Below are 57671 nucleotides of genomic sequence, written 5' to 3' on the forward strand. Positions count from 1 at the left end.
TGACTGAAAAAGCGCCACTCTGCGTGGCCTACATGGATGTAGGTCAGGGGCGTGAGCAGGATGCGGAAGCTTTGCTCGTCGCTTATTTAGAATTACTAAAAATCGCTCCTCGTGCCTTGATTGACGCTTTTTCAGCTCACAACAGAGGCGGAGATGAAAGATAAACAAGCCCTGAGTAAAACTGTTTTCTGGTCGTACTTCAAAGCATTTTTAATAAGGCACCGTAAAAGCGAGACTTGTTAATTACGAATGCAAACGATAATCTATCTCATTAATATCGCATGTTAAAAAACTACTCTTCCTGATAAATGGGCCTTTAAGAGTTGTTATTCGACATTAAATAAGTCAGTGAAATTTTCTGATCTTTTATCATTAGATCCTAGCTAAAAACCGTGTATGGAACACCCCAATATGACCCTGTCTTACTCTGGCCGAATCTTTTCGCTGGTGCTGGCCGCAACATTAGGTGGCTATTTATTAACCTCGGCAGTGATGATTTTGATTGCCGCCATTCTGCCTTTATCCCGTGCCGATGCTGTGATTACCAGTGCATTACTGAGCTTTGCTGTGTACACCGCCGCGGTCATATGGATATTTGCGGTTAAAAATGCCAAACGTGCCTGGATAGGAATGATAGGTGCAACAGTGATTATTGGCGGCTTGGGTTTGCTGTTAACGGAGTGGTTACGATGAGCAAATCGACGGATGTAAGCCTTGAGCAGGGACGTTTTCGTCAAACGATGGCCTGGTTGCATACCTGGGGCAGTTTAGTTGCCAGTTGGGCATTATTCGCCATTTTTCTGACCGGCACTATTGGTGTGTTTGATGATGCCATTACCCATTGGATGACGCCTGAGCGAGCATTAATCGGTGAATTTGATCCCGAAACCAGTACTCAAGAGCAACGCCTGACCGCAGTAACACAAGCTGAAAACTTTCTACGAAATGCCGCGCCCCAAAGCCATTTTTGGCGCATACGGTTGCCCAGTGAGGCCGATCCAGCAATTGGATTATCCTGGGAAGATGACAATGCCGAAATTCAGCAGCGCCGGTTACATCCTGTCACTGGTGAAATAATTCCTGATCAGCAACAGCGTGAGACTCAGGGCGGTCATCACTTTGTGCATATGCATTTTGAGTTTCATGCTGGTATGACCGGTATCTGGCTGGTGGGATTTTTTACCATGATCATGCTGGTGGCTTTGGTCAGCGGTATCATTATTCATAAACGTATCTTCAAAGATTTTTTTACCTTTCGCTCGGGTAAAGGCCAGCGCAGCTGGCTCGATGCACATAATGCCTCTTCGGTTTTATCGTTGCCATTTCAATTGATGATTGCCTACAGCGGGCTGGTGATCTTTGTGTCGATCTATATGCCAGCCGGGGTATTGGCCAATTATGACAAACCACAGAGTTTCTTTGCCGAAGTGTTCAATCAGCCGGAGCATCGACCAGAGACCGGTATTGAAGCGGATGTTCTATCGTTGACTGAGCTGTTTAAACAGGGCGAAGCGTTAATGGAGAAACCGGGTAGTTTTATTAATGTAGAGCACCCCGGTGACAGTAGTGCGGTTGCTAAAGTCTTTGGCTTGTTTGAGCAGGAGAAAAATAATGGACGGTTACTCTTTTTGAGTGCCGGGCAGGTTATTTTTGATGCGGTAACAGGTGAAATGATTCATATTGAAGCACCGGATACATTTGATAAAAGTAATGCCTTTGCCGCACAACGTATTATGCGGACCTTACATTTTGCCAATTTTGGTGGTTATACCGTGCGCTGGATTTATTTTATTTTGGGCATGGCGGGCACCATCATGATGGCGACCGGCGCCATTTTGTTTATGGTGAAACGTCGGCAAAAATCCTTGAACGAATTTGGGGCGCAAACGCCAAAGGTCTACCGGGCTATTGAAGTCCTGAATATCAGCGCTATTAGCGGATTAATGGTCGCCTGTGTCGCGTATTTTTGGATAAACCGGCTGTTGCCATTGGATGTGCCTGAGCGCGCCAGCTGGGAAATAAAACTATTCTTTTTTATCTGGCTGGGCAGCTTATTACATGCGGCTTTACGACCCGCTTCTCGTGCCTGGATAGAGCAATTATCCTTATTTGCTGCGTTATGTTTATTACTGCCCATCCTCAACTGGCTGACGACAGGACACCATTTAATCAGCCATTTCATTGAGGGTGACTGGCTGAATGTCGGCTTGGAATTAACCGTCGTGTTGTTCGGTGTGTTGGGCGTTTGCTCCGTCAAAATACTGAAAAGCAAACAACATAAAGCCGCGATACAAGGTTCCAGCCGTTATAAAACCAAGTCGGAGGCAGCGTAATGCAAATGTTGTTGATGATGTTGCTTGCCACAGCATTATGTTATGCCGGTATGGCGGGGTTAAGTCTGGCGATGTCGAGACACTATTCGCAAGTAAGCACAGCTAAATTATCTGCCAGTCGTGCTCGTCAGTTGCGAATCGCTTCCACTTTGTTGCTGATAGTTTCCTTATGGCCAGCGATCAGTATGTGGGGTGTTGTGGTGGGTATTGTTGTCTGGCTGGGCCTGTTATCGGTGGCAGCGCTGCTATGGGTCGGTTTATTGGCTTACTGGCCACGGTTTGCAGCAACAAAAGCGCTTATTCTGGCTTGGGTTGGCTTATCTGCTTGTGTCGTTTTGTGGCTAAATTAATCTCGAATTTGATTCATGGAGTTTTTATGAAGAAAATCAGACTGGATTCGATATTAAGTTATATCGGGATTATAGGTTTAATGATTAACCTGGCATTGAATCTTTATGCCTATTTTTTTATCGATCCTGTTTCATCCTCGCCGTTGGAAGAGGGCTGGTGGTCTATCTGGCTGCCCAGTTTCATGGTTTGGATAGTATTTTTAATGGTCGCTTCGTTTATTGGTGCCAATCGTAAGGATTAATTCTGTTCTTCAGATTTCTCATGCCCTTCAGTGCTGTTTAGATCTTCGGGGATGTGTTGTATTTGAGCATCAATTTCTGGCTCTTGGGCGTTTTCCGGTTCTTCAGTGTTTTCCTGTGTTTTAGTACTCTCCTGTTCTTGAACAGTTTCCGATTCTTCAGGGTTCTCCTGACTTTCGGTCATCTCCTGAATAAACTGCGGCGCTAGACGCTCATACAGGCTTTGTTGTCCTTCAGTATTCTCCGGTTGTTGAATGTCGTCAGCATCTTCAATGTTCTGCTGATCGTCGATTGGCTCCTGAAAGAATGGCGGTTTGAGACGCTCAAGCAGACTTTCCCGTTCATCAAAGCTGGCTTCAACGGTAAAGCGTTTTATACCAATCAGCTGTCCTGAGTCTGTGACCACTTTAACCTGCCATTTACCGACCGGATCCTCTGGGAAATTCAATTTCTGTGTCCAGGCCCGATAGCCTTGTTCACTGCCGCCTTCGATATTCAGCGTGATTCGATCGACTTGTTTACCGTTATGGATCCACAGGTGATGAATTTTTTCCTGCAAGCCGCGAGGTGCGCGGATAGCTGTCCAGGCATATATGCCATCGCGTTTCAGGGATTGCACATCAAGGCGATCAATATGAATGCTGTGCGTGCGTTGTTCACGATCAACCTGTTGTACCAGATTAAATTCAGTTAATCGCAATGCTGCGGGTGGGACTAAGCTGGGGACTTGCCACAAGCCAGCGGCTAAAGCGGCCAACATTAACGTCATTAACGGCCGTCGCCACCAGCGACCATTGGCAACAAACTTCACTAAACTGGGCAGACTGAACAACAGGGAAGCAATCAGAGCAAACGCCAGGCTTTGACCAGTAGTCAGCTGTAGCAAGATGGGGAGAGCAACCAGTAATACAGCGAATAAAGCCAGCGCATGAAAAATAACAAATAAAGATCGACGCGGTGCCAGTTGTTTGTAATACAACGGATCAATCACCGAGATCAGAGCACATAAAATCAATAAAGCGGTAAACCCTGCCTGAGTGTGATTCCAGGTGGTGACGGCAAGAAAAAACGGCAACACAAAAAACAAACTTTCCTGATGGACTAATTGAGTCAGGTAATGCATTAAAGCGGGTGGAATATTGAGTCCAAAACGGCTTTTAAAACTTTCCCGCAGCCAGTTTTCCAATACCAGAAACACCCAGCTGACCAACATCAGGATAGCGATAACCTGCGCCAGTGACTCTTTGCGTTCCACCAGAAAATAACTGGCCACACCGGAAATAAAACCAATCGCCGCAATCAGCCAAGGCCAGCGTTTCGCCAATTCAATTAGCGAAAATAGTAATGATTTTAATGTGACCATTTGGGGTCAGACACCGATCAGTGATGATGATAAATGATGATATTCAACTTAATCATCGTATAACGCTTTCAGTCTGATTATTATTAGTGATCATATGACTGAAAGGCGAATACTGAACTAGTCCATCTGTTCAGGCAGTAGATTTACAGTTCGCTTCGGGCGATTTGAATAGCTTTTTTAACTTGTTCTGGCGCTGTTCCACCCAAATGATTACGGGCGGCAACCGAGCCTTCGAGCGTTAATACCGAAAATACATCGTCGCCGATCTGATCACTGAATTGCTGCAGTTCCTGCAGTGTTAACGCCGACAGATCTTTTTGCTGTTTTATGGCAAAGGCTACTGACAAACCAACTACTTCATGAGCATCACGGAAAGCAACACCTTTACGCACCAGATAGTCTGCCAGATCGGTGGCGGTCGCATAACCTTTCAGAGCCGCCAGACGCATGTTGTCTTTTTTGACGGTGATTACTGCGAGCATATCGGCATAGACACGTAACGAGCCAAGCAATGTGTCGATGGTGTCAAACAGCGGTTCTTTATCTTCCTGATTATCTTTATTGTAGGCCAAAGGCTGGTTTTTCATCAGCGTCAGCAGGTTAAACAGATTACCGTAAACCCGGCTGGTTTTACCGCGAACCAGTTCCGGCACATCAGGGTTTTTCTTCTGTGGCATGATTGATGAGCCGGTACAGAAGGCATCACCCAGATCAACAAAATCAAACTGGGCCGAGGACCAGATAATCAATTCTTCCGAGAACCGCGACAGGTGCATCATTAGCAGTGAGGCGAAGCTGTTAAATTCAATGGCAAAATCGCGATCACTGACCGCATCCAGTGAGTTACGGCAGATACGCTCAAAACCGAGTAATTCAGCCGTGTATTCACGATCAATCGGAAAGGTTGTCCCGGCGAGTGCTGCAGCACCTAATGGCAGGCTGTTGACCCGTTTTGTGCAGTCATCCAGACGTTCCAGATCACGGCTGAGCATCTCAAACCAGGCCAGCATATGATGACCAAACGTGACAGGCTGCGCCGTTTGCAGATGGGTAAAGCCAGGCATAATGGTATCGAATTCACGTTCAGCCACATCCAGCAAGGTAGAGCGCAGCCGCTGTAATTCACTGCGAACAGGCACAATCATATCGCGCAGATATAAACGCACATCGGTTGCCACCTGATCATTACGTGATCGACCTGTGTGCAGTTTTTTGCCGACTTCGCCAATCAATTTGATTAGTCTGGATTCGATATTCATATGCACATCTTCCTGTGCAATGGACCATTCAAACTGATCGTTATCGATTTCGCTTTCAATCTGCTGCAAGCCAGTGATGATTTGATCGCGTTCAGTTTCTGTTAAAACGCCCACTTTACAAAGCATAGTGGCATGCGCGACGGAACCCTGAATATCCTGCTGATACATGCGTTTATCAAACATCACCGATGCAGTGAATTCCTCAACGAACTTATTAGTAGGCTGGGTGAGACGGGCGGAAGAAAGCTTTTTATCAGATGCGGTCATGGCACGGGCCTGTGATTGCTGGCAGAAAAAGACCGCATTATAACGCGGCTGTTCGTGGAACCGCAGGGGAAAATGTTAGAATCGACAACACTGTTAACTATAATGTGGATTTTTGTTTCATGAGTCAGCGTACTGTTCGAATTGCTACCCGTCGCAGTCCCCTTGCCATCTGGCAGGCCGAGTTTGTCCGTGACAGTTTGTTGGCGTTGCATCCACACCTGAATATCGAACTGGTTCGTATTAAAACCCAGGGCGATATCATTCTTGATACCCCATTGGCCAAAGTGGGCGGCAAAGGCTTGTTTGTCAAAGAACTGGAACAGAGCATGCTGGCCGGTGAAGCCGATATAGCGGTGCATTCGATGAAAGATGTACCGGTGGAGTTTCCGGAAGGTCTGCATTTACCGGTTATTTGTGAACGCCATGATCCGCATGATGCTTTCGTCTCTAATCATTATGACAATGTTGATGATTTACCTGAAGGTGCCGTTGTCGGTACTTCCAGCCTGCGCAGGGAATGTCAGCTTCGTCACTACCGACCGGATTTGAAGATTGTACCGTTGCGCGGCAATGTAAATACCCGCCTCGCCAAGTTGGATGCGGGTAATTTTGATGCGATTATTCTGGCCAAAGCCGGATTGGAAAGACTGGGTTTTGATGAGCGTATTCGCAGTGCTTTAACCCCTGAGCAAAGTTTGCCTGCGATTGGACAGGGCGCACTAGGTATTGAAACCCGTATCAATGATGACGAAATGAATGCATTAATTGCCCCGCTTAATTGTGAGCTGACCTCAATTACTGTCAAAGCTGAACGGGCATTAAATCGTCGCTTAAAGGGAGGCTGTCAGGTTCCAATCGGTGGCTACGCTATCTTAAATGGTGATGATATCTGGGTTCGTGGGCTGGTTGGGCGCCCAGACGGCACCGAAATGCTGCAGCAGGAAATTCGTGGCAAGGCCAGTGAATCCGAACAACTTGGTTTAACATTGGGTGAGATGTTACTTAACCAGGGCGCTGATAAAATTCTGGCTGATGTTTATGATGCCTGAGCACTCGGCTCTGGCATTGGAAGGCCGCAAGATTCTCGTAACAAGGCCAATTCGACAGTCGAATGGACTGGTCGACCTCATCGAACAGCAGGGTGGAGAGGCCATCGTCTTTCCGGTTATTGAAATTACGGCGATTGATGTCAAACAATGGGGCGAATGGAATCCGCAACAAACCAATTGGCTGGTATTTGTCAGTCGTAACGCTGTTGAACAATTTCTGAAGGGTAATCCGCAACCATTTCCAGGTCATGTTAAATTGGTTGCTGCAGGTGAAGGTACTGCGCAGGCATTACGGGAAAACGGTTTAACGGTGGATTTACAACCTGAACTGTCAAACGGCAGTGAAGGTTTGCTGCAGTTACCCGAGTGGCAACAAATGACTCAACAGCAGGTCGTAATTGTGCGGGGGGAAGGAGGACGTGAGCTGATGGCAGATACCTTGCGTGCCAGAGGTGCTAAGATTAGTTATCTGGAAGTTTACCGTCGACAATTACCCACGGTATCGTCCGAACTTCAACAACAAGCCTGTTCAGCCGATTGGCTAACAGCAACCAGTGCCAATGGTGTGACAAACCTGTTAAATTTATTATCAGCTAGCTGCCCGCAGGTTTTACAAAAACCTTTGTTGGTAGTCAGTGAACGGATCAAGGCTTTTGCCGTACAACAAGGATTCAAACGGGTGCATGTCAGTTTAGATGCCAGTGATGGTGCAATCATTCAGCGACTTATAGAGATGGGATCAGATCATGGAGCCTAACAGCAAATCTGAGCAGGTCGAAAAGCCCGCCAAAAAAACTGAAAAAAATGTCTCAGAAACACCCAAAAAGACAGTTTCAGTAAAGTGGGCGCTGCTAATCATTTTAGCGATAGTGATAACGCTGCCCGGGGCTGGTGCACTTTGGCTGGTATGGCAGCAGAAACAGCAACTGATGGAAGTGGAAAGTCGTTTTGATGAAATGGCCGAACTCGAAACGGATATTTCGCAACTGACCAGCAGTCAGCGCCAATTAAACAATCAACTATCGACATTTAAGCAAACTCAGCTTGAACAAGGTGACGTACTGACCAAGCTACAAAACCAGTCACCCTTAACAACTGAGGAAATCGAGCTGGAATGGGCATTGGCGGAAATTCGTTATTTGCTCAATCTGGCCAATCAGCGCGCTTTGTTGGCGAATGATACCAGTGGGGCAGCACTTGCCTTATCACTGGCTGATCAACAGATCCGTGAAATTGGTGATTATCGCATGCAACCATTGCGTGAGCTGATTGCAGAGGAAGAACTGGCACTTGAAGCAGCCGGAGAAACCGATGTAGCGGGAATTGCTGCCGATATGCTGGGGTTGATGGGCTCAATTGATAAGCTACGTGTTGTTACTGGCCCTAAGCAGTCTTACTTCGACGAAACTGAAAAAGAAGCAACAGAACAATCAGCCTGGCGTGAAGTGATTGCTGATATTTGGAGACAGCTACGTTCACTTGTGGTTATTCGTCAGCAGGAAGATGCCCCGGCCGCAGTATTAATGCCTGAACAACGCTACTTCCTGTATCAGAACCTGCGCTTGCAACTGGAGACCGCTCGCTTTGCTGCGCTTTCAGGCAATCAGCGAATGTTTGAGCAAAGCCTGCAATCGGCCAGCAGCTGGCTTGAACAGTATTTTGTGGGTGATCATCGCGATGCAATGCTGGAAAGTTTGCAAGCTATGCAGAACCAGGCCATTAGTATTGAAACACCGGATATTTCGGGCTCACTTCGCTGGTTGAAAGGATTTGAACCATGAAATGGCTGATTATTATTGCAATTGCACTGGCATTAGGCGGTATGTTTGTCTGGTTGGCTGATTTCGAGCCAGGCTTTGTGTTGGTGCAGTACGGACAGTGGACGCTGGAAACTTCGCTAATTGTATTTACCGTGGCTTGGTTAATTCTGCTGTTATTGGTTTATTTTACGCTGCGCAGTCTGGCGGTCATTAAAAGTACGCCAAACCGCCTGTCGCAATGGCAGGAAAACCAGCGCCATAAACGTGCTATTAAAGCGTTAACCAATGGGCTGATAACACTGGAAGAAGGCCGTTGGGCAGAAGCTGAACGATTGTTATTGCGACATGCTGGCAACAGCGAGACACCGTTATTACATTATCTGGCAGCTGCACGTGCTGCACAGAAACAACAGGCGCCAGAGCGGCGTGACTCCTATTTGAAACTGGCTCACGAAACGACCCCCAGCGCTGATATTGCTGTCGGGGTGGTACAAGCAGAATTACAACTTTCGGCCGGACAGAAAGAACAGGCTTTAGCTACCTTGCAACATCTTCGTCAAGTTGCGCCAAAACATCCCTATGTTTTACAGCTTCTTCAGCAGTTGTATCAGGAAACGGATCAATGGCAGGAAGTGCAATCAGTGTTACCTGATTTGCGTAAACGACATGTTTTGGATGCCAGTTCAGCCAATGCTTTGTCGGCAGAAGCCACTGTGGGACAATTGCAAAATGCCTTGATACGTCAGGAATGGCAGCGAATGGAACAGATATGGCTGCAATCTCCGGCGAAAATCAGACAATCTGAGCACGTATTGAAAACATATGTGAATGGTTTGTTATTGCAGGGCGAGCAACAGCAGGCAATGCAATTGATTGAAGAATATTTACGCAAAAACTGGAGTGATGCGCTGATTTATCAGTATGGCAAAATTCTGCAGGGTGGTTTATTGAAACGTCTGGCCACGGCCGAGAAGTGGTTAAAACAACATGAGGAGAACCCCTGGTTATTGCTGACGTTGGGAAGACTGGCGCAGGCAAATAAGTTGTGGGCCAAGGCAGAAGCTTATCTACGGGCCAGTATTGAGCACGGTCCTCGCGGTGAAACCTATCAGGCGCTGGCAGAAGTATTAATGGCGCAGGATAAACGTGATGCTGCAGCCAATGTTTACAAACAAGGGCTGGATGTCATGCTACAGAATAATCCCAATAAAGTGATCTAATCTTTTTCAAGAGTTTAAATAAAAACGGCGCTTGAAAGCGCCGTTTTTATTTTTGGAATTAACGTCTTACAGCCGCATCGGCATAACGACATATTGCCGTGTGAATTTGGGATCATTTGGGGTAATCAACGCACTGCTGTTTTCATCGGTAAATAACAGTTTGACCTTGTTATCAGGAATGGCGTTGAGCAGATCCAGCAGATAAGCATTATTAAAAGCGATTTCCAAATCCGGACCGCTATATTCCACTGCCAGTTCTTCCTCAGCGGATTCCTGTTCCTGATTGGTCACGGTAGCTTTGAGCAGATTGCTACTGAGATTCAGCTTTACGCTGCGATGCTTGTCATTAGCCAGAATCGAAGCTCGGGATAATGCCTGTTTAAGCTCATCTCGTTCGGCAATGACTTCCTTATCACCACCGACCGGTAAGACACGTTCGTAGTTAGGGAATTGGCCATCAATCAGCTTGGAAGTGAAATGCATATCCGGCAGTTCGACTTTAAGTTGCTGGGGGCTGATCGCCAGGGTCACGTTATCCGCAACATCACCTAATAACCGTCCCAGTTCCAAAATCGCTTTACGGGGTACGATGACACTGTGTTTTTCATTGGTTTTTTCTGCGGTTTCAATGCTGCCTAAAGCCAGTCGATGACCATCAGTAGCTACAGCACGCAAGATATTTTCTTCGCGTTCCAACAGCAGACCATTCAGGTAATACCGTACATCCTGGCTAGCCATGGCAAAACTGGTTTCATCCAGCAGATCTTTTAATGCTGATTGAGGAACTGTCAGCTGATCAAGATAATTTGCACCTTCGCTATCTGGAAAGTCTGTTGCCGGTAGCGTGGCTAAAGAAAAACGACTTTTTCCTGCCCGAACCAGTGATTTGTTGTCTTCAGCCTGAAAGCTAATAGTGGCGTTTGCGGGTAAGGCGCGAACGATATCCAGTAGTTTGCGAGCAGAGACAGTGGTTTCACCTTCTTTTTCGACCGCTACCGGTAACGTTGCAATCATTTCCAGTTCCATATCGGTACTGGTCATGGTTAATTGCTGATCACGGCAACGTAACAGAATATTAGACAAAATAGGCAGGGTGGAGCGCCGTTCAACGATGCTGCACACCAGTTGTAAGGGACGGGCAATAATGTCTTGGCTCACAGTAAATTGCATGATGTCTCTCTCGGCTAGCTGGATAAAGTTCGAAGTAAATTACGGTAGTCTTCCGCGATGCGGCTATCAGTTTCTTTCAGTTCCACTACTTTACGACAAGCGTGCAGAACAGTGGTGTGATCTCGTCCACCAAACGCTTCACCGATTTCCGGCAAGCTATGACTGGTGAGCTCTTTTGCCAGCGCCATTGCTATTTGTCGTGGACGGGCAACCGAACGCGTGCGTTTTTTTGCCAGTAAATCCGATACCCGTATTTTGAAGTATTCTGCAACAGTTTTCTGGATACTTTCCAGTGTGACCAGTTTTTGGTGCAAAGCCAGCAGATCTTTTAAAGCATCCTGAGCCATATCAATCGACAGTGGCTGGTTGGTAAAGCGCGAGAATGCCATGACGCGTTGCAAGGCACCTTCCAAATCACGGACATTTGACTTAATGCGTTTGGCAATAAAAAAGGCCACATCATCCGGTAGGGTAATCAGATTTTGTTGCGCTTTTTTGATCAGAATAGCGACACGGGTCTCCAGCTCTGGTGGTTCAATGGCAATCGTTAACCCCCAACCCAAACGAGATTGCAGACGCTCATCCAGATTTTCAACTTCTTTGGGAAACCGGTCACAGGTCAGAATGATTTGCCGTTGGCCTTCCAGCAGACTATTAAAGGTATAAAAGAACTCTTCCTGAGAGCGTTCCTTTTTGGCAAAGAACTGGATGTCATCAATTAATAATGCATCGGCACTGCGGTAATGTGCTTTGAATTGATCAATAGCGTTGTTACGCAATGCGGTAATCATGTCCTGTACAAAGCGCTCGGAGGATAAATAAATCACTCGTGCTTTGGGATTGTTCTGGCGAATTTTGTTGCCGACCGCCAGCATCAAATGGGTTTTGCCAAGCCCGGTGCCGCCATAGAGGAACAATGGATTGTAACCGGAGGTACCCGGTGCTTCAGCAACATGTAAAGATGCTGCGCGGGCAATCTGATTGGATTTACCTTCAACATAATTATCAAAGGTAAACAACGGATTCATCGGGCTGCCAATCGCGGGGGAAGGTTCTGTTTCCGAAACTGCTATTGATGCGGGGGCTTTATCCGTTGTTTTGACACGACGTTTGGTTTTTTCGGCGGAAATGGAATCTTTGGTACCGACTTCGATTTCAATTTTATTGATGCTGCCGTTGGTCAATCCTTTGATCAGCGCATTTATCTGTTGTTCAAGCTGTTCGTGAACCCAGGCCTTAACATAAGGATTTGGCGCCAACAAGCGCAGACTATCTTCCGTTTCGATGGCTTGCAGGGGCCGTAACCATGTGTTCAGCTGTTGTGCCGAAAGATCACCTTCGAGATGGGATAGGCATTTTTCCCAAAGGGGTGAAGACACAGCAACTCCTTGACTAATATAAAGGTTTACAGAAAACAGACTAATAACTGCAGGCTTTTTTCGTGATAGTATAGCGCGACAGACAGGGCATCTAAAGTTATCTGCATGCGGGGCTTTTGGCAAGTAAAATAATGTTGCATGGTCGGATGAATGCGGTTTGACTTGTTATGCCTGCAAACTCTATAATCCCATGTCTTTTGCCCCGGCTGTTTCCGTTCGAGAGACGCTTACCGGCTGCAAAACCATTGTTATTCCTGGAGTTGGTGAAATGAAAAGAACTTTTCAGCCTAGTAATCTGAAGCGCAAGCGCACTCATGGTTTCCGCGCACGTATGAAAACTGTCGGCGGCCGTCGTGTTATTAATGCCCGTAGAGCCAAAGGCCGCGCAAAACTTTCTGTTTAATTCTCTCTGTTCTCAGAGGGTGCATGACTTGGCCACTTTCAGCCGAGCCATGAAAATGAATAGCCCGGGAGATTTTACCCGGGTTTTTCGTCAGGGTAAGCGCACTGGTGGCGGTGGTCTGACGATTCTAAGCGTTGAAAACTCTGTCGGGCATCCCCGACTGGGACTGGCTATCGCAAAGAAGCATCTTAAACTGGCCAGTCAACGTAATCGGGTAAAGCGAATCATCCGGGAATCTTTCCGGCAGCATCAATCAGCTTTATCCAATATCGATATTGTGGTGTTATCACGTCCTGATATTAGTCAGCGGGATTCGTCGCAATTATGGGCAGCATTGGAGCGACATTGGTTAACCGTGGTGGCACAATGGCAAACATCCTAATCGCTTTTGTTCGCGCGTATCGCTTTTTATTAAGCCCGTTCATGGGCATGCACTGTCGCTTTCAACCTACTTGCTCCCAATATATGATTGAGGCCATTCAAACGCATGGCTCGCTTCGTGGTGTGTGGCTCGGTTTACGCCGAATCTCATGCTGTCATCCTTGGCACGCCGGCGGCGTGGATCCTGTTCCTGAACTAAAGACAAAAAAACACAATGGATAACCTCAGAACTCTGTTTATTTTTGGCCTGTTAATTGTTTCTCTGTTGTTGTGGGAAGCCTGGCAAAATGACTATGTGCGCCCGCAACAGGTTGCAACGCAAAATAACGCAGACCAGCCTGTTTCAGAAAACGCCCAGTCGCAGGATGATTTACCCGAGTTACCAACAGATACTGCAGATGGCTTGCCTGCAATGCCGGAAAGCGAACAAGCCACAGCGACTTCAGCTAATCAGCTCCGTGTAAAAACCGATGTAATTGAAGCGACAATTGATTTACGTGGGGCGGATATCCGTGAACTGGCATTATTACAATATCCTGTTGATGTAGATTTGCCTGATGAGCCAGTACAGCTTTTAAATGACAGTCGTAAGAATTTCTTTGTTACTCAATCAGGTTTACGAGCCGAAGGCTCGGCACCGACACATTATGAAACCTATACTGCGGAAAAATCCGAATATGTTATGGGGGAGAATGAAAATAGTCTGAGCGTTCCGATGCGTTGGGAATCTGATAACGGGCTGACCGTGATTAAAACCTATACTTTTACCCGTGACAGTTACCTGGTAGATGTCACTTATCAGATAGAAAACCAGTCTGGCGAACGTTTTGCTGCTTATCCCTATGCACAATTTAATCGTAATCAACCTGAAGATGATAGTTTCATGATCTATACCTATACGGGTGCTGTTTTTTCCAGTCCGGGTAATGAATACGAAAAAGTGGATTTTGGTGAACTGGAAAAAAATGATTTTCGTCGTGATGTGAATGGTGGCTGGGCGGCGATGATTCAACATTATTTCGTGGCAGCCTTAATTCCTGCTGAACCATTACAGGAAATCAGTCTTTACGGTAAAGCGATAAACAACACTAATTATACGGCCGGTATCCGTTTTCCTGCGGTAGTCGCCGAAAATGGTGAGCAAGCTCAGGCCTCTTATCAGATTTACCTTGGTCCGAAAGAACATCAACGTCTTGAGCCAATTGCAGATAATCTGGATTTGACCGTTGATTACGGTATTCTGACCATTATTTCCAAGCCGTTATTTATCGTCATGGAATGGCTACATAAATTAACGGGCAACTGGGGCTGGTCCATTGTATTACTGACCATTCTGATCAAACTGGCGTTTTATAAACTGTCAGCAGCCAGTTACCGTTCGATGGCGTCAATGCGTAAATTGACACCCAAGCTGGCCACACTGAAAGAACGCTACGGTGATGATAAGCAAAAATTCAATCAGGCAATGATGGATTTGTATCGCACCGAGAAAATTAATCCGCTGGGTGGTTGTTTGCCGATTCTGGTGCAGATGCCGGTCTTTTTGGCTTTCTATTGGGTCTTAGTGGAAAGTATTGAACTGCGTCAAGCCGATTTCATCCTGTGGATTAATGATTTGACGGCAATGGATCCCTATTTTGTCTTACCAGTGCTGTTTGGTTTATCGATGTGGTTCCAGCAAAAGCTGAATCCGATGCCTCAGGATCCGGCGCAGGCGATGATGATGAAGATCTTTCCGATTGTCTTTACCGTCTTTTTTGCTTTCTTCCCGGCAGGTCTGGTGCTTTACTGGGTGGTCAACAACCTTCTATCAATAGCTCAGCAGTGGTATATCACTCGTAAAATGGGTGCGTTGTAACCCTTTCAGCAGGATAAGCAGAACTCCACTGTTTACAGCTGAGTAAACAGAGTTATTTATGACAGAGCATTACACCGACACTATCGTAGCCATTGCCACTGCGCCCGGCCGCGGTGGTGTCGGTGTTGTGCGTTTATCCGGCCCTGAAAGTGCTCAGATAGCCGAGCAAATCTGCGGCAAACTGGCACAAACCCGTCAGGCAAAATTCACCCACTTTCGAGCAGCCGATAAAGAAATTATCGACAGTGGCATTGCGTTGTATTTTGCCGGACCCGCCTCGTTTACCGGTGAAGATGTCATCGAGTTGCAGGGGCATGGCAGTCCATTGGTGATGGCTAGACTATGTCAGCGAGCAGTTGAACTGGGTGCCAGAATGGCTAGGCCCGGAGAGTTTTCTGAACGCGCATTTCTCAATGGCAAGATGGATCTGGCACAGGCTGAAGCCGTTGCAGATTTAATTGAAAGCTCAACCGAACTGGCTGCTCGTAGTGCAATGCGTTCGTTGCAGGGGGAATTTTCCAAAAAGGTTAATGACTTCTTGCAAGAACTGACCTATTTAAGAATGTTTGTTGAAGCCTCCATTGATTTTGCCGATGAAGAAATCGATTTCCTCGGTGAAGCTCAGGTGGATAAACAATTACAGCAACTACTGGCAACCCTGGCAGGTATTCAAGGCAGTGCCCGACAAGGCCGCTTATTACGCGAGGGCATCAGTGTGGTGTTGGCCGGACAGCCCAATGCTGGCAAATCCAGTCTGCATAATCGGCTGGCGGGCCATGATGCAGCTATTGTGACTGAAGTAGCCGGTACAACTCGTGATGTATTACGAGAGCAAATTCATTTGGGCGGTTTGCCACTGCGTATTTCCGATACTGCCGGCCTGCATGATGCCACCAGTGATATCGTTGAGCTTGAAGGTATCCGCAGAACGCAGAACGAATTGGCACAAGCTGATCATATTCTGCTATTAATTGATGATAAGCTTGGCATGACGGAACAGGATACAAAAATCCTTTCTGCTTTACCGAGCGATAAATCATTTACCTTGATTCGAAATAAGATCGACCAAAGCGGCCATGCTGCTGAAATAACGAATGAAAATGGCATATCAGTGATCTATCTATCCGCAAAAAGTGGCGAAGGGATGGATTTGCTGACACATCATTTATGCGAGGTAGTAGGTTTTCATCCGGAAGAAGAAGGGGTGTTTATGGCGCGTCGTCGACATCTGGATGCTTTGCAGCGCGCTCAACAAGCCATTGAAGCAGGCTATGACTGTCTGACAGGTATGGGCGCGGGTGAATTACTCGCGGAAGAACTGCGTATTGCTCAGTCTGCTCTGGGAGAGATTACCGGGACATTCACGACTGAAGACTTACTAGACCGCATCTTCTCCAGTTTTTGTATTGGTAAATGATCTTTTTGCAGGCATGTCATGTTCCCAAATCAAGACACCCAAATCAGTGATTTGCATGAAGTACGGCATCAACATATCCTCAAATTAGTTCAGCAAAGCGGGGTCAAACAGCTTTTGGACTTAGGCTGTGGCTCAGGTACTTTTCTGTGGCAGCTGTTAAATGAAACGCAGATTGAGCAGGTTATTGGTGTTGAACAATCCAGCTTATCTATTCTGCAGGCGCGTGAAAAACTGGCAGCATACCTTCAGCAAACTCCATCCAGAATAAGGTTAATTAACGCATCATATGCTGAACCGCATCCAGAGCTTTATGGTTTTCCGCTGGCAGTGATGATTGAGACCATTGAGCATATTGAGCCGAGACTGTTATCCAAGGTTGAACAAAATGTTTTTGCAGTGATGCGTCCAAAACAAATCATACTGACAACACCTAACTACGAATACAATCCGCTATACGGGCTATATCCCGGACAGTTTCGGGATCCGGATCATCAGTTTGAATGGACTCGGCAGAAATTTCAGCAATGGGCCAGAGGCGTTGCTGCCCGTCATAATTATGAAGTACATTTTTCAGGAATTGGGCAGGCAGATCTGCAATTAGGTTCACCCACCCAGATGGCAGTATTTCACTAGGGCTTGTTGATCTTTCATCTCACAATAGAGGCGGAGATGAAACCTAGGTCTGAAACTCAACTGTCATGGAATTGCCACTCAAATGCCATAGTCTGAGAAGCATGATATCGTCTTGCGTTACAATGTTTAACCATTCCCTTAGGCAAACCCAAACTAAATAGGAGCCAGCATGCTACGCCTATACAAAATTGCTCATGGCTTAATTAAGGAAATCAAAGTTGAAGGCGAGGTATTGGGGCATCATTTAAAAGAAGCCGACTGGATTGATGCGTTGGAGCCCGATGATGATGAACGCGCATTACTCGCGACTTTGTTCAGCGATGAAGTACCCGATGTCGATGATGTAGAAGAAATTGAGGCCTCGGCTCGGTGCTTTACCGATCAGGATGGTCTGCATGTGCATTCATTATTTCTGGGTTACTCAGAAGGGCGACATCACACGGTTTCGGTCGCGTTTATTTTGCAGCCGGATAGACTTATTGCCATTCGTGATGGTGAATTAAGTGATTTTCGATTATTACGAATGCGAGCTCGCCGTGGGCAGGTGAGTTGTGAGACACCAACGGATTTACTGATCACCCTGTTGGAACAAAAAGTCGAAAATCATGCCGATAATCTCGAAGATATCCATCGCCAGCTAGAACGGGTCAGCCATCTGGTTTTAGAAGATGAAAGTGCTGATCTGGAAGATGCCATCAGTCAGTTAGCGCGTTTGGAAGACAGTAACGGAAAGATCCGTTTATGTTTAATGGATACCCAACGTGATATTTCTTTTTTGTTGCGTCACTTACGAGAGCCGGGTGCATCACGGGAAACCTTATATGAGATATTGCGAGATTTGGAGACATTGATGTCGCATACGACATTTTTATTCGATAAGATAAATTTCTTGATGGATTCCACTCAGGGGTTTATCAATATCCAACAGGCACAGATCATTAAAACGTTCTCGATTGCCGCGGTGGTGTTTCTACCACCAACATTGATTGCCAGCATTTATGGAATGAACTTTAAATATATGCCGGAGCTGGATTGGAGCTTCGGTTATCCATTTGCTATTGGTCTGATGGTGGCAGCAGGCATGGCGCCCTACCTTTATTTCAAACGTAAAGGCTGGTTGTAAAATCTTCATAGGAGTAACACAGATGAGTCGACATTTTGATAAAGCAGAAGGTTTGAGTGAAACGCATGATCCGGCCACACATGATTATGTGTTTAACCAAACAATGTTCCGCATTAAGGATCCAAAACGTACCCTGAAGTTTTATTCTGAAGTGATGGGTATGACACTTATCAAACGTTTTGATTTTCCGGAAATGCAGTTCACCTTATATTTCATGGCGGCTATTTCACCGGAGCAGCGGCAGGATTGGTCGGACGATAATGATGAGCGCATCAAACAAACCTTTGCCCGTCCAGCTATGCTTGAATTAACCCATAACTGGGGAGATGAAGACAAAGATGAGGTGGCTTATCATAACGGTAATAGTGAACCACGGGGCTTTGGTCATATTGGCTTTGCCGTTCCCGACATTGATGCTGCCTGCGCGCGCTTTGAGGAGTTTGGCGTTCCATTTGTCAAACGCCCTAATGATGGCAAGATGAAAGGTATCGCGTTTATTCAGGATCCAGATGGCTACTGGATAGAAATATTTACTCCTGATCGTCAGCCGAATTTGCTGAAAGATCACCTTGCTTAAGTTCTTCAGTTTTAGTTGAGCCGCTTCCAAGTGGTGGGCTGGCAAAAACCTGGATTCTATCAGGCAGCTTTTTAGCCTCGTACATTGCCTCATCGGCATATCGCACCAGTTGCATGGCATTACTGCCATGCAACGGATATACCGCGATACCAATACTGACGCCGATATGCAGGATTTTGCCGTCCACTTCATATGGCAGTCTCAGACACTCGCAGATTTTTTCGGAGGTCTGCTGAGCATTGGCAACATGATGAATATTTTGCAGTAAAACGACAAATTCATCACCGCCAATACGTCCGACAATATCTGCCCCACGTAAACATTGTCGAATACGGTTGGCAACCTGTTGCAGTAGTAAATCACCGATAGCGTGTCCATGCCTATCATTGACCGGCTTAAATTTATCCAAATCCAGAAATAATACTGCGAGGGCCTGTTTCTCACGCTCACTTAATACAATGGCTTGATTTAGATGCTCGGTAAAGCTGGCACGATTGGGGAGGCCGGTCAGGGTGTCGTGATGCGCCATATGCGACATACGCTGCATCATCAGTTTATGTTCAGAGATATCTCTGGCAATTCCGGTAAAGGAATCCACCTCGCCATTATTATCAAATAACGGTGCGGTATTACTGCGATGCCAGCACCAATGCCCATTAAAATGTTTTATCCGGTACTCAATACCACTGTGTTTCTGTCGACTGAGACGTACTTGCTGCAAAAAATTGTGGCAGGCCGAGACATCATCGGGATGAACAAATTGATCAAAATGTCGACCGATAACGTCACTAATTGGATGACCAAGGATTTCGGTCCAATTGGGTGATACATAGGTAAGCAGGCCATCCAGCGACAATGAATAGATAATGTCATTGGCATTTTCAACAAAGGCCCTGAACTTTGACTCGCTTTCGTTCAGAGCTGTCTCGTAGCTTTTACGTTGCGTAATGTCATTACCATAGCCGGTCCAGACAATAGTGCCATCAGCTTCACGTATGGGAGTGTCATAGGCTTCAATCCAGATGGTATGGCCATTTTTAAGGACCATGCGAAATTCACTATGCCAGGCACTGGCGGTTTCAGCAGATTGAATGCTTTCATTGATGACCCGTTGATAATCATCCGGGTGAATCATTTTCAATAATACAGAGGCATCTTCAGCAACCTGTTGCTGGGTTACACCAAATAAAGCTTCTAATCGGGAGCTGGTGTAGGTGTATTGGAATTTACCGTCAGGGGTTAAACAAAGCTGATAAATAAAGCCGGGTAGATAAGATGAAACAGCACGTAAATGATTGAGCAACTCATTATCTGTTGAAGTGGACCGGCTCTGTTTGCCGTCGGGCGGGGAGTGCATCATGCCTAGTTAACACCATTTATTTTTTATTTAATAATAGGCTGATGCATTTACCCATTCAAGTATTTATGTGGCATAGCGCACAGAGGTTCAGTATTTCCAGGTTGCAGGAGGCTCACTTTTCAAATGATCTATAAATACTCTGGTGCGCCTTGATAAATGTCCATAGGGATACATTAACCAGATCGGCAAACTGGGACCATGCCAGTCCTCCAGGCAACGTTGCAATTTGACGGTGTGCTGACTTATGCTCAATTCAGCTAACCAGTTCGGATAAAGTCCCAACCCTTTACCTCTAGCAATGGCATCAGCCTGCATGATGAATTGATCGGCTGAGATCTGGGATTGCTGTGGGGGTAATTGAAATGGTTTTTTATGAGGATGTTTTAATAGAATATTCTGTGTCGAGTGCTCCAGAGTATCAACCCATTTATGTTCAGTCAGTTGATGCGGGTGAAGGATTTCTCCTGCCTGTTGCAGATATTCCGGGCTGGCATAAATACCCTGTGAAAGCTGACCCAGACATTCATGGCGAAGCCCATTCTCTGTTACGGGGCCCAGCCACAAAATGACTGATTCACCAACGGTGGCCTGAGGCAGGTTGAATCCGGTACGCATTTTAAGATGCAATTTTGGATGCTGCGTCATCAGCATTTCTACTTTCTCGCTAAGCCAGCGGCAGCTGAAAGCATTATGAAAGGTGAAATCAAGCGTGCCACTTACCTCAAGTTGCAGAGCATCCAGTGCTAACTGACTTTGCTGGGCAAGATCGATAAATTGCTGACAATACTCGGCAAATATCTGGCCTGCCTGAGTTGGGATAAGTCGATTGGATTCCCGTCGAAGTAATTGCTGACCAACACGTTGTTCCAGTTGGCTGATACGTCTGCTTAACGTGGATTTAGGAATAGCCAGTTGTTCTGCGGTAAACGTTAAACTGCCAGACCGAATGATTTCAACAAAGGCTGTCACCGCTCTCATATCTGGCAAAACTGCACGATCATTCATATGTAAGCCTGTTCAGGTTTATGCAACGTTATGTTTATGATTCAATACTTTTCATTACAAATAATAAGCATTATCATTTGCATTAAAGGTTTGGATTGTAATTGATTAAGTGAATGATCGCCAGGGATTGTATATTTTCATCTTCGAATAAGTCCCAGGCTGATGCGAAATTCACTTGGTTTAAGCATAAAGGGAGCTTGGTTAAGAAAGCATTAACAATAGGGTCTGCTGATCTGTTATAGCTGTCTCTGAAAGATAAACAGACCCTAGGCGCCTTATCTGAAGGTTTGAATGGTTCCCCAATTTATTGTTTGTTTGCCCTTTCCCGATGTTACTGCAAAGTGCATCGGGTTTTTTTTGTCTCTAAATCGTTGTGGATTTTTTATTCATCTCGTTTTCATACTTTTCGTTAAGTTAATGAAAACCTAAAGCAGTGATGAAAAAGAAAGCACAACTAATTTCATCAGCTGGGTGTTTTCAGGTCATTATTATGGATTTCACCTTTGTCATTGAGCATATCGTCATGCTCCTGCATTTTCCATGGCAAAATGCCTGGCGATATATGAATGAAATGCATGTATTTCTCGAATTGATTTAGAATGTCATCAATGACTTCCTGCTGATCAAAGTTAAACACATCATAGGCCGCGCCACCCCTCCGCATAAAGACTTCTGCACGGTAATAGCGCTTGTCACCATCTTCACTTCTTGCCATTTGTGGATAAGCAAAGGTGGGCATGGCATAGCCACGCATACGAATTTCATAGATGAAATCCAGTTCTTCTTCTCGAACCACTTCTATATACGCGCGATGCTGGGTGTCATCAAAAAATACAATAACCGGCCAACCTTTCTCTTGCAAAACCGTTTCAACTTTCTGCATGGCCGGATGAGCCGTCGTTTTGATAAATTCTGCCACTTGTTGATAATCCGGATAGTGAATCAACCCTGCCAAACGTTTCTTCCAGTTACCCGGCCGGTGTTGCGAGCTATGCATGAAGGCTGACAAACTGGCTTCACGATGACCTTCAATCGCTAAAGCACGCCACATTCCAATCGCTGCCAGCACCATAATGATGGCAAACGGCAGGGCACTGGTAATACTCATGGTTTGCAAGGCACTTAAGCCACCGGCAATTAGCAGTGCAGCCGCCACCAGACCTTCCAGAGATGCCCAGAAAACCCGTTGCCATACTGGCGTGTTACTGGCGCCACCAGACGCTAAGGAGTCAATGACCAGCGACCCTGAGTCGGAAGAAGTAACAAAGAACGTCATAATCAGAATAACGGTAATAAATGACACTATTGATGTTAGAGGTAATCGTTCATATAGCTTGAACAAGGCAATCGCAGTGTCATTCTGCACTTCCGTAATGAGTGCGGTATACCCCTGATTCATAATCATATTGAGGGCCGTATCCCCAAAAATGGAAAACCAGATAAAGGTAAAAATGGTCGGCACCAGCAGCACGCCAAAGACGAACTGCCGAATGGTGCGACCTCGGCTTATTTTGGCAATAAACAGTCCGACAAACGGTGCCCAGGCAATGGTCCAGCCAAAGATAAATAAAGTCCAGTTACCTATCCAGTCACTCCGGGTATAAGCCTGCAGATTGAAGGTCCGCTCAACAATATTGTTCAGGTAACTGCCAGTGTTTTGTAAAAATGTTTCCAGAATGAAAATACTCGGTCCAGCCAGAAACACAAACAGCATTAATGCAACGGCCAGAACCATGTTGAGAATGGATAACCTTTTAACACCTTTATCAAGTCCAGCCACCACGGATAGAATAGCCAGTAAAGTGATACCGGTTATGGTCACAACCTGAACAAAGGTACTGACCGGGATGCTGGGCCATAAATAATTCATACCAGCATTGATCTGGGCAACGGACAGGCCAAGCGTTGTAGCAATGCCGAATAGGGTCCCTAAGATAGCAATAACATCCACAGTATGGCCGATTGGACCATAGATTCGCTCGCCGATAAGCGGGTAAAGGGCAGAGCGCATTGATAACGGCAAGCCATGGCGAAAGGCAAAATAAGCTAAAACCAGACCGGTTAGACCGTATATGGCCCAGATATGAAAGCCCCAATGGAAAAAGGCAATTTGCATGGCTTGTTTAGCCGCATCAACCGTTTCGGGGGCTCCTTGAGGTGGCGAGGCATAATGCAATACCGGTTCGGCCACCCCGAAGAATAACAAAGCAATCCCGTAGCCAGCTGAAAACAACATCGCAAACCATGCAGGAAAGCTGTATTGCGGTTCGGCATGATCGGGGCCTAATTTGGTTTTTCCCCAACTTGAAATGGCCACGGTTACGATAAAAACAAGAAAGAAAGCCACTGCCAGCATGTAAAACCAGCCAAAGGTTTTGGTCAGATAACTGAGTGTCGCAGCAAAGGCTTCGCCCGCTAATTCTGGATTGCTGATTGTGCCTATTACTAACAGTAACGTAATAATAACGGCAGGAAAAAACACAGGAACCAGAATAGTAGAGGGGATCTTTGAATCAGCTTGCATGCTCAAACTCCGATTTTGATTCGAATGAATCATTAGCGTCATGCAATATTAACGTGAATGGTTTGACCAGATGCTGACAATGCGAAGTGAGAGATAGACGCTTACATCATCGGCATATTGCATGCCGGGTGGTGTTGGGGAAAATCACCGTACAAACCGAATACAGTTTGTACGGTGAAGTATTCGTCTAGCCTTTAGGACCGAGAAAGAACCAAATAATAAATCCTATTACCGGGAAGAACAGTAATATCAAAATCCATAACACTTTGGCTAAGGTACCGGCACCACTTTTCGCTACTTTGAGAATGGCCCAGATAACAATAATCAGCCAGATTAAACCTAATATGCCACCGACTTCTAGATCCATTTTGTCGCTCCTTTGCTAGTTCAGATAAAAATTTAATTCCGTCTTAGCATAACGATAAATCAATTGTTAAACCAACTCTTTTCATGGCGTTGCCGGTTCAATCACCTCGCCGGAGTATGCTTTTAGGCCTCCACCCAATGCTTTATAAAGTGTTAACTGGTTACGTAAACGTGCCAGCCGGGTATCAATTTGAGCTAACTGGGCATCAATATGACTGCGCTGCGCATCCAGAACTTCCAGATAGCTGTCCACCCCGGCATCGTAACGGATTTGAGCTAATTCCAGGCTGCGATTGGTTGCTTTGGTTAAATCCTGTTGAGCATCCAGCTGGGCATCCAGGGTTTCTCTTGCCTGCATTTCATCAAGCACCTCTTTGAATGCCCGCTGAATGGTTTCCTGATAGCGGGCAATATTGATGTCTTTTTCTAACTCAGCGACATCCAGGTTTGCATCATTCACACCCCAATCAAGTAAAGGAACTGATAGCTGTGGAGAAATCTGCCACAAACGATTACCGCTATCACTCAGATCAGAAGGGGTTGAGCCACCAATACCAATGGCGGTTGTCAAACTGATACGTGGAAAAAAAGCTGCTCTTGCAGCACCAATATTGGCATTGGCAGCTTTAATCTGATGTTCGGCCTGCATCACATCCGGTCTGGCCAACAACACTTCAGAAGACAGATTCACCGGTAAGTCCTGCAATAACGGATCATCATCTTCCCAATCAGCCTGCCAATGCTGACGATCCAGTCTTTGTCCAACTAACAACTCCAGCGCGGTAAAGTTTTGATTGGCTTGCTGCTGAAAACTCGACTCGGCAATACGCGCTTCATGTAATGCTGTTTCAGCTTGTCTTAACGCAAGTTCTGATGCCAGACCAGACTCAAAGCGTTTGTTGATCAGTTCATAACTTTCTTCCCGGGCTTCGCGTGTGGAGCTGGAAAATTCCAGCTGGGCAACGGTGGCCTGCCAGCTGAACCAGGCATCGGCCACTTCAGAAACTAATGTCAGCTGAATACTTCTACGGCTGGCCTCACTGGCAAGAAACTGTTCCAGAGCGGCTTGCTGCAAACTGTCAATCCGACCAAAAAAGTCGATTTCCCAGGCCGAGATTCCAACACCAATCTGGTATTCCTCATAAATTCCACCGCCACCAACAGTCTGGGTGCCGGAGCTAACGCCTTCAGGTACGCGTTGACGAGTGGCGCTTGCAGTGCCATCGACTGCTGGCAAAAGTTCGGCACGTTGGATTTTGTACTGTGCACGCAATTGCTCTACCTGCAACACCGTGGCCCGAAGGTTACGGTTATTTTCCAGTGATAATGCAATCAGTTGTTGCAGCTGCTCGTCTTGGTAAAATTCCTGCCAGCCTGTATCAGCAGCTAACGAGGCATTAACGACAGCGTCACTGTCTTCCAGCATCACTGGATTCGCAGGACGTTGATAATCGGGAATCATCGAGCAGGCGCTGAGCACTGCTGATAATGTCATTACAGAAATCAGTTTCAATTTGGCATTCATGCCGATTCTCCTTGAGAAACCTGCTGTTTAGCAGGTGTTTTACCAGTAATTTTTTGTGCCAATGTAAAGATCACTACAAAGAACACAGGAATAAAAAATATTGCCAGGCTTGTTGCTGCCAGCATGCCGCCAAATACGCCGGTACCAATCGCATTTTGTGCACCACTGCCTGCACCGCTTGCTAACATCAGCGGAGTCACCCCCAGCATGAAAGTAAGTGCTGTCATGGCAATTGGGCGCAGACGCATTCTGATGGCTTCCAGTGTCGCCTCCGATAGCGACTTACCCTCTTCATAAAGGGATTTAGCAAATTCGACGATTAAAATGGCATTTCGAGCCGATAAACCTATGGTGGTTAATAGGCCAACCTGAAAGTAGATGTCATTGGACATTCCTCTGCTTAAGGCAAACAGCACAGCTCCAAGTACACCCAGCGGAACCACCAGCATGACAGAGAAAGGTACCGACCAGCTTTCATATAAAGCGGCTAAAAACAGAAATACCACCAGAATCGATAACGCATATAAAAGTGGTGCCTGGGCCCCGGATGCACGTTCCTGTAAAGACAGGGCTGTCCATTCATAGCCAAAGCCCTCAGGTAATTGATCAACTAGTTCTTCCATGGCTTGCATGGCTTCACCTGAGCTTAATCCTGCGGCGGCTTGTCCCTGAATGTTCATCGCAGGAACACCATTGTAGCGTTCAAGGCGTGGTGACCCGTATATCCATCGCGAATCACTGATGGCTGATAAAGGCACCATCTCTCCACTAATATTACGCACATACCAGTCTCCTACATCTTCGGGCATCATGCGAAACGGGGCATCACCCTGTACATAGACTCTTTTGACACGACCTTTGTCAATAAAATCATTTACATAAGTGGACCCCCACGCTGTTCCAAAAGTGCTATTGATATCATCCAGCGAGACACCAAAAGCCATGGCTTTTTGATGATTAATATCAATTTTGAATTGGGGGCGATCCTGCAAACCGCTGTGCCTCACCTGATTTAAACGTGGATCCTGATTAGCTTGCATTAACAGAGTGTCTCGGGCTTTGACCAGTTCTTCATGACCCATGCCACCTAAATCCTGCAACATCATATTAAAGCCACTGGCATTACCCAGCTCACGGATGGGAGGAGGGGCAATAGCAAAAGCCACCGCATCCTTAAACTGACTGAAATAGCCCGAAGCACGATTGGCAATTGCCTGAGCACTTTGTTCTGGCGCTGTGCGCTGATCCCAACTTTTTAAATTAACAAAAATCAGACCACTATTCTGCCCGCGACCACTAAAGCTATAGCCGATAACAGAAAACACTGATTCGACGTTATCACCTTCCTGTTCAAGGTAATAATCTTCAATGCGATTCATCACTTCAATAGAACGCTGTTTCGAGGCGTTGACCGGTAACTGCATTTCAGTAAATAAAATGCCCTGATCTTCATCTGGGAAAAAGGACGAAGGCAACTGGGTAAATAAGTAGGCCAGACCTGCCACAATCAATAGGTAAATCAGCATGACGCGTGCAGAACGTTTGATCAGATAGCCAACGGCACTCTGAGTTCCCTTGCTGGTTTTTTCAAAGCTGCGATTAAACCAGCCAAAAAAGCCACGTTTTTTGGCTGGGTCGTGTTTAGCATCTTTTAATAATGAAGCACATAGAGCTGGGGTGAGCGTTAACGCGATCAAAAGTGATAAAGCCATTGCCGCAACAACGGTAATGGAAAATTGCCGATAAATGACCCCGGTTGAACCCGGGAAAAAAGCCATTGGAATAAACACGGCAGAAACCGTTAACACAATACCGACCAAAGCTCCGGTAATCTGATCCATGGACTTACGCGTGGCTTCTTTGGGTGATAATCCATCTTCATGAATAACACGTTCGACGTTTTCCACCACCACGATGGCATCATCGACCAACAGCCCGATGGCCAGCACCATGGCAAACATGGTCAGCATATTAATGGAAAAGCCAAACGCGAAAAGGATGCCAAACGTTCCCAAAATAACCACTGGTACGGCAACCGCCGGGATCAGCGTGGCCCGAAAATTCTGTAAGAACAGATACATGACCAGGAATACCAGAATCATGGCTTCAACCAGAGTCTTGACTACCCCTTCAATGGATATTTTGACAAAAGGGGTGGTGTCATAAGGGTATGTGACTTCCAGGCCTTCAGGGAAAAACGGTTCAAGTTCCGATATTCGGTCACGGATCATTTGAGAGGTTTCCAGCGCATTTGCACCCGACGCTAGTGTAATGCCCAGACCAGCAGCCGATTGTTTGTTGTATTCGGTTTCAAATTGAAAGTTTTCACCACCCAGTGACACATTGGCTACGTCTTTAATGCGGATTTCCGATCCATCCTGGTTGACCCGTAGCAGGATATTTTCAAATTCACTAACCGTTTCCATCCGGGTTTCAACCACGATGCTGGCGGCAATCTGCTGTCCTTCAACGGCTGGTGTTCCACCAATCTCACCCGCTGCAATCTGGACGTTCTGCTCGCGAATCGCGTTAACGACATCTTCTGTGGTTAATTTATAGTTGGCCAGATTGTTGGCATTTAGCCAGATCCGCATCGCATATTGCGAACCGAACAAATTAATTTGCCCAACTCCATTTACCCGGCTGACAGGGTCCTGAATATTGGCCGCCACATAGTCGGCAATATCATAGCGATCCATTTTTCCATTATTGGAAACAAAGCCCAATACCATTAAAAAACCGGTACTGGATTTAGTGATCCGAATCCCTTGCTGCTGAACATCCTGAGGCAATAAAGGCATGGCCGCCTGCAGTTTATTTTGCACTTGAACCTGAGCAATATCCGGATCAGTATCTGCCTGGAAAGTGACCGTAATCTGGCCAACACCACTGGAATCACTGGTGGAGTTGATATATTGCAGATCATCCAGTCCCGTCAGGTTTTGCTCGATTACCTGAATTACTGAATCTTCGACTACTTTGGCTGAGGCGCCAGGGTAGGCGGTACGGATTTCAATCGCTGTTGGGGCTATGCCGGGATATTGTGCTATCGGCAGCTGAAAAATCGACAGCAAGCCAGCCAGCATGATTAATATCGCAATAACCCATGCAAATATCGGATGATCAATAAAAAAGCGGGCCATGATTACTCCTGAGCTTGCTGGAGGGAGTTTTCAGTATCAATCTCAATCTCCACGGCTGAATCGACAGCAATTTTTTGCAAACCTTCCACAACTACTTTTTCTCCACCGGAGAGCCCGTCAGAGACCAGCCATTTATGACCAATGGAGTGTCTGACTGCTATTGGCCGTTGTTCAACAATATTGTCATCGTTTACCAACATTACGCTTGCGGTTCCCTCGCGAGAAAACATCACGGCTTTGTGGGGAACCAAAATGGCGTCAGGCATGGTTCCTTCATTGATTTCAGTTTTCACATACATGCCTGGTAACAGCAGGCCATCCGGATTGGGGAATTTAGCCCTCATCACCAGACTGCCAGTATCTTCATTAACATTAACTTCAGAGAATTGCAGTTCACCTTGATGTTGATAGGTTGAGCCATCTTCCAGCGTTAATTTAACTTGCGCGGTATCTTCTTCTGAAACTCTCCCGGAGAGTAATTGCCGGCGTAAACGAAGCACCTCTTTTGATGCCTGCGATATATCGACATAAATCGGGTCGGTCTGCGTGATGGTGGTTAAAGGTGATTCCTGTTGGGCCGTGACCAGGGCACCTTCGGTCATAGTCGACCGACCGATGCGACCATCTATAGGAGCATTTACCTTGGTATACCGTAAATTTATTTCAGCAGTTTGAATATTCGCCTGCGCCACGGAAACTTCTGCCTGTGCCTGTAAATACGCTGCCTGGGCATCATCATAATCTTGCTGACTGATGGCTTTGTTATCAATCAGTCCTCTAAATCGTTCTGCACGGGCTTTAGTTGATTGAATATTGGCACGGGCTCGGGCCAGTTCTGCTTTAGCCATTTGTAAAGCGGCTTGAAAAGGGGCTTCATCGATTTGATACAACTGTTGACCGGCTTTAACGTCAGCGCCTTCTTCAAACAGTCGGTTTTGAATAATGCCATTTACCTGGGGTCTGACTTCAGCCTGACGGAAAGCTACCGTTCTTGCCGGTAATTCCGTTTTGATCGTGACCGTTTGTGGAATCAGGCTCACCACATCCACTTTCGGAGCAGCTTGCTGTGTATTTTGCTGAGTATCTTGAGAGTCGGAGGATTGGCATGCTGCCATATTGAGCGTCAATAAACTTATCAGCATCAATTTTTTAACAGATAAAAAATGGCGTGGCATTTACTACTCCTGATTGTCTTGTCCGTCAGTATCATCATTCTGTGAAGGTGAGCAGGCGATCGCATCCCAGCTGGCATCAATAATATTAGTCAGGGCATCGTTATCAACTTTGATAACGTCGATTAAATGTTGGCGGGCGAGAAACAGATAGGGTTCAAAACTCAGACTGATCAGAATATCGTCGGATAAGTTTTTAATTTGTTGTGTTGCCCGTCCCTTTTCAAACAAATCCTTAAGCGGTTGCAGCCCATCCCAGGCATGACTACGCTGGCTACGTAAAATATCCGGCGGCAGATGATCAAATTGTGCCTTGCTGTGCGTGATGCAGGGATTTTCGATGCAAAAGCGCCAGAGATTGCAGCACATTCTTCGATATTGTTGTTTGAGTGGTTGCTGCTGATCATGGCCCTCCAGTGTTGCTTTGATAAAGTCATCAATTATGTGGGTATTGAGCTCACGGATCAGTTCATCCCGATCTTTGAAATAAAGATAAATGGTGCCAGTGGCAACACCAGCCTCTTCGGCAAGTTGTTTAATCGAAAAACCATGAAAACCGTAGTTGGAGAGCAACTTTAAGGTGGCACAGAAAATAGCTTCACGTTTATCGGCAGTGCTTTTGGCTGGAGACATAGTTGACTTATTATGAATGAACGTTCATTCATAATATACATGCACTAGGTTAAGGTAAAGTTAAAAAAACGGAAAAAATTATTTTGAATGTTCACTTGCTGTTATGCTTCATAGCCGCCAGCATTGGTGGATATGAAAGATAAACAAGCACCTGAACTTATTTTGTCAATCGATTGTATATCGGCTGTAAAAGTTGCTTTTCTCCATCCAGGACTAATGCATGTTCAGCACGCTGTTGGATAAGTTTGAGATGACGAGAAACTTCTGATCCAAAAACGGCGGGTGAATTATCAGCTAATGCTGCAAGCACTATCTGTAAACGAAGTTGAACTTCGATCATTCCGGCGCCATCTCGACCGATGGGCAAAAATATATCATCAAACAAATCCCCAAGGTTCAGTTCAGGAATCCAGACATTTGGATAAAGCAGTTTGTCTTCAATTTCATCAATTTTATAGTCTTTCCAATGAATCAGAATACGAATGGATCGGTTCAGAATATCAATTGCAGTACCGTGATCATTGACTGCTGGTGAGAGCGCCCGAGAAGCTATTTCGGCTAATACCATTAGACCAAATCTGGGATCCTGAGAAAAAGATCGTTCATCGCCCAAGGTTATTGATGCAACTATTGCCGACTTGGCCTCTTCAGAGTACTTACCTTTAAACCAGGCTTTGGGTTTAGCTGGATGCACAAATTCACCTGGAAGAACCATCACACCAATTTCGGCATCATGATATTTGGCACATTGCTGAAGAGCCCCAACATCAATATGTCTTACATAACCGATAATATCGCAAAATATCGTGGTGGTATCCTCTGGAATTTTATCTTTGTTTTCAAGTCTGCGTCCACCTAACGTCGGATGTTCAACTCTTTGCCGAATAGTCTCCAATGCCGATTTTTCTACTCTACCAGAGGTTTCCCCAAGACGGCCTAATTGCGACAAATGCTCTATCCAGCGCAATATGGTCACCACTATTAGGATAATGACACCAATCGTAACGGAAAACAGAATCAGCCTGCCATTATCATTATATATGTCCGTACTTAAGGCGATAATTCCAACCAAACTGAAAAGGAAGGAACCAATGAATGTTGCCAGTACATTTTGTGTCGTGGTGTCTTGTTGAACCAGTTTAGTGGCTCGGGGAGTCGCACCATTACTGGCTGCAGAATAAGCTGCCACCATAACGCTTAGGGAAAAGGTGGTTACCGCCAACATGCTGGAAGCGAGAATATTCAGGATCTGACCAACTGCATCGGCACCAATATTAAGTGGCAGAGGGCTATTGATAATACTCTGGGCAGGAATGGCGATCAGCGCTGTCACGACAGCAAGCACAGCAAACAAAGCAGCACGAATCCATAAGGTTCGGGTCAGTTGAGACAGCAACCATCGCCACTTGGATATCATCGTAGTGCTTCCCTTATCTCGTGCGAATAAATTATGCCAGTCAAATTAAGGGCAATAAAAAACCGCTATATCATCTACCAATATAGCGGTTTAATGGTGCTCTTTGGAAGGCAGATTATGGAGAAAATGATGATCCGCAACCACATGTAGTGGTCGCATTTGGATTACGAATCACAAATTGCGAACCTTCAACACCATCAGTGTAATCAATTTCCGCGCCTACAAGGTATTGATAGCTGGCCGGATCAATAAGCAAAGTCACACCGGATTTTTCGACTTCGGTATCACCTTCACTGACTTCTTCTTCAAATGTAAAACCATATTGAAACCCGGAGCAACCACCGCCAGTGATAAATACGCGCAGTTTTAATTGATCATTACCTTCTTCGGCAATGAGTTCGCTGACTTTTGACGCAGCCGAATCGGTGAATAGAACTGGACTTGGCATTTCGCTCGTCATGATTTACTCCGTTGATATCTAAGATTGTTCATTTATTATCCAATTCTGACTAAAATAGTCAAGTATTAGGGTCTCTTTATCTTTAAGCGCTACCAATTATTGAGGCCGTTTTTCAGTCAAAACAGAAGCGGCTCTAGAATATCAACAGCCCCTAGGTCTGTTGTTCAAGATTTAAATTGGGATCAGTTTGGGAATGTTCAAGGCTCAAGTCGGTTTCTTCCGCTTCGCCGACATGAATCAATTGTCCGTTGACTTCACTGCCAACTGCCACTTCCAGCAACTTATAAAAAACATTGCCATTGATACGTGCTTTATTAGCCAGTTCAATTTGTTCAACTGCATATAAATTGCCTTTGACATCACCATTGATAATTTGAAATGGCACCCGGACTTCGCCTTCTATGCGGCCTTTTTCACTCAGCGTTAATAATGCGGGCTCACCTTCATCAGCAGTAATATTACCAGTGATTACACCATCTATTCGTAAGCCACCGCTAAAGTGAATATCGCCTTTAAAATGGGTGTTCTCACCAATTAATGTGTCAATACGGGCGGCCTTACGCCGTTTATTTTTTTTGCTGCTGAACATGAATTACCTCATTGCCCGACGGGTGTTTCTGTTTGCCAATCAAAGCTGCGTGAAATTAGTATTTTGTCTTTCTGGCGCAAACTGACGCTGATTTGTTCAGGATCTGACAATTCACCAAGGTTGAAGACACCCTCAATAACCTGAACATGACGCAGATTAAGTGGATGCTCGGTGATGTTGAGATCGATCGCTTTGGCTTCGTCGCCTTCACCTTCAGTATTTTGCAATCGGATAATCACCTCACCGGTAATCGGTTCGCTGATATTTTTACCCTGGGTAATGACCAGCCGATAGCGAACCTGATCTGAGTTCTCGGTTTCTGGCCGTAACTGCAAATCGCGGATTTGCAGTTCACTGGTACTGTTACCCTGGGTAATATTTTGATAAAAAAGCAATTCTTTATTTAACTCAATTACTTTCTTTTGCAGTTGTTGCAATCGATTCTGTAATTGCTGGGCTGTTGCCTGATGCATGGCCTGAACTTGTTCCTGGTTTTGCAGCAGCTCCGACTGTTGTATCAGCTCGGTTTTCATTGCAGCAATCTGTTCCTTCATTTGCTGATTTTGCTCGATCAGCTGGGCTGTATTGCCGCTGTCACGATTAAACCAGTACCACTGGAGAAGTCCACTGATAACGATAGCTATTATTAACCAGACAACAAAGCGCAGCGGGCGCTTTGGTTTTATAACGTAACTATCGAGAGGTGAGCTCATCAGGGTAGAGTTGCTATGTGGTTAATGCCAAGACGCTCATCAAGACCGAACATGATATTCATATTTTGTATCGCCTGTCCTGATGCGCCTTTAACCAGATTATCAATAACTGATAACACCACAACAGTATCAGCATTTTCAGGTTGATGTACGGCTATTCTGCAAACATTGGCACCGCGTACACTCCTGGTTTCAGGATGAGAACCTGCGGGCATTACATCAACAAAGGGTTCATCAGCAAAACGTTGCTCAAATAAGCTTTGTAGATCAGTTGATTTGAGTAGCTGGCTATACAAAGTGGCATGGATACCACGAATCATCGGTGTGAGATGAGGTACAAACGTCAGACCCACTTCAGTGCCATGAATCTGATTCAGACCCTGACGTATTTCAGGTAAATGACGATGACCGGCAACGGCATAGGCCTTCATATTCTCGCTGGCTTCAGTCAGCATAGTGCCAAAACTGGCTTTGCGTCCGGCACCGCTGACACCTGATTTCGCATCAGCAATCAAATGTTGTGGATCAATCAGGCCTGCTTCCAGTAAAGGCATATAGCCTAACTGCACAGCAGTCGGATAACACCCGGCAACAGCCACTAACTGTGCTTCGCGAATGGCTTCACGATTGAGCTCTGGCAATCCATAGACGGCCAGTTCTGCTAAATGTGGGCAGGTATGGGGAGTGTTATACCATTTCTCCCACAACGGGATATCCTTCAGTCGAAAGTCAGCTGATAAATCAATCACTCTAACGCCACGATCGATTAACGATGGCACACTGGCCATAGCAACGGTATGAGGGGTGGCAAAGAAAACCACATCACAGGCTGCTAATGCATCGTCATCAGGAACGGTAAAGCACAAATCAACATGGCCGCGAAGGTTAGGATACAAATCACTCACCGGCATACCCGCTTCGCTGCGTGAAGTGATGATCTCCAAAGAGACCTCGGGATGAATGGCTAATAAACGAAGCAGTTCAACACCGGTATATCCCGTGCCACCAACAATTCCTACTTTAATCATACGTATTCTTTGTAATGAGTCAGGTTCCACATCATAAAAGAGCTGCGGCGAAATCTAAAGCTTTACCTGATTAAACTGCTGCTCTAATTCGTATTTGCGGTTCAGGAAAAACAGACTCGAATAAGGTGCCTTAGGCACAAACTGTAATTTATCAATGAAATAAATCGCAGGTTTATGACCCGTATAGTGTTGAAATAATTCAGCCAGAAGCGGAATGAGCTGCGGATCACCGAGATCGGTTTTAACGGTTTGTGACTTCAGGCTTAATGCCAGTTGAGCACCGGTAATCTGCCAAATAACCGAGAACGTGGCTGACTCTGGTCTGGAGGGTTGGATCGGATTTATTTGCCAACGCTGTTGCTGTCTTAAAAGTTGATAACAATCGCATTGCACTACCGCATCACCCACGCTATTACGAATAAACAGTTTCAACTGGGCAAGGATCTGCGCTTCCGTTAATGATGGATAGGCAAATTGCTGCAGACGTCCGAGTTCATCAATAACATAGATCTCTGTGGTATCTGTCAGGCGATAGGCAAACAAACTGACTGTCTGCGGTTGTTGATATAGCAGCATCGAATTAAGCAGATTGTCACTATCCAGATAGCTATCGACGCGGGTCGGCAGGTAATGTTTTTGTTCCTCTGCGAGAGCATGCTTGAGGTCTTTTTCTGCTGCAAACTGTTTTATTTGCAGTTGATCATCTTGCCATTGCAGCTGAGATAGATGGTCTCCCAGCAGCATCAGATAACGACCTTGCCTTGGATGATATTGATAATGGGTCAATACGGCGTCAAACAATTGCTGCAAACGGGTATTAATCGCCTGACCAAAAAAGCCGGTGGCGCACCAGCATGAAATATGGCTGCTCAGTTGTGCGGTTGGCTGCCATTTAAGTACCTGGCTTAGGGCTTCAGTGACCGCATTATTGCCATCAAAACGGTAATGATGCCATTGTCCCCAACTGGTATAGAGCAACAGATCCAGACTGCTGACAAGATTCTGTCTGTTTGAAGTATAACTTAAGGGATCATTGTTCAGACTGGCCATCTGTATCGGACCACTTTGCTGGATATCATTACCAGTCGTTTGCAGATTGGCAAACAGCATTAAACGCTCCGCTTTAGCCGGTTGCAGAAATACTTCCTTACTCACGACGCTCTGATGCAACGGTAATGATGATTTCAACAAGTTTTGGGTCAGTTCAAGTACCAGATTAATGTTTATCTGCTGCTTTTGATCTGCCACTCTTAACCAGCTACGTGTGGTCAGAATATGATTGCGAACGGCCCACACCAGAAGATATGTCAGCGATTTATGCTGTTTCAGGCCAACCTGTTTCGCGTCATTAAGCGGTATTGAGCTGAGTTTCCATTCCATTTGATCAGTGAACCGGTAAAGGTAAAGTTGCTCCGGCCCATCTGTCATTTGTAGCGCAACTGGTAATTGTTCAATAATTGACTCGGTAGTATCCAGCGACAGCGCGAGTGCTTTTTCCAGCACCTTGAGCTGACTCGCATCGCTGCCCGGATGCTGCCTGGCAAACTGCTGCAGATCTGATGCGAATCCATTTAGTTTTGGGCTAAGACTCGACCACCATTGATGACGTTGGGGATAATCCCAGGTTGAACGGCTATCTTCTTTTTTTAAGATTTCGGCCGACCAGTTCCAGTCTTTATAAATGCTTTGCAGGCTATGGCGGCGCCAGGCAAACTGGGGATGTTTTACCTGTTGGGATAAGCGTTCTCCACACAAAACATAATAAGCCTGCCTTGCTAGTTGTTGCACATCATTCGCTGCGTTTCTTTCTATTTCGGTCAGTTTGAGACTGGCAGGTTCTACTTGCAGACTATCGGTTTCGCCATGCTCGACCTTTTCTTTATAGCGGTCAGACAAATGCACAATCTCAGGAAATAATTTCAATTGAGACTGTATAAAGATTAAATCCAGTAATGCTGTTACATCACCATCAATAGCTTTGCTAAACATCTGGCAGGCCTGATTAAACAGGTGCTCAGGATGGGGGGAGCGATCAAAACCAAAATTCAGCAAACTGATTTGGGTTAAGCCTCTTTGCGACAATAACCTTTCAGCAATTTGCAAATATGTCTGATGTTCTTCACTGGTAATTAACCACCAAAGCGGGGCGCTGCCGGCAATACACAGACCCTGTAAATAAAATGCTTCTCTTTCCGCACTTGAAATAGTCTCGTTTTGGCACTGTGTTTCATCCAGTAATCGAAATCGCAACTCAATGCCCAGTGTTGCCGCCCACTGAACAATACCTTCAACTTTGTTTTGCAAAATAGCCAATTGATCAGGTTTTAAGGCGGCATGATGCAACAGCCATAGATCAAAGCTGGCAGGGTCTGGATAGCGGATTTGTCCTGCAGGATTAAGCAAATAGATACCGCGTAATGCATAACGTCTTAACGCTTTGCGGCGATGACTGAAATTTCGATTCAGATTGATAGCACTGTTGAGCGCTTCGCTATCAGGTTGGTAATCCATAATGCCAGCCGGGCAGTCATCACTGACAAACCCCGGCAGCAGTTTATGGTTGATATGAAATAATAATGGCAACAGGCGATAGAACATCGCCTGTTTGTGTGGTGCCAGCTCTATTAAACGGCTGATTCGGGCGCGGTTATGTGCCTGAAATACACGTAGAGCCTGGGCGCGATCCACAAGTCACTCAAACTTAGTGGCGGAAATGCCGCATGCCGGTAAAGATCATTGCAATACCATGCTCATCCGCTGCAGCAATGACTTCGTCATCGCGCATCGAACCACCCGGTTGGATTACCGCACTGATACCTGCTTCGGCAGCCGCATCAAGACCATCACGGAACGGGAAGAAGGCATCGGATGCCATTACTGCGCCCGGAACAGTCAAGCCTGCATCATTGGCTTTAATTCCAGCAATGCGACTGCTAACCACACGGCTCATCTGGCCGGCGCCAATTCCAACCGTCTGCTGATTTTTGGCATAGACAATCGCATTGGATTTCACAAATTTGGCTACACGCCACGCAAATAGCAGATCAGCCAGTTGTTCTTGGGTAGGCTGCAGTTTAGTGACAACTTTTAATTCAGCTTCGCTGACAATCTGGATATCACGATCCTGAACCAGTAACCCACCTGTCACACGTTTGAAATCAAAATCAGTGGCAGGAGTCGTCGGGAAATCACCACTGCACAGCAAACGCACATTGGCTTTGCCAGCGACAACGGCTTTGGCGGCATCACTGATTTTAGGTGCGATAATCACTTCAACAAACTGACGATCAATAATGGCTTGTGCCGTTTTTCCATCCAGTTCACGGTTAAAGGCGATAATGCCGCCAAATGCCGAAGTCGGATCGGTTTGATAGGCCAGCTCATAGGCAGTCAGCAAATCATCTGCTGTGGCGACACCACAGGGATTGGCATGTTTGACGATGACGCAGGCTGGTTTGTCATTAAAGACTTTGACACATTCCAGCGCGGCATCAGTATCGGCGATGTTGTTATAGGACAATTCCTTGCCCTGTAACTGGGTAGCGGCACCGATTGAACCGGTTTCAGCCTGCTTCTCCACATAAAAAGCAGCTTTTTGATGTGGGTTTTCCCCATAACGCATCGCTTGTTTGAGCTGGAACTGACTGTTAAATGTACGCGGGAATGCGGCTTTGCTTTTATCAGCCTGAATAGTGCCAAGATAATTGGCAATCGCACCATCGTAGTGTGCTGTATGTTCAAAGGTTTTCAGTGCCAGATCAAAACGGGTGTGATCATCCGTTCCACCCTGCGATTGAATCTGTTCAATGACTCGCGAGTAATCAGCCGGATCTACAACAACCGTCACATCAGCATGATTTTTTGCTGCTGCACGCAACATGGTCGGGCCGCCAATATCAATATTTTCTATAGCGTCTTCCAGCGGGCAGTCTTCACGCGCCACGGTGGCTTCAAACGGATATAAGTTTACGACTACCAAATCAATTTGAGCGATGTCATGTTGCTGCATGATGTCGTCATCCTTGCCCCGACGACCCAGCAGGCCACCATGAATTTTCGGATGCAGGGTTTTAATGCGGCCATCCATCATTTCCGGAAAACCGGTGTGTTCGGAGACTTCTTTGACGTTCAGGCCGGCTTCGCTAAGTAATTTAGCCGTACCGCCGGTGGAGAGTAGTTCAACGTTCAGATCTTGCAGTTGTTTGGCAAATTCAACAATGCCGGTTTTGTCAGAAACACTCAACAGTGCGCGTTTAATCGAGTTCATCAGGATTCCAGATTGGGATTCAGGCTTGTTTACAAGCCGTATTGCTTGAGTTTTTTTCGTAGCGTGCCGCGGTTAATGCCCAGAATTTCAGCAGCGCGACTTTGATTGCCTTGGGTATGGGCCAAGGCGGCTTGTAACAGAGGTACTTCAACCTCGGTCATCAGCATTTCATATAAATTAGCAGGGGAGTGGCCGTCCAGTTGTTCAAAGTAGGTTTTCAGTGCATTGGTGACACATTGATTTAAGGGCGCGTGTTGTTGTTCCGCGGTTACGCCCAGATCAATACAGTCAGCAAATTCGTCGTTCAATGCTTTATTCATGCGGCCAGTGAATCCTTGTCAGCGAGTTGCGCAAAAAATGCATCTGTAAAAGCCAGCTGTTGTTCAGCTTTCTCCAGTGTATTCATTTGTTGGCGAAAGGCATTGCCATTGCGTAACCCTTTGCTGTACCAAGCAATGTGCTTGCGTGCCATGCGCACACCGGAATATTCACCATAGAAATCGTACAGCGTGTTGAGGTGACAAATCAAGATTTGTTGCACTTCTGTTACAGAGGGTTCTGCCAAATTCTCACCGGTTTGCAGAAAATGATTTATCTGCTGGAATATCCAAGGGTTGCCTTGGGCAGCCCGACCAATCATCAAACCATCAGCACCGGTTTGCTGTAAAACCAACAAGGCTTTTTCTGGCGATTCGATATCACCATTGGCAATGACAGGAATGGCGATACGGGATTTGATTTCAGCAATGGTGTCGTATTCGGCATCACCTTTATAGGCATCGGCACGGGTTCGGCCATGTACTGCCAGAGCCTTAATTCCAGCATCTTCGGCAATTCGGGCAATCCTGACGCCATTACGATTATCACGATCCCAGCCGGTACGGATTTTTAATGTCACCGGAACATCAACGGCATTCACTACAGCTTCCAGAATCTCGCCGACCAGCTTTTCATGTTGCAGCAATGCCGAACCTGCCATCACATTACAGACTTTTTTCGCCGGGCATCCCATATTTATATCGATGATGTGTGCGCCTTCTGCCACATTGTGGCGTGCAGCTTCAGCCATCATCTGTGGATCGGCGCCGGCAATCTGTACGCTGCGTGGTTCTGGTTCACCTTCATGGTTGGCACGTAACAGTGATTTTTTACTGGCCCATAACGCTTTATTGGCAGTGATCATTTCTGAAACCGCCATTCCGGCACCGAGTTTTCGACACAATTGGCGAAAAGGACGATCAGTGACCCCGGCCATCGGTGCCAGAAACAGATTATTTGGCAGGGTATAAGGACCGATAGATAGCGCTTTATCAGCCATGACGAACTCCACTCAAACGCACCCATTCTTCCAGCACAACCGCGTTATCCATCTTAAACTCGGTCTGGTAATGCTGGCTAACGGTATCGGCCTGCACATCCAGAATTCCCGATAACACCAGTTGTGTGTCAGGTCGGGTTAATTCTACAAAGCGTGGCATCAGTTCCATTAAAGGACCCGCCAGAATATTCGCTAGCAGTAAATCACATTCAACCGTTGGGCAACGCTGTGGCAGGTAGGTCTCGATGATCACACCATTACGTTGTGCGTTGGCTTGGGTTGCTTCCAATGCCTGTGGATCAGTGTCTACACCAATCACTTTATTGGCGCCTAACAAGGCGGCGGCTATCGCCAGGATGCCACTGCCACAACCATAATCAATTACGGTTTTACCGGTTAAATCGGCTTTATCCAGCCATTGCAGACATAAAGCCGTTGTCGGATGCGTTCCCGTACCGAAGGCCAGTCCCGGATCCAGCAGAATATTGACGGTGTTGGGCTGTGGCGGTTCATGCCAGCTGGGCACGATCCATAATTTCTCACCGAAACAGATGGGTTTGAAATTTTCCATCCATTCGCGTTCCCAGTCTTTATCCTCCACGGCTTCAATACGATGGTCAGGCAACTCGCCAATCTGGGAGCGAAGGGCAGTCAGCAGTGATTCTGTGTCTGTCTCGGCATCAAACAGGGCGATGACCGACGTCGCAGACCATAAAGGGGTTTCACCAATAGCTGGTTCATAGATAGGTTGATCAGCGTTATCCTGAAAGGTAACAGCGGCTGCACCGCATTCAGACAGAGCATCAGATAATGACTCTGCCTGCTTCGGTGAGCTGGTAAAAATAAGTTGGATCCAGGCCATAACGAACGGACTTAAAGTCCGAGTTTCTTTTCAAGGTAGTGGATATTGGTGCCACCGGTCTGGAAATGCGTGTCATCCATAATGTCACGTTGTAGTTCAACGTTAGTTTTAATGCCTTCAATACCAATTTCTTTCAATGCAGTACGCATCCGCGCAATGGCTGATTCACGGGTATTACCATAGGCAATGAGTTTGCCTATTAACGAGTCATAATTAGGTGGAACCTTATAGCCACTGTACAGATGTGAATCCATACGAATACCCGCACCGCCCGGAGCATGATAATGGGTGACCAGACCAGGACTTGGCATAAAAGTACGTGGATCTTCAGCGTTAATTCGGCATTCAATGGCATGACCACGGATAATGATGTCTTCCTGGCTGAATGATAATGGCATGCCAGAAGCAATACGAATCTGTTCGGCAACCAGATCAATACCGGTGACCCGTTCAGTGACCGGATGCTCTACCTGAATGCGGGTGTTCATCTCGATGAAATAGAACTCACCGTCCTGATAAAGAAATTCAAAGGTACCCGCACCGCGATAGCCAATGCGGACACAGGCATCGGCACAGACTTTACCCATGCGAGCACGCATTTCAGGGGTAATACCCGGAGCCGGTGCTTCTTCGACGACTTTCTGATGACGACGCTGCATTGAGCAGTCCCGTTCACCTAAATGCACTGCATTGCCATGCTCATCGGCCAGAACCTGAAACTCAATATGACGTGGGTTTTCCAGGAATTTTTCCATGTAAACCATATCATTACTGAAGGCAGATTTTGCTTCACTCTTGGTCAGGGAAATAGCATTGAGCAGATGCGCTTCACTATGCACTTCACGCATACCACGTCCACCACCGCCGCCGGCGGCTTTGATGATAATCGGATAACCAATTTCTCTTGCCAGACGCAGATTGGTCTGATCATCGTTACCCAGCGGGCCGTCTGAACCGGGAACACACGGAACCCCGGCCGCTTTCATCGCTTTGATGGCTTCAACCTTGTCACCCATCATCCGAATTGTTTCAGAACGCGGACCGATAAAAATAAAGCCGCTTTGTTCAACACGCTCAGCAAAGTCTGCATTTTCAGACAGGAAGCCATATCCGGGATGGATAGCCGTTGCATCGGTAATCTCGGCGGCACTGATCAACGCGGGGACATTCAGGTAGCTGAGGTTCGATGCCGCTGGACCAATGCAGACACTTTCATCAGCCAGTAATACATGTTTCAAATCACGATCCACATCAGAGTGAACAGCAACCGTTTTAATGCCTAATTCCCAGCATGCTCTGAGAATACGCAAAGCAATCTCGCCACGATTAGCGATGACAATTTTATCAATCATGTTGTTTTATCCGCAGTTTTTGGTTTGCCATAACAGCCGAAGCTGTCAGCAAAATTATTCGATAACGATTAATGGTTCGTCATACTCAACCGGGTGACCATCTTCAACCAGGATGGCTTTAACAATACCGCTACGATCCGCTTCAATCTGATTGAACATTTTCATCGCTTCGATGATGCAAATCACATCACCGGCGGATACCTGCTGACCTACTTCCACGAAAGCCGCCGCATCGGGTGAGGGTGAACCGTAAAAGGTACCAACCATGGGCGAGCGCACAGCATTGGCTTCGTTAGAGGATTTTGTTGCCGCTGCTGCCGTCGCGGTGTTTGCCGCTTCACTGGCAAATGACGGTGTGCTCTGTGCAGCAGGTGCGGGTTGTGGTGCAGCAAAATATTGTTGTTGTGGATAAGCGGAACTGGCGCGGCTGATACGAACAGATTCTTCACCTTCAGAAATTTCGATTTCAGCAACATCCGATTCCTGAATCAAATCAATCAATTTTTTTATTTTACGAATATCCATGATTTAGCCTTAAGGGTTGAGTTGTTTAGTGGCAGCTTGTAATGCCAATTCATATCCCTGAGCACCGAGACCGCAAATCACGCCAACAGCCAAATCTGAAAAGTAGGACTGTTGCCGGAATGCTTCACGACGATGCACATTGGAAAGATGTATTTCTATAAAAGGTATTGCGACCGCAGCTAATGCATCACGAATGGCTACGCTGGTGTGAGTAAAAGCTGCGGGATTAATTAAAATAAAATCATATTGCTGACGTGCTGATTGTATAGCCGAGACCAATTCATGTTCGGCATTGCTTTGCAGTGAATCAAGTTGATGGCCATCAGCCTGAGCTAACTCAGCCAGGCGGGTATTGATATCGTCTAACGTGGTGGCACCATAAATTTCAGGCTCGCGCTGACCCAACAAATTCAGATTGGGGCCATGCAATACTAGAAATTTCGCCATAATAACAACACACCAACACTGGAAATATAAGCCGAGATTTTGCACCAGCTAACGCTTTATTGTCCAGCTTTTTAACTAAAAATCCGGCTTTTTGTCGCTAATTTCGTCGAAATAGAGAAGTTCTTGCAGTTTTAATTATCTGGCCTGGAAATCCGCCAGATGAGCGTTCAACTGGGCGGCTGAGACGTGCCCGACCAGACGATGTTCAGCCGATTCTTCTGCATTTTCGTCAAAAAACAACATGCTGGGTGGACCAAATACCCGCAATGATTTTAACAAGGTTTGATGCGCATCAGTATTGTCTGTGAGATCCACTTTCAGCAAAGTAAAATTCTGCAACGTGCTGATGACCTCGGCATCACGGAAAGTCGTTTGTTCCATGTTTTTGCAATCGGTACACCAGTCGGCATAAAAATCGAGCATCACCGGCTTATTACTTTGCTGCAGCTGAGACTGCAGTTCTTCCAGTGAGTTGACATAGGTAAATTGCAGAGCGGGTTGAGGGGCTGTTGTGCCGGGCGAAAGGCTTAATTTATGCAAAGGCTGCAAAATGGATTGTCCGCCGCTGGCACTGCCGATGAGCATTAATGCACCCGTGATAAGTGATAAAAGTCCCAGACCTTTCCAGAATTTTTGCCAGCCAGTTGCTTCAATCGGCAGATTGTTGAGGGCACCCAGATACACTGCGGTCATCACCAGCAGGGCGCCACTCATAAACAGAATGGCCCAACCCGGCAGAATGCGATCCAGCATCCATATCGCCAAAGCGAGCAGCATCACACCGAAAAAAGCCTTGATATTTTCCATCCAGCGTCCGGCTTTGGGCAGCAAGGTTCCGGCTGAGGTGCCAATAATCAGTAACGGAATTCCCATGCCGATACTCATAGCAAATAATGCCGCACCTCCCAGCATCGGATCTGCGTGCTGACTGATAAATAATAAGGCACCTGCTAATGGTGGAGCCAGGCAGGGCCCGACAATTAATCCTGATAGCAGCCCCATCAATGCCACGCCGGCTAATGTACCGCCCTGCTGACGGTGGCTGAGTTGATGCAATCGTTGTTGCAGAGCATGTGGCAACTGCAATTCATAAAAGCCAAACATCGATAACGCCAGTAACAGCAAAATGCCAACAAAGCCTGATATCACCCACGGATTTTGCAGCATAGCCTGGAGATTGCCGCCGAGTAAGCCGGTTAAAACCCCTGCCACGGTATAGGTAACGGACATGGCCAGTACATAAGTCAGTGACAGAATAAACGCCCGGCGGGTCGTAATATGCTCACCCTGGCCGACAATAATACCGGACAAAATCGGAATCATTGGGAAAACGCAGGGGGTAAAGGCCAGTAATAAGCCGAGCCCCAGAAAACCAAACAGAATTTGCAACAGATTGTCATTTTGCAAACGCTGTGAAATTTCATCCTGCTGACTAAGGGGCGTTGAAGATAGCAGTGAGGTCGGGGCCGAAGTTTGTGTCTCAGTGGTTGCAGTCTTGCTGACTGTGGTTATTGCCGGTAACTCCAGATCGAAGGTTTTGCGGGTAGGGGGGTAACAGATACCAAACGTTTCAGAGCAGCCCTGATAATGAGCTGTTAATGTGATGCGGGTCGGTTCGGACTGAGTACGTATCAGCGGCAGCTTGATTTGCACATCGCTGGTATACACCTCGGATAAACCAAAATATGCATCATTTTTCATATGCCCGCCGGGCAAAGTAAATTCGCCCAACTGTACAGAGTCATCCCCGATTATTTCGAAGCGGATTTTATTCTGATACAGATAATTTCCTTCCATTATCTGCCAGCCTGCCAATATCGTTTCGGGATCAGTCACTATCGCTTCAAAGTCAAAGGCTTCATCAACTTCAGGAGGAGAGTCTGCACTGTCGAAACCAAATTTCTCCAACAGGCTCGGGCGCGCCTGTGCGGAAAAACTGCTGAGCAGCATGAGCAGGATTAAAAATTGTTTCATTACATTATCGCCACTGATTCATTGCAGTTACAGACCATTCTAACAGTCGAACGTTACACGGGTGAGTGCAACAGGATGTCATGTTGTCTTTAAACTGTAATAATTGCCTTCTTTTTTGGCGAAACACAGGTGTCTTGTGGAAATCAAAACCATTCATAAACTTGAAAAACAGGCCTACAAAAAAAGCCATGCCGAATTAGCCCGAATAGGCTTCGCTCTATTTTTCCTCGCTGGCATTCTTGCATACAGTTTTGCTACCTCCGGTGGTGTTCCCAATAACCTGTTTCTAGCCATTGCCGCCGTGTTTGGTGGTTATATGGCGATGAATATCGGTGCCAACGATGTAGCCAATAACGTTGGCCCGGCGGTCGGCTCCAAGGCGCTGACTATGGGCGGCGCGATTATGATCGCAATGATTTTTGAGGCAGCCGGTGCCTTTATCGCTGGTGGCGAAGTGGTGTCGACTATTAAAGGCGGCATTATTGATATCAAGCAATTTGGTACCGATACCGAAACCTTTGTCTGGGCCATGATGGCTGCATTATTAGCAGCGGCTTTATGGCTTAATCTGGCAACCGTCGCCGGAGCGCCTGTATCAACTACTCACTCAATAGTGGGGGGGGTAATGGGCGGTGGTATGGCTGCCGCTGGCTTTGGTATTGTTGACTGGGGCACTATGGGGGCTATTGTCAGTTCCTGGATTATTTCGCCATTGATGGGAGGCATTATTGCGGCCTCTTTTTTATTGGCTATCAAAAAAACCATCATTTTTCGCGACGACAAAATTCAGGCTTCCTATCGTTGGGTACCGATTTATGTTTCGGTGATGGCCTGGGCTTTTTCCACTTATCTGGTGATCAAAGGGCTTAAGCAGGTATGGGGGCAATTCATAACTACGCTGAATGGACTGCCAATTGTCGATATAGCTCCGCAAGCCAACCCCAGTTTTTTGGCTGCTGCATTGATTGGTTTTCTGATTGGGGTGCTGGTGTTCTGGATCGTTAAAAAGTCTCTGGCCAGTAATCTGCAATACATGAAAAATGATCGTGCCAGTGTCAATGCACAATTCACTATTCCGTTAATCTTTGCTGCGGCCTTATTAAGTTTTGCTCATGGTGCGAATGACGTGGCAAATGCCATCGGTCCTCTGGCCGCAATAAATGACGCCATTATGTCAGGTGGTATCACCGATAAAGCCGGTATTCCGCTTTGGATTATGGCCGTGGGTGCTTTAGGTATTGCCATTGGCTTGGGTCTGTATGGTCCAAGGCTGATTCGTACCGTAGGTGGTGAAATTACCGAGCTGGATCAGATGCGAGCCTATTCAATCGCTATGGCTGCTGCTTTGACCGTCATCATTGCCAGTCAGCTCGGATTGCCGGTCAGTACAACGCATATTGCCATTGGTGGGGTATTTGGGGTTGGGTTCCTGCGTGAATGGCTGGATGAATCAAATAAAATCGAACGCCAGATTGATCGCGAAAAAGCCGAAATCAAAGATGATAAAAAGATGCTTAATGCACTGCGCGGCGAATTGAAAAAACTGGAGAAAAAACCCTCCAAAACCGTGGATGAATATCAACGTATTACCGAGCTTTATCGATTGATTGATGAGGAAGAGTCCGCGCTGAAAAAAGCCAAAAAAGTCCTCAAAAAAGAAAAGAAAAACCTGTTCGTTAAACGCGATATGGTGAAAAAGATCGTCACAGCGTGGGTGGTCACCGTTCCAGCAGCGGCAACTTTATCAGCCTGCATCTTCTTTATGATTAGAGGCATCATGCTGTAATCAAATCTTCATTAAACTGACATATTATTTTCAGCTTATTTGTCAGGACGATTTGAACATGCTGAATAAACTTAAAGCATTGCCCATTGCGATTCAGCAATATCTGGTCGTGACCTTCAGCTACTGGGCGTTTACCGTTTCCGACGGTGCGTTACGCATGCTGGTGGTATTGTTTTTCCATCAACTGGGCTACAGCCCGCTTGAAGTGGCAATGCTGTTTGTTCTGTATGAATTTTTCGGCATAGTGACAAACCTGGTCGGTGGCTGGCTGGCCGCCAGAGTAGGGTTAAACGTCACCATGCATCTGGGCTTGTTATTACAGGTCATTGCATTGGCAATGCTGCTGGTGGATCCGCAGTGGCTCACTGTGGCGTATGTCATGGTCGCGCAGGCACTCTCCGGTATTGCCAAAGATTTGAATAAAATGAGTGCCAAATCCAGCATCAAAATGCTGGTGGCTGATAACGCCCAATCAACCTTATTTAAATGGATATCCATCCTTACCGGCTCCAAAAATGCCCTGAAAGGTGTTGGTTTTTTTGTCGGTGCGGCCCTGCTTTCCTGGATCGGTTTTCGTGGCGCGATACTGGCCATGGCGATTGTGCTTCTGGTAGTGCTGATTTTCAGCATCGTCATGTTGCAACGCGATCTGGGTAAAGCCAAAAATAAACCAAAATTCAGTGATATCTGGTCAAAAAGTGCACCGGTGAATCATTTGTCGTTGGCAAGGTTCTTTTTGTTTGGTTCTCGAGATATCTGGTTTGTGGTGGCCTTACCGGTGTTTTTGCATGCCCAATTACAGTGGTCACCTATTTATGTCGGTGGTCTGCTGGCGGCTTGGGTAATTGCTTACGGTATTGTGCAGGCACTTGCCCCTAAGCTGACTGGCTTTTCCAGACAAAACGCTCCTGATGGCTATCATGTCTGGCTATGGTCCTTACCCCTCTTTGTGTTGCCGTTATTGATTGCCGCCTCGGTATATTTTGAATGGGCTGTCATACCTGCTTTAACTGTCGGCTTATTAATTTATGGCGCTATCTTTGCGATCAATTCTGCAATCCATTCCTATCTTATCGTGTCATATGCAGATGCGGCTGGGGTTTCCCTGGATGTCGGTTTTTATTACATGGCTAATGCGGCTGGAAGATTGTTTGGTACATTATTATCTGGCTGGGTCTATCAGGTTTCCGGGTTAGCAGCCTGTCTGGTCATTTCTGCCTTAATGATTCTGTCCGCCAGTTTTATTTCAAAAATGTTACCGCGCAAAGACCAGACTGTATAAAGCTTTCAGCGTTGTTATCAAATTGTCATATTTAGCCGTTAAGCTTTATTCTTAGAAAAATAGTTCAGGAAAAAATCGGATATGAGCATATCAGTATTACTGGTTGAAGATGACGCCGCCATTCGTGACATGATTAATTTCAGTCTGCGTCAAACGGGATTTACCTGCGAAGCAGTCAAGGATGGCGAAACGGGGCTGGATTGGTTGAAAAATCAACAACCAGACATGATTTTGCTGGACTGGATGTTACCTGGAATTGATGGCATCGAGTTTATCCGCCGTCTGCGTGCCAATGAGTTTTTAGCATCCATTCCCGTGATTATGCTCACCGCCAAAGGCGAAAGTGAAGATATGGTGAAAGGTCTGAGCGTCGGTGCTGATGACTATATTAATAAACCATTTTCCCCACCTGAATTAATTGCACGAATTAAAGCGGTTTTACGTCGTTGTCGTCCGATGGAAGATGATGATGCCCAGAAATTGCAGATGGGTGAACTGGTTATGGATACCAAAAGCCACCGGGTCTCGGTGAATGGTGAACGCATTGAATTGGGACCGACCGAATTCCGTTTACTACACTTTTTTATGAAAAACCCAGAGCGAGCCTATAACCGCTCCCAGCTGCTGGATTTTGTCTGGGGCGATACCGTATATATAGAGGAGCGCACAGTGGATGTGCACATTCGTCGTCTGCGTAAGGCGCTGGAACCCAGCGGTCATGACAACCTGGTACAAACCGTTCGCGGTGTCGGTTACCGTTTTTCTGCTGAATAGCAGGATCGTCTGATGCAATGGGATTATTGGCGTTTACTGACCGTGCTCAGTCTGGCCGGTTTTGTGGGACTGGTCGTTGGTCATATGATGGCTTTTCTGTTTGTCGCTGCACTTATTTACATTTTCTGGATGCAGAGTAAATGGAACCAGTTGCAGGCATGGCTGGATAAACCTAAGAAAAACAGTTCTCCGCAAGCCGAAGGGGTTATTAATGACGTGTGTCGGCAGATCGAACAGATGCGCGCACAAAACAGCAGTCGTAAAAAAAAGCTCACCGGTTATTTAAAACGTTTCCAATCGGCCACTGCGGCTTTACCTGATGCGGTGGTGGTAATGGGCGAGTTTGGTCAAGTCAGTTGGGCCAATACCTCAGCCATGACGTTATTGGGAATCAACTGGCCGCATGACAATGGCGTCAGAGTCAATAATCTGGTTCGCGACCCGGCATTCCAAAAATTACTGGAACTTGATGGTGACGCCGAGGAATCGGTTATAGCCGTTTCACCGATGAATGATCGCATTCAGCTTGAATTCAAAGTCGTTCGGTATGCCAGCAAGGACAGGTTGCTGATCGCCAGAGATATCACCCAGACACAGAAACTGCAGCGTATGCGGCGTGATTTTGTGGCCAATGTATCGCATGAATTGCGTACACCATTGACGGTTTTACGGGGGTATCTGGAAACGTTGACCACGGAAAGTGATCAGGAGCTCTGGCAACAGGCTTTGCCGGTAATGCAGCAACAAAGCCAGCGAATGCATCTTATGATCAAGGATCTGCTGGCATTATCCCAACTGGAAACCGGTGAAAAGCCGTTGCAACACCGACCTACGGATATCTGCAAGTTATTGCATAGCGTGGTGGAGGATGCCAAACGACTGGAACATTTTCATCAACATCAGATCAACCTGCATTGTTTGAGTGAAAAATGGCTAATGGCAGATGCTGATGAACTACGCAGCGCAATCTCCAATCTGGTCTTTAATGCAGTCAAATATACCCCAGCAGAAACCCAGATCGATGTCAGATGGGATATCGAGGGTGAGTTTGCTGTTATTGAGGTAAAAGATACCGGTGAAGGTATTGCCCAGCATCATCTCGACCGCTTAACAGAACGCTTTTACCGTGTTGATAGTGGTCGTGCCAGGGAAACCGGTGGTACAGGACTGGGGCTGGCCATCGTCAAGCATGTGTTGCAACGACACAAAGCTGAACTGTTGATTCAGAGTGCTATTGGTGAAGGTTCAAGTTTTAAATGCTGTTTTCCCGCCAAAAATGTGATGGATAAAATAGACATTTAGCCTTACTGACTACTGTTTTCGGTCATGTCACAGTATTGTCATATTTCTTTCATATCCTTGTCACAGTTAATCGCGATACTGCTCGGGTGCTCAACGCGGTAAGCGTTGGAACTTATTTTTAACCCAAGGAGTTAATGACTCATGTTCAAGAAAAAATTTGCTTTATACGGCGCCGCTTTGGCAATGACGTTTTCCGCTGCCAGCTTTGCAGACGTCGATCCAAACCTGCCAGAATATGAAAAAACAAGCGGTGTTTCAGGTAGCTTATCAAGCGTCGGTTCTGACACATTAGCTAACTTGATGACCTTGTGGGCAGAAGAGTTTAAACGTGAATATCCTAATGTCAGCATCCAGATTCAAGCGGCTGGTTCTTCAACTGCGCCTCCTGCGTTAACTGAAGGTACATCAAACGTTGGGCCGATGAGCCGTGAGATGAAAGACAGCGAAATCAAAGAATTTGAAAACAAATACGGTTACAAACCAACAGCTATCCCTGTTGCTATCGATGCGCTGGCTGTTTATGTGCACAAAGACAACCCAATTGAAGGCATGACTATTCCTCAAGTTGATGCTGCTTTCTCAGCAACACGTAAGTGTGGTTATCCAGAAGATATCACTGACTGGTCACAATTAGGTGTTGAAGGTCTGGGTTCAATCCAGTTATATGGTCGTAACTCAGTATCAGGTACTTACGGTTACTTTAAAGATAACGCTTTGTGCAAAGGTGACTACAAAAACACTGTAAATGAGCAACCAGGTTCAGCTTCAGTTGTTCAAGGTGTGACTAAATCAACCAATGGTCTGGGCTATTCCGGTATTGGTTACAAAACATCAGGCGTAAAACTGGTTCCGTTGGCGAAAGAAGCGGGTCAACCTTTCATTGAAGCAAGTGGTGAAAATGCTGCTGATGGTTCTTATCCAATGTCACGTTTCCTGTGGGTTTATGTGAACAAAGCACCTAACAAACCAATGTCACCACTTGACCGTGAATTCATGAAAATGATTCTTTCTAAAGTGGGTCAGGAAGTTGTTGTTAAAGATGGTTATGTTCCATTGCCAGCTAAAACTGCAGCAAAATATATGGAAATGCTGAAGTAATATTGCAAATTAAAATTACCCCGCACATTGCAAGATGTGCGGGGTTTTTTTATCTAATAGCGTTAATCAATTTGCCTGCAGATTGATTAGCAGTATTAAAATTAAGCAATCACCATGTTGCGTGCGTATTTCTTAAACGGAAACCAAATCAGATTATGGCTGAGCAAACTATTGAAAACAGCGTTATAGCTGCTGCAAATTCAAAAACGGCCCGTCGTCGGCGAAATTGGCGCGAGTTTAAAGATAAATTAGCCCGGGTCGTTGTAACAGGTGGTGGCATTATGGTGATTGTCGCCATCGTGCTGATCTTCTTTTATCTGCTATATGTGGTCATACCACTCTTCAATAGCGCCGATCTGCGAACCGAACAACAATTTGAACAAGAGCCAATCAAGAATGTTCATCTGACCCTGGATGAATATAATGAAGTGGCGTTATCGCTGGATGAAAAAGCTAATTTACGTTTTTTTAATGCGCATAATGGCAATGAAATAGCCACTTTTGATCTACCCATTCCAGCTGAAAGTTCCATCAGCAGTTTCTCAGCAGGTAGTGCTTCAACTGGCGTGTTTGCTTATGGGCTGGATAATGGTCAGGCGATAGTCTTTCAGGAAGCCTACAAAATCAGTTATCCGCAGGGAACACAGCGACTGATTACACCGGAGATCCGGTATCCCATTGGTGAAGAACTGGTCGAAGTCGATCCACAGGGACAGCCGCTGCAGATGCTGACGGTTCAAAGTTATGATGATCTCACCACCTTGGTGGCACTCACTGCTGATAATCGACTGGTTATGTCGCGGATTACCAAGGATGTGAACTTTCTTGATGAAACCGACTTTACATTGGACAGCGAAAACCGCGAAATCCCTTTGGATAGTAATGCTCCGGTGTCGATGATTCGGCTAGATATCGATCAGCGTGAGTTATATGTCATTCACAATGATGGTGATATTGCCTATTACGATGTACAGAATATAGACGATGTCAGAATGCTGCAGCGGGTCAGCGCGGTACCTGAGGATGTTGAAATTACGGCAGCAGAATTTCTGACGGGCGGTATTTCAATATTAATAGGACGCAGTGACGGCCAGATTGACCAGTGGTTTCCTGTGCGTGATGCTGACAATAATTACACCATTGAGCGGGTCAGAAGCTTCTCTGAACAGACAGCACCCATCCGTAGCATTCTGGCTGAACAAGCTCGTAAAGGCTTTGTTGCGTTGGATGATACCGGTGATATCGGTATTTATCACACCACAGCAGAGAGAAATCTGTTGGTGGAGAACATTCTGGCCGACGCCAATGCCAAAATGGCCCTGTCACCCCGGGCAAATGGTCTGATAACGGTTGCAAGGGATGGTGAAACGCAGTTTCATGAAATTGAAAATGAACACCCTGAAGTTTCCTGGCATTCTTTATGGGAAAAAGTCTGGTATGAAAGTCGTAGCGAACCTGAGTATCTTTGGCAGTCTTCGTCTTCCAGCAGTGACTTTGAACCGAAACTCAGTCTTACCCCATTAACCTTCGGCACCATTAAAGCGGCATTTTACGCCATGATGGTCGCAGTACCGCTGGCCATTATGGGAGCGATTTTTACCGCCTACTTCATGTCACCGCGAATGCGTAATCTGGTGAAACCGACCATTGAAATCATGGAAGCTTTACCAACCGTTATTCTAGGGTTTCTGGCAGGTTTATGGTTGGCCCCGCTGGTGGAAAACAACCTGCCTGGTGTTTTTAGTATTCTGATCCTCACTCCCATTATGGTGTTGCTCACAGCCTGGCTATGGACCAAATTACCTAAATCATTGCGCCAGCGAATTCCAGATGGTTGGGAGGCGGCGATTTTAATTCCAGTTGTTATTTTGGTCGGTATTGTTTCGATGAAATTAAGTCTGCCATTGGAAAAACTGTTATTTGATGGTGATATGCCAGGTTGGCTGGAATCAACCGGTATCGGGTATGACCAGCGTAACTCGTTAGTCGTTGGTATGGTAATGGGCTTTGCTGTTATCCCGACCATTTTTTCGATCACCGAAGATGCCATTTTCAGTGTGCCCAAACAATTGACCATCGGCTCACTAGCTTTGGGTGCAACACCTTGGCAAACCTTAACAAAAGTGGTGTTACTCACCGCCAGTCCGGCGATTTTCTCGGCCGTTATGATCGGTCTTGGGCGTGCGGTAGGTGAAACGATGATTGTATTGATGGCGACCGGTAATACGCCAATTATGGACTTCAATATTTTTGAGGGATTCAGAGCCTTATCAGCCAATATCGCGGTAGAAATGCCTGAAGCAGCAGTCAACAGTACCCATTATCGTGTGCTGTTCCTTGCAGCGCTGGTGCTGTTCTCAGCGACCTTTGTGTTTAACACCCTTGCAGAGTTGGTTCGCCAGCGTCTGCGTAAGAAATATAGCAGCCTTTAAACAGAGATCAGCATGTCTAATTCAACATTTAAATCCTGGTATCAAAGTGGTAGTCCGTGGGTCTGGCTGAATGCCGGTGCGGTTTCCATCAGTCTGATCGCGGTTATTGGTCTGGTCTTATTGATAGCGGTTCGTGGCCTGAGTCATTTCTGGCCAGCAGATATTATGTCGGTGGAATATAACGAGCCTGGTTTGGAGCCGACGGTTTTAATCGGTGAAAGAGTTGATCATGAAGTGGTCCCTGCCGAAAGAGTGCCTTCTGATTACCAGCTAAAAGAAGGTCAGATTAGTGTTGAGCGTTACCTGCTGAAAATCGGTAATCGCGACCAGTTCGGCCTGGATTTTCGCTGGATCAACAAAGACTGGATGGGGGAGGTCAGCTACCCGGAAGATATCCTGTCTATTGAACGTCGTGAATGGGGGCATTTCTATGGTTATCTGCTGTCCGTGCAGCAACAGGGCGAAACGGTAGCCGATGGTGAACAGGCCTGGCCAGAATTTCAGCAAAGGCTGGACCGAAGTAATAACCTGGTTGCTGAAATCAAATATATTGAAAAAATCGAAATCGGCAAAATAAATCAGGCACTTGAATCTTTGCGTCTGGATGAGCGGCGTCTGGAGCTGGATAACGTACCTGAAGATAATGCTGCCTATGCTGAGATTGAAGCTGCAAGAGCGGTACAAAATGAAAAATACGCAAAATTACAAACCCGTCTCAGCGAGTTAAGCCAGGCTTTGATACGTGATCAGGTGGTCATGCAAATGTCCAATGGCGATGAAGTGGTCATTCCGATGGCGAAAATCGTCGATGTTGTGAAGCCGAACGACATGAATCGTTTCGAAAAACTGCAGCACTATTTTCATGAAGTGTGGAAGTTTATTTCCGGCGAGCCACGCGAAGCCAATACTGAAGGCGGGATTTTCCCGGCCATTTTTGGCACGGTAATGATGGTATTGATTATGTCTGTGATCGTCACGCCCTTTGGTGTCATTGCCGCAATTTATCTGAAAGAGTATGCAAAACAGGGGGTTATAACCAGAACGATTCGTATCGCGGTTAATAACCTGGCCGGTGTTCCGTCAATCGTATACGGTGTATTCGGTCTGGGGTTCTTTGTCTATTTCCTTGGTGGCAATATTGATGAGATATTCTTCCAGGCAAAATTACCTTCCCCAACCTTTGGTCAGCCCGGCTTGATGTGGGCGTCGTTAACCCTGGCTATTCTCACCGTGCCGGTGGTTATCGTGGCAACCGAAGAAGGTCTGTCACGTATTCCACGAGCGATGCGTGAAGGCAGTCTTGCTTTGGGCGCCACTAAAGCAGAAACCTTATGGCGTACAGTTATTCCAATGGCGGCTCCGGCTATGATGACGGGGTTAATCCTGGCGGTCGCCCGAGCTGCGGGCGAGGTTGCTCCGTTGATGATGGTGGGTGTGGTGAAACTGGCGCCAGCGTTAGCGGTAGATTCTGTTGCGCCTTATCTGCATCTGGATCGTCAGTTTATGCATCTGGGCTTCCATATTTACGACGTGGGTTTTCAGAGCCCGAATGTTGAAGCAGCGCGTCCACTGGTATATGCCACAGCATTTCTGTTGTTGCTGATAATTGTAGTGTTGAATTTAACGGCGATTAGTATCCGTAATCGTCTGCGTGAAAACTTTAAAGCGAGTGATAACTAATGGAAGCAGTCAATCAACAAAAAAACGCGGCGCGTGGTATTGATATCGAATCAATGAATCGTGGCCCGAAACTGAATATGGCTGATGAAACTGCCTGTATTGAAATTAAAAATTTCAATCTGTTTTATGGCGACGCTCAGGCATTAAAAGATATTAACCTGACCATTCCGCGTCATAGAGTAACGGCTTTTATAGGTCCAAGTGGGTGCGGTAAATCAACTTTCCTTAGATGTTTCAATCGAATGAATGATTTGATTGATAACGTCAATATTCAGGGACAATTACTGCTGGATGGCGAAGAACTGAACTCGCCGGCAGTCAACGTATCTGATTTGCGTCGTAAAGTTGGCATGGTATTCCAGAAGCCGAATCCATTTCCAAAAACAATTTATGAAAATGTTGCCTATGGCCTGCGTTTGCAAGGTGTGAACGATCGCCAGACGCTGGATAAGGTCGTGGAAAAATCGCTGAAAGGCGCTGCATTGTGGGATGAAGTAAAGGATCGATTGCAATCCTCAGCAATGGGGCTGTCCGGCGGTCAACAGCAAAGATTGGTGATTGCCCGTGCCATTGCTATTGAACCGGAAGTATTATTGCTGGATGAACCGGCCTCTGCTCTGGATCCTTTATCTACGCTTAAAATCGAAGAACTGATTTACGAGCTGAAAGAAAAATACACCATCGTCATCGTCACACATAACATGCAACAGGCAGCGAGAGTCTCGGACTACACCGCGTTTATGTATATGGGTGAATTAATCGAATTTGGTGCCACGGATGAGTTATTTACCAATCCTGGCAAAAAACAAACGGAAGACTATATTACTGGCCGTTACGGCTAGGCTGCAGGTTCAGGAGATCCTTTATGGCTACAAATCAATCACAACATATTTCGCAACAGTTCGAAAAAGAGCTTCAAGATATCCGCAGCCGCGTTTTAGCCATGGGTGGTATGGTCGAAAAACAGGTTTCGGAGGCAATGGAAGCTTTGATTACGGGGGATGCCGATCTGGCTCGTCAGGTAATCAGTGGCGATGAAGACGTTAATAAACTGGATGTCAGCATTGATGAAGAATGTATTCAGATTATTGCACTGCGCCAGCCCACTGCCAGTGACTTACGTCTGGTGACCGGTATTCTGAAAACCATTACCGATCTGGAACGCATTGGCGATGAAGCAGCACGCATTGCCAGAATGGCACTAAATCTGGCTGAAAAAGATCGGCCGAAAAAGAATTACCGTGAACTGCACGCCTTGGGTCAGCATGTGTCAGGTATGTTGCATAACACTCTGGATGCCTTTGCGCGATTTGATGTGGATGCTGCCTTGCAGGTAGCACATGAAGATCGTCAGGTTGATGCTGAATACGAAAGCATTATGCGTCAGTTGATGACATATATGATGGAAGATCCCCGTACTATCAGCAGAGTGATCGACATGATGTGGTCAGCGCGTTCGCTGGAACGGATTGGCGATCATTCACGTAATGTTTCTGAACATATTATCTATCTGGTCGAAGGCAAGGATGTCAGACATTTATCCGTCGAAAAAATGGAAAAAGTAATTAAAGGCGGCGAATAATTTCTCTCGGTGCGACTTAGGCCCGTTTCCATTATGGAAGCGGGCTTTTTTTTGAGTATAAAACGCAAAGTTCATAGCATCGATGGTCTTAGTCAGGCAAAATGCCATCACCTTCGTATAAGCAAGCTGAGTTTATGGAAACACCCGAAGATTATGATGTACTTGCCGCTGTAGATCTTGGTTCTAACAGCTTTCATATGATTATTGCCCGCCTGAGGGATGGACATTTCCAGATCATGGATCGACTGCGTGAAATGGTGCAGTTGCGTGCCG

The 57671-nt window shown here is 46.2% G+C and carries 52 protein-coding genes (1 of these 52 running past the window's edge); 26 read left to right on the plus strand and 26 right to left on the minus strand.

Translation table 11 applies throughout. The annotated features are described in order from the left end of the window. Positions 1-411 precede the first annotated feature (411 nt). Genes B4F66_RS01340 through B4F66_RS01355 form a run of 4 tightly spaced genes read left to right on the plus strand, consistent with a single transcriptional unit; the run spans position 412 to position 2925 of the window. Entirely contained in the window at positions 412-693 is a 282-nt protein-coding gene (locus tag B4F66_RS01340) for a DUF3649 domain-containing protein (protein WP_292411431.1), read from the plus strand. Beyond that, positions 690-2333 carry a PepSY-associated TM helix domain-containing protein gene (locus tag B4F66_RS01345; RefSeq protein ID WP_292358421.1) on the plus strand — a complete coding sequence of 548 codons (1644 nt, stop codon included), beginning with the start codon at positions 690-692 and terminating at the stop codon, positions 2331-2333. The genes B4F66_RS01340 and B4F66_RS01345 overlap by 4 nt, the downstream gene beginning before the upstream one ends. After that, entirely contained in the window at positions 2333-2683 is a 351-nt protein-coding gene (locus B4F66_RS01350; RefSeq protein WP_292358419.1) for a DUF3325 domain-containing protein, read from the plus strand. The genes B4F66_RS01345 and B4F66_RS01350 overlap by 1 nt, the downstream gene beginning before the upstream one ends. Positions 2684-2709: 26 nt before the next feature. Next, positions 2710-2925, plus strand: a complete 216-nt coding sequence (locus B4F66_RS01355) for a hypothetical protein (RefSeq protein ID WP_292358418.1) — start codon at positions 2710-2712, stop codon at positions 2923-2925. Here B4F66_RS01355 and B4F66_RS01360 read toward each other — a convergent pair. Both B4F66_RS01360 and argH read right to left on the minus strand, forming a co-directional pair. After that, on the minus strand, positions 2922-4286 hold the full coding sequence (locus tag B4F66_RS01360; RefSeq protein ID WP_292358417.1) for a DUF5924 family protein: 1365 nt from the start codon (positions 4284-4286) through the stop codon (positions 2922-2924). The two genes, B4F66_RS01355 and B4F66_RS01360, sit on opposite strands and share 4 nt — an antisense overlap. Positions 4287-4429: 143 nt before the next feature. After that, on the minus strand, positions 4430-5812 hold the full coding sequence (gene argH / locus B4F66_RS01365; protein ID WP_292358415.1) for an argininosuccinate lyase: 1383 nt from the start codon (positions 5810-5812) through the stop codon (positions 4430-4432). A gap of 119 nt (positions 5813-5931) precedes the next feature. Here argH and hemC point away from each other — a divergent pair, with 119 nt between their 5' ends. From hemC to B4F66_RS01385, 4 genes are read left to right on the plus strand one after another with little or no spacing between them, the layout of a single operon-like run. Then, the gene (hemC, locus tag B4F66_RS01370) at positions 5932-6861 is read left to right on the plus strand and encodes a hydroxymethylbilane synthase (protein ID WP_292358413.1); all 930 of its coding nucleotides are present in this window, start codon (positions 5932-5934) and stop codon (positions 6859-6861) included. Then, the gene (locus B4F66_RS01375) at positions 6851-7618 is read left to right on the plus strand and encodes a uroporphyrinogen-III synthase (RefSeq protein WP_292411429.1); all 768 of its coding nucleotides are present in this window, start codon (positions 6851-6853) and stop codon (positions 7616-7618) included. The genes hemC and B4F66_RS01375 overlap by 11 nt, the downstream gene beginning before the upstream one ends. Continuing rightward, on the plus strand, positions 7608-8642 hold the full coding sequence (locus B4F66_RS01380; protein WP_292358410.1) for a uroporphyrinogen-III C-methyltransferase: 1035 nt from the start codon (positions 7608-7610) through the stop codon (positions 8640-8642). The genes B4F66_RS01375 and B4F66_RS01380 overlap by 11 nt, the downstream gene beginning before the upstream one ends. Further along, the gene (locus B4F66_RS01385; protein WP_292358409.1) at positions 8639-9841 is read left to right on the plus strand and encodes a heme biosynthesis HemY N-terminal domain-containing protein; all 1203 of its coding nucleotides are present in this window, start codon (positions 8639-8641) and stop codon (positions 9839-9841) included. The genes B4F66_RS01380 and B4F66_RS01385 overlap by 4 nt, the downstream gene beginning before the upstream one ends. Positions 9842-9907: 66 nt before the next feature. Here B4F66_RS01385 and dnaN read toward each other — a convergent pair whose 3' ends face one another. Next, positions 9908-11011, minus strand: a complete 1104-nt coding sequence (gene dnaN, locus B4F66_RS01390) for a DNA polymerase III subunit beta (RefSeq protein WP_292358407.1) — start codon at positions 11009-11011, stop codon at positions 9908-9910. 14 nt (positions 11012-11025) lie between these two features. Further along, positions 11026-12390: a chromosomal replication initiator protein DnaA gene (gene dnaA, locus B4F66_RS01395; RefSeq protein ID WP_292358405.1), complete on the minus strand. Its 1365-nt coding sequence runs from the start codon at positions 12388-12390 to the stop codon at positions 11026-11028. Positions 12391-12658: 268 nt separating this feature from the next. Between dnaA and rpmH the strand changes: the two genes are divergently transcribed. From rpmH to gloA, 8 genes are all read left to right on the plus strand, one after another. After that, positions 12659-12793, plus strand: a complete 135-nt coding sequence (gene rpmH, locus B4F66_RS01400; RefSeq protein WP_036311011.1) for a 50S ribosomal protein L34 — start codon at positions 12659-12661, stop codon at positions 12791-12793. A gap of 49 nt (positions 12794-12842) precedes the next feature. Further along, positions 12843-13175, plus strand: a complete 333-nt coding sequence (gene rnpA, locus B4F66_RS01405) for a ribonuclease P protein component (RefSeq protein WP_069294773.1) — start codon at positions 12843-12845, stop codon at positions 13173-13175. Positions 13176-13216: 41 nt separating this feature from the next. Then, the gene (gene yidD / locus B4F66_RS01410) at positions 13217-13396 is read left to right on the plus strand and encodes a membrane protein insertion efficiency factor YidD (RefSeq protein WP_526022910.1); all 180 of its coding nucleotides are present in this window, start codon (positions 13217-13219) and stop codon (positions 13394-13396) included. Beyond that, the gene (yidC, locus tag B4F66_RS01415) at positions 13389-15032 is read left to right on the plus strand and encodes a membrane protein insertase YidC (RefSeq protein WP_292358398.1); all 1644 of its coding nucleotides are present in this window, start codon (positions 13389-13391) and stop codon (positions 15030-15032) included. The genes yidD and yidC overlap by 8 nt, the downstream gene beginning before the upstream one ends. Positions 15033-15090: 58 nt before the next feature. Further along, complete coding sequence (gene mnmE / locus B4F66_RS01420) at positions 15091-16449, plus strand: tRNA uridine-5-carboxymethylaminomethyl(34) synthesis GTPase MnmE (protein WP_292358396.1); 1359 nt, start codon at positions 15091-15093, stop codon at positions 16447-16449. An 18-nt stretch (positions 16450-16467) separates the two neighbouring features. Beyond that, positions 16468-17082, plus strand: a complete 615-nt coding sequence (locus tag B4F66_RS01425) for a methyltransferase (protein ID WP_292358394.1) — start codon at positions 16468-16470, stop codon at positions 17080-17082. 169 nt (positions 17083-17251) lie between these two features. After that, complete coding sequence (gene corA, locus B4F66_RS01430) at positions 17252-18205, plus strand: magnesium/cobalt transporter CorA (RefSeq protein ID WP_292358392.1); 954 nt, start codon at positions 17252-17254, stop codon at positions 18203-18205. A gap of 22 nt (positions 18206-18227) precedes the next feature. After that, a complete protein-coding gene (gloA, locus tag B4F66_RS01435) occupies positions 18228-18782 on the plus strand; it encodes a lactoylglutathione lyase (protein WP_292358390.1) in 555 nt (184 codons plus the stop codon). Here gloA and B4F66_RS01440 read toward each other — a convergent pair. From B4F66_RS01440 to B4F66_RS01545, 22 genes are all read right to left on the minus strand, one after another. Next, entirely contained in the window at positions 18736-20142 is a 1407-nt protein-coding gene (locus tag B4F66_RS01440; protein ID WP_292358388.1) for a sensor domain-containing diguanylate cyclase, read from the minus strand. The two genes, gloA and B4F66_RS01440, sit on opposite strands and share 47 nt — an antisense overlap. 87 nt (positions 20143-20229) lie before the next feature. Beyond that, positions 20230-21147 (minus strand): LysR family transcriptional regulator, encoded by a 918-nt coding sequence (locus tag B4F66_RS01445; RefSeq protein WP_292358387.1) that lies wholly within the window; start codon positions 21145-21147, stop codon positions 20230-20232. Positions 21148-21610: 463 nt separating this feature from the next. Further along, entirely contained in the window at positions 21611-23671 is a 2061-nt protein-coding gene (locus B4F66_RS01450; RefSeq protein ID WP_292358385.1) for a BCCT family transporter, read from the minus strand. Positions 23672-23858: 187 nt separating this feature from the next. After that, a complete protein-coding gene (locus B4F66_RS01455; RefSeq protein WP_292358383.1) occupies positions 23859-24038 on the minus strand; it encodes a PLDc N-terminal domain-containing protein in 180 nt (59 codons plus the stop codon). A gap of 81 nt (positions 24039-24119) precedes the next feature. Continuing rightward, positions 24120-25562, minus strand: a complete 1443-nt coding sequence (locus B4F66_RS01460; RefSeq protein ID WP_292358381.1) for an efflux transporter outer membrane subunit — start codon at positions 25560-25562, stop codon at positions 24120-24122. Continuing rightward, positions 25559-28705 carry an efflux RND transporter permease subunit gene (locus B4F66_RS01465; protein ID WP_292358380.1) on the minus strand — a complete coding sequence of 1049 codons (3147 nt, stop codon included), beginning with the start codon at positions 28703-28705 and terminating at the stop codon, positions 25559-25561. The genes B4F66_RS01460 and B4F66_RS01465 overlap by 4 nt, the downstream gene beginning before the upstream one ends. Before the next feature lie 2 nt (positions 28706-28707). Further along, a complete protein-coding gene (locus tag B4F66_RS01470) occupies positions 28708-29880 on the minus strand; it encodes an efflux RND transporter periplasmic adaptor subunit (RefSeq protein ID WP_292358378.1) in 1173 nt (390 codons plus the stop codon). Between the two features lie 3 nt (positions 29881-29883). Next, on the minus strand, positions 29884-30510 hold the full coding sequence (locus tag B4F66_RS01475; protein WP_292358376.1) for a TetR/AcrR family transcriptional regulator: 627 nt from the start codon (positions 30508-30510) through the stop codon (positions 29884-29886). A 157-nt stretch (positions 30511-30667) separates the two neighbouring features. After that, positions 30668-31927 carry a DUF2254 domain-containing protein gene (locus B4F66_RS01480; protein ID WP_292358374.1) on the minus strand — a complete coding sequence of 420 codons (1260 nt, stop codon included), beginning with the start codon at positions 31925-31927 and terminating at the stop codon, positions 30668-30670. A 115-nt stretch (positions 31928-32042) separates the two neighbouring features. Continuing rightward, complete coding sequence (erpA, locus tag B4F66_RS01485) at positions 32043-32387, minus strand: iron-sulfur cluster insertion protein ErpA (protein ID WP_292358372.1); 345 nt, start codon at positions 32385-32387, stop codon at positions 32043-32045. A 151-nt stretch (positions 32388-32538) separates the two neighbouring features. Beyond that, on the minus strand, positions 32539-32976 hold the full coding sequence (locus tag B4F66_RS01490) for a bactofilin family protein (protein ID WP_292358370.1): 438 nt from the start codon (positions 32974-32976) through the stop codon (positions 32539-32541). 8 nt (positions 32977-32984) lie between these two features. Beyond that, on the minus strand, positions 32985-33689 hold the full coding sequence (locus tag B4F66_RS01495; RefSeq protein WP_292358368.1) for a DUF6776 family protein: 705 nt from the start codon (positions 33687-33689) through the stop codon (positions 32985-32987). Then, positions 33689-34717, minus strand: a complete 1029-nt coding sequence (gene argC, locus B4F66_RS01500) for an N-acetyl-gamma-glutamyl-phosphate reductase (RefSeq protein ID WP_292358366.1) — start codon at positions 34715-34717, stop codon at positions 33689-33691. Before argC ends, B4F66_RS01495 begins: the two co-directional genes overlap by 1 nt. Before the next feature lie 54 nt (positions 34718-34771). Further along, positions 34772-37405: a class I adenylate cyclase domain-containing protein gene (locus B4F66_RS01505; protein WP_292358364.1), complete on the minus strand. Its 2634-nt coding sequence runs from the start codon at positions 37403-37405 to the stop codon at positions 34772-34774. Between the two features lie 13 nt (positions 37406-37418). Next, the gene (gene purH, locus B4F66_RS01510; RefSeq protein ID WP_292358363.1) at positions 37419-38984 is read right to left on the minus strand and encodes a bifunctional phosphoribosylaminoimidazolecarboxamide formyltransferase/IMP cyclohydrolase; all 1566 of its coding nucleotides are present in this window, start codon (positions 38982-38984) and stop codon (positions 37419-37421) included. Positions 38985-39013: 29 nt separating this feature from the next. Beyond that, positions 39014-39304 (minus strand): DNA-binding transcriptional regulator Fis, encoded by a 291-nt coding sequence (fis, locus tag B4F66_RS01515; protein WP_292358361.1) that lies wholly within the window; start codon positions 39302-39304, stop codon positions 39014-39016. Beyond that, complete coding sequence (gene dusB / locus B4F66_RS01520; RefSeq protein WP_292358359.1) at positions 39301-40302, minus strand: tRNA dihydrouridine synthase DusB; 1002 nt, start codon at positions 40300-40302, stop codon at positions 39301-39303. The genes fis and dusB overlap by 4 nt, the downstream gene beginning before the upstream one ends. Further along, positions 40295-41164: a 50S ribosomal protein L11 methyltransferase gene (prmA, locus tag B4F66_RS01525; protein WP_292358357.1), complete on the minus strand. Its 870-nt coding sequence runs from the start codon at positions 41162-41164 to the stop codon at positions 40295-40297. The genes dusB and prmA overlap by 8 nt, the downstream gene beginning before the upstream one ends. Positions 41165-41175: 11 nt before the next feature. Further along, a complete protein-coding gene (gene accC / locus B4F66_RS01530; protein ID WP_292358356.1) occupies positions 41176-42516 on the minus strand; it encodes an acetyl-CoA carboxylase biotin carboxylase subunit in 1341 nt (446 codons plus the stop codon). Positions 42517-42570: 54 nt separating this feature from the next. After that, positions 42571-43041 (minus strand): acetyl-CoA carboxylase biotin carboxyl carrier protein, encoded by a 471-nt coding sequence (gene accB, locus B4F66_RS01535; protein ID WP_292358355.1) that lies wholly within the window; start codon positions 43039-43041, stop codon positions 42571-42573. 9 nt (positions 43042-43050) lie between these two features. Continuing rightward, positions 43051-43488: a type II 3-dehydroquinate dehydratase gene (aroQ, locus tag B4F66_RS01540; protein WP_292358353.1), complete on the minus strand. Its 438-nt coding sequence runs from the start codon at positions 43486-43488 to the stop codon at positions 43051-43053. 135 nt (positions 43489-43623) lie between these two features. Then, entirely contained in the window at positions 43624-45462 is a 1839-nt protein-coding gene (locus tag B4F66_RS01545) for a protein-disulfide reductase DsbD (RefSeq protein WP_292358352.1), read from the minus strand. A 136-nt stretch (positions 45463-45598) separates the two neighbouring features. Between B4F66_RS01545 and B4F66_RS01550 the strand changes: the two genes are divergently transcribed. The 10 genes from B4F66_RS01550 to ppx form a co-directional block, all read left to right on the plus strand. Next, a complete protein-coding gene (locus B4F66_RS01550) occupies positions 45599-47248 on the plus strand; it encodes an inorganic phosphate transporter (RefSeq protein WP_292358351.1) in 1650 nt (549 codons plus the stop codon). A 58-nt stretch (positions 47249-47306) separates the two neighbouring features. Beyond that, positions 47307-48530, plus strand: a complete 1224-nt coding sequence (gene arsJ, locus B4F66_RS01555) for an organoarsenical effux MFS transporter ArsJ (RefSeq protein ID WP_292358349.1) — start codon at positions 47307-47309, stop codon at positions 48528-48530. 81 nt (positions 48531-48611) lie between these two features. Then, on the plus strand, positions 48612-49304 hold the full coding sequence (gene phoB / locus B4F66_RS01560; protein WP_292358348.1) for a phosphate regulon transcriptional regulator PhoB: 693 nt from the start codon (positions 48612-48614) through the stop codon (positions 49302-49304). Positions 49305-49316: 12 nt separating this feature from the next. Continuing rightward, a complete protein-coding gene (gene phoR / locus B4F66_RS01565; RefSeq protein ID WP_292358346.1) occupies positions 49317-50606 on the plus strand; it encodes a phosphate regulon sensor histidine kinase PhoR in 1290 nt (429 codons plus the stop codon). Positions 50607-50747: 141 nt separating this feature from the next. Further along, entirely contained in the window at positions 50748-51704 is a 957-nt protein-coding gene (locus tag B4F66_RS01570; protein WP_292358344.1) for a PstS family phosphate ABC transporter substrate-binding protein, read from the plus strand. 155 nt (positions 51705-51859) lie between these two features. Beyond that, positions 51860-54136 (plus strand): ABC transporter permease subunit, encoded by a 2277-nt coding sequence (locus tag B4F66_RS01575; protein ID WP_292358342.1) that lies wholly within the window; start codon positions 51860-51862, stop codon positions 54134-54136. 12 nt (positions 54137-54148) lie between these two features. Then, the gene (gene pstA, locus B4F66_RS01580) at positions 54149-55816 is read left to right on the plus strand and encodes a phosphate ABC transporter permease PstA (RefSeq protein WP_292358341.1); all 1668 of its coding nucleotides are present in this window, start codon (positions 54149-54151) and stop codon (positions 55814-55816) included. Continuing rightward, positions 55816-56658, plus strand: a complete 843-nt coding sequence (gene pstB, locus B4F66_RS01585) for a phosphate ABC transporter ATP-binding protein PstB (protein ID WP_292358339.1) — start codon at positions 55816-55818, stop codon at positions 56656-56658. The genes pstA and pstB overlap by 1 nt, the downstream gene beginning before the upstream one ends. Positions 56659-56681: 23 nt before the next feature. Next, a complete protein-coding gene (gene phoU / locus B4F66_RS01590) occupies positions 56682-57398 on the plus strand; it encodes a phosphate signaling complex protein PhoU (RefSeq protein ID WP_292358337.1) in 717 nt (238 codons plus the stop codon). Positions 57399-57532: 134 nt separating this feature from the next. Then, positions 57533-57671: the beginning of an exopolyphosphatase gene (gene ppx / locus B4F66_RS01595; protein WP_292358336.1), read on the plus strand. Its footprint extends 1367 nt past the window's final position; the window shows 139 of its 1506 coding nt (coding positions 1-139); its start codon is at positions 57533-57535; its stop codon lies beyond the right edge, outside the window.

It is taken from the genome of Methylophaga sp. UBA3603, assembly GCF_002375335.1.
Classification (GTDB): Bacteria; Pseudomonadota; Gammaproteobacteria; order Nitrosococcales; family Methylophagaceae; genus Methylophaga.

Bases quoted from the DNA above. Each gene is read 5' to 3' on its own strand.
- corA (WP_292358392.1), top strand. From the start codon at position 17,252: ATGCTACGCCTATACAAAATTGCTCATGGCTTAATTAAGGAAATCAAA.
- argH (WP_292358415.1), bottom strand. From the start codon at position 5,812: ATGACCGCATCTGATAAAAAGCTTTCTTCCGCCCGTCTCACCCAGCCT.
- phoB (WP_292358348.1), top strand. From the start codon at position 48,612: ATGAGCATATCAGTATTACTGGTTGAAGATGACGCCGCCATTCGTGAC.
- arsJ (WP_292358349.1), top strand. From the start codon at position 47,307: ATGCTGAATAAACTTAAAGCATTGCCCATTGCGATTCAGCAATATCTG.
- mnmE (WP_292358396.1), top strand. From the start codon at position 15,091: ATGACAGAGCATTACACCGACACTATCGTAGCCATTGCCACTGCGCCC.
- B4F66_RS01380 (WP_292358410.1), top strand. From the start codon at position 7,608: ATGGAGCCTAACAGCAAATCTGAGCAGGTCGAAAAGCCCGCCAAAAAA.
- B4F66_RS01490 (WP_292358370.1), bottom strand. From the start codon at position 32,976: ATGTTCAGCAGCAAAAAAAATAAACGGCGTAAGGCCGCCCGTATTGAC.
- B4F66_RS01495 (WP_292358368.1), bottom strand. From the start codon at position 33,689: ATGAGCTCACCTCTCGATAGTTACGTTATAAAACCAAAGCGCCCGCTG.
- B4F66_RS01445 (WP_292358387.1), bottom strand. From the start codon at position 21,147: ATGAATGATCGTGCAGTTTTGCCAGATATGAGAGCGGTGACAGCCTTT.
- phoU (WP_292358337.1), top strand. From the start codon at position 56,682: ATGGCTACAAATCAATCACAACATATTTCGCAACAGTTCGAAAAAGAG.
- B4F66_RS01385 (WP_292358409.1), top strand. From the start codon at position 8,639: ATGAAATGGCTGATTATTATTGCAATTGCACTGGCATTAGGCGGTATG.
- yidC (WP_292358398.1), top strand. From the start codon at position 13,389: ATGGATAACCTCAGAACTCTGTTTATTTTTGGCCTGTTAATTGTTTCT.
- purH (WP_292358363.1), bottom strand. From the start codon at position 38,984: ATGAACTCGATTAAACGCGCACTGTTGAGTGTTTCTGACAAAACCGGC.
- B4F66_RS01425 (WP_292358394.1), top strand. From the start codon at position 16,468: ATGTTCCCAAATCAAGACACCCAAATCAGTGATTTGCATGAAGTACGG.
- argC (WP_292358366.1), bottom strand. From the start codon at position 34,717: ATGATTAAAGTAGGAATTGTTGGTGGCACGGGATATACCGGTGTTGAA.
- erpA (WP_292358372.1), bottom strand. From the start codon at position 32,387: ATGACGAGCGAAATGCCAAGTCCAGTTCTATTCACCGATTCGGCTGCG.
- B4F66_RS01575 (WP_292358342.1), top strand. From the start codon at position 51,860: ATGGCTGAGCAAACTATTGAAAACAGCGTTATAGCTGCTGCAAATTCA.
- B4F66_RS01475 (WP_292358376.1), bottom strand. From the start codon at position 30,510: ATGTCTCCAGCCAAAAGCACTGCCGATAAACGTGAAGCTATTTTCTGT.
- B4F66_RS01570 (WP_292358344.1), top strand. From the start codon at position 50,748: ATGTTCAAGAAAAAATTTGCTTTATACGGCGCCGCTTTGGCAATGACG.
- phoR (WP_292358346.1), top strand. From the start codon at position 49,317: ATGCAATGGGATTATTGGCGTTTACTGACCGTGCTCAGTCTGGCCGGT.
- B4F66_RS01450 (WP_292358385.1), bottom strand. From the start codon at position 23,671: ATGCAAGCTGATTCAAAGATCCCCTCTACTATTCTGGTTCCTGTGTTT.
- B4F66_RS01460 (WP_292358381.1), bottom strand. From the start codon at position 25,562: ATGAATGCCAAATTGAAACTGATTTCTGTAATGACATTATCAGCAGTG.
- hemC (WP_292358413.1), top strand. From the start codon at position 5,932: ATGAGTCAGCGTACTGTTCGAATTGCTACCCGTCGCAGTCCCCTTGCC.
- yidD (WP_526022910.1), top strand. From the start codon at position 13,217: ATGGGCATGCACTGTCGCTTTCAACCTACTTGCTCCCAATATATGATT.
- B4F66_RS01375 (WP_292411429.1), top strand. From the start codon at position 6,851: ATGATGCCTGAGCACTCGGCTCTGGCATTGGAAGGCCGCAAGATTCTC.
- B4F66_RS01355 (WP_292358418.1), top strand. From the start codon at position 2,710: ATGAAGAAAATCAGACTGGATTCGATATTAAGTTATATCGGGATTATA.
- pstA (WP_292358341.1), top strand. From the start codon at position 54,149: ATGTCTAATTCAACATTTAAATCCTGGTATCAAAGTGGTAGTCCGTGG.
- accC (WP_292358356.1), bottom strand. From the start codon at position 42,516: ATGATTGATAAAATTGTCATCGCTAATCGTGGCGAGATTGCTTTGCGT.
- B4F66_RS01360 (WP_292358417.1), bottom strand. From the start codon at position 4,286: ATGGTCACATTAAAATCATTACTATTTTCGCTAATTGAATTGGCGAAA.
- aroQ (WP_292358353.1), bottom strand. From the start codon at position 43,488: ATGGCGAAATTTCTAGTATTGCATGGCCCCAATCTGAATTTGTTGGGT.
- rpmH (WP_036311011.1), top strand. From the start codon at position 12,659: ATGAAAAGAACTTTTCAGCCTAGTAATCTGAAGCGCAAGCGCACTCAT.
- accB (WP_292358355.1), bottom strand. From the start codon at position 43,041: ATGGATATTCGTAAAATAAAAAAATTGATTGATTTGATTCAGGAATCG.
- rnpA (WP_069294773.1), top strand. From the start codon at position 12,843: ATGAAAATGAATAGCCCGGGAGATTTTACCCGGGTTTTTCGTCAGGGT.
- gloA (WP_292358390.1), top strand. From the start codon at position 18,228: ATGAGTCGACATTTTGATAAAGCAGAAGGTTTGAGTGAAACGCATGAT.
- prmA (WP_292358357.1), bottom strand. From the start codon at position 41,164: ATGGCCTGGATCCAACTTATTTTTACCAGCTCACCGAAGCAGGCAGAG.
- B4F66_RS01465 (WP_292358380.1), bottom strand. From the start codon at position 28,705: ATGGCCCGCTTTTTTATTGATCATCCGATATTTGCATGGGTTATTGCG.
- B4F66_RS01340 (WP_292411431.1), top strand. From the start codon at position 412: ATGACCCTGTCTTACTCTGGCCGAATCTTTTCGCTGGTGCTGGCCGCA.
- fis (WP_292358361.1), bottom strand. From the start codon at position 39,304: ATGAATAAAGCATTGAACGACGAATTTGCTGACTGTATTGATCTGGGC.
- B4F66_RS01350 (WP_292358419.1), top strand. From the start codon at position 2,333: ATGCAAATGTTGTTGATGATGTTGCTTGCCACAGCATTATGTTATGCC.
- dnaN (WP_292358407.1), bottom strand. From the start codon at position 11,011: ATGCAATTTACTGTGAGCCAAGACATTATTGCCCGTCCCTTACAACTG.
- B4F66_RS01455 (WP_292358383.1), bottom strand. From the start codon at position 24,038: ATGGATCTAGAAGTCGGTGGCATATTAGGTTTAATCTGGCTGATTATT.
- B4F66_RS01480 (WP_292358374.1), bottom strand. From the start codon at position 31,927: ATGATATCCAAGTGGCGATGGTTGCTGTCTCAACTGACCCGAACCTTA.
- B4F66_RS01345 (WP_292358421.1), top strand. From the start codon at position 690: ATGAGCAAATCGACGGATGTAAGCCTTGAGCAGGGACGTTTTCGTCAA.
- B4F66_RS01440 (WP_292358388.1), bottom strand. From the start codon at position 20,142: ATGATGCACTCCCCGCCCGACGGCAAACAGAGCCGGTCCACTTCAACA.
- dusB (WP_292358359.1), bottom strand. From the start codon at position 40,302: ATGGCTGATAAAGCGCTATCTATCGGTCCTTATACCCTGCCAAATAAT.
- B4F66_RS01545 (WP_292358352.1), bottom strand. From the start codon at position 45,462: ATGAAACAATTTTTAATCCTGCTCATGCTGCTCAGCAGTTTTTCCGCA.
- pstB (WP_292358339.1), top strand. From the start codon at position 55,816: ATGGAAGCAGTCAATCAACAAAAAAACGCGGCGCGTGGTATTGATATC.
- B4F66_RS01470 (WP_292358378.1), bottom strand. From the start codon at position 29,880: ATGCCACGCCATTTTTTATCTGTTAAAAAATTGATGCTGATAAGTTTA.